This window comes from Acidovorax sp. FW305-C-20-28 (assembly GCF_058783375.1).
This window is the reverse complement of the sequence record NZ_JBYSYM010000001.1, coordinates 272776-328254: the sequence shown is the minus strand read 5'-3', so window position 1 is coordinate 328254 and position 55479 is coordinate 272776. Positions and strand designations below refer to the sequence as shown.

Annotated in this window: 53 protein-coding genes (2 of these 53 cut by a window edge); 28 read left to right on the top strand and 25 right to left on the bottom strand. The window is 65.6% G+C overall.

Translation table 11 applies throughout. The features are described from left to right. The 3 genes from AC3WOH_RS01590 to AC3WOH_RS01580 form a co-directional block, all read left to right on the top strand. Window positions 1-1524: the 3' portion of a DUF4384 domain-containing protein gene (locus AC3WOH_RS01590; RefSeq protein WP_492227659.1), read on the top strand. The gene continues 147 nt to the left of window position 1, outside the view; only the last 1524 of its 1671 coding nucleotides appear in the window; the start codon falls outside the window, past its left edge; it ends in the stop codon at window positions 1522-1524. Beyond that, a complete protein-coding gene (locus AC3WOH_RS01585) occupies window positions 1521-2657 on the top strand; it encodes a tetratricopeptide repeat protein (protein ID WP_492227658.1) in 1137 nt (378 codons plus the stop codon). Before AC3WOH_RS01590 ends, AC3WOH_RS01585 begins: the two co-directional genes overlap by 4 nt. A gap of 62 nt (window positions 2658-2719) precedes the next feature. After that, window positions 2720-3292 (top strand): pentapeptide repeat-containing protein, encoded by a 573-nt coding sequence (locus AC3WOH_RS01580; protein ID WP_492227657.1) that lies wholly within the window; start codon window positions 2720-2722, stop codon window positions 3290-3292. Between the two features lie 69 nt (window positions 3293-3361). Here AC3WOH_RS01580 and AC3WOH_RS01575 read toward each other — a convergent pair whose 3' ends face one another. Together AC3WOH_RS01575 and aptA are read right to left on the bottom strand one after the other, a co-directional pair. Next, a complete protein-coding gene (locus AC3WOH_RS01575) occupies window positions 3362-4879 on the bottom strand; it encodes a CoA-acylating methylmalonate-semialdehyde dehydrogenase (protein ID WP_492227656.1) in 1518 nt (505 codons plus the stop codon). A 36-nt stretch (window positions 4880-4915) separates the two neighbouring features. Then, entirely contained in the window at window positions 4916-6277 is a 1362-nt protein-coding gene (gene aptA, locus AC3WOH_RS01570; protein WP_492227655.1) for an omega-aminotransferase AptA, read from the bottom strand. A 152-nt stretch (window positions 6278-6429) separates the two neighbouring features. Between aptA and AC3WOH_RS01565 the strand changes: the two genes are divergently transcribed. Then, complete coding sequence (locus tag AC3WOH_RS01565; RefSeq protein WP_492227654.1) at window positions 6430-7359, top strand: LysR family transcriptional regulator; 930 nt, start codon at window positions 6430-6432, stop codon at window positions 7357-7359. A gap of 12 nt (window positions 7360-7371) precedes the next feature. Here AC3WOH_RS01565 and AC3WOH_RS01560 read toward each other — a convergent pair whose 3' ends face one another. From AC3WOH_RS01560 to araD, 3 genes are read right to left on the bottom strand one after another with little or no spacing between them, the layout of a single operon-like run. Continuing rightward, the gene (locus AC3WOH_RS01560) at window positions 7372-8346 is read right to left on the bottom strand and encodes a Bug family tripartite tricarboxylate transporter substrate binding protein (protein ID WP_492227653.1); all 975 of its coding nucleotides are present in this window, start codon (window positions 8344-8346) and stop codon (window positions 7372-7374) included. A gap of 50 nt (window positions 8347-8396) precedes the next feature. Next, window positions 8397-9107, bottom strand: a complete 711-nt coding sequence (locus tag AC3WOH_RS01555) for a ribonuclease activity regulator RraA (RefSeq protein WP_492227974.1) — start codon at window positions 9105-9107, stop codon at window positions 8397-8399. 27 nt (window positions 9108-9134) lie between these two features. Next, complete coding sequence (araD, locus tag AC3WOH_RS01550; protein WP_492227652.1) at window positions 9135-10874, bottom strand: L-arabinonate dehydratase; 1740 nt, start codon at window positions 10872-10874, stop codon at window positions 9135-9137. A 65-nt stretch (window positions 10875-10939) separates the two neighbouring features. Between araD and AC3WOH_RS01545 the strand changes: the two genes are divergently transcribed. Continuing rightward, window positions 10940-11629 carry a GntR family transcriptional regulator gene (locus AC3WOH_RS01545; protein WP_492227651.1) on the top strand — a complete coding sequence of 230 codons (690 nt, stop codon included), beginning with the start codon at window positions 10940-10942 and terminating at the stop codon, window positions 11627-11629. Here the strand turns inward: AC3WOH_RS01545 and AC3WOH_RS01540 are convergent, their stop codons facing one another. Then, window positions 11630-12553: a helix-turn-helix domain-containing protein gene (locus AC3WOH_RS01540; RefSeq protein WP_492227650.1), complete on the bottom strand. Its 924-nt coding sequence runs from the start codon at window positions 12551-12553 to the stop codon at window positions 11630-11632. A gap of 124 nt (window positions 12554-12677) precedes the next feature. Here AC3WOH_RS01540 and AC3WOH_RS01535 point away from each other — a divergent pair, with 124 nt between their 5' ends. Together AC3WOH_RS01535 and AC3WOH_RS01530 are read left to right on the top strand one after the other, a co-directional pair. Next, entirely contained in the window at window positions 12678-13079 is a 402-nt protein-coding gene (locus tag AC3WOH_RS01535; protein WP_492227649.1) for a nuclear transport factor 2 family protein, read from the top strand. Between the two features lie 105 nt (window positions 13080-13184). Continuing rightward, window positions 13185-13487: a flagellar basal body protein gene (locus tag AC3WOH_RS01530; RefSeq protein ID WP_492227648.1), complete on the top strand. Its 303-nt coding sequence runs from the start codon at window positions 13185-13187 to the stop codon at window positions 13485-13487. A gap of 69 nt (window positions 13488-13556) precedes the next feature. On the opposite strand, the gene AC3WOH_RS01525 is transcribed toward AC3WOH_RS01530, so the two are convergent. From AC3WOH_RS01525 to rpmH, 7 genes are all read right to left on the bottom strand, one after another. Beyond that, window positions 13557-14501 carry a hypothetical protein gene (locus AC3WOH_RS01525; RefSeq protein WP_492227647.1) on the bottom strand — a complete coding sequence of 315 codons (945 nt, stop codon included), beginning with the start codon at window positions 14499-14501 and terminating at the stop codon, window positions 13557-13559. 114 nt (window positions 14502-14615) lie between these two features. Further along, window positions 14616-15107 carry a Crp/Fnr family transcriptional regulator gene (locus AC3WOH_RS01520; RefSeq protein WP_492227646.1) on the bottom strand — a complete coding sequence of 164 codons (492 nt, stop codon included), beginning with the start codon at window positions 15105-15107 and terminating at the stop codon, window positions 14616-14618. 93 nt (window positions 15108-15200) lie between these two features. Then, window positions 15201-16625 (bottom strand): tRNA uridine-5-carboxymethylaminomethyl(34) synthesis GTPase MnmE, encoded by a 1425-nt coding sequence (mnmE, locus tag AC3WOH_RS01515; RefSeq protein WP_492227645.1) that lies wholly within the window; start codon window positions 16623-16625, stop codon window positions 15201-15203. A 71-nt stretch (window positions 16626-16696) separates the two neighbouring features. Further along, window positions 16697-18403, bottom strand: coding sequence for a membrane protein insertase YidC (yidC, locus tag AC3WOH_RS01510; protein WP_492227644.1), 1707 nt, complete (start codon window positions 18401-18403; stop codon window positions 16697-16699). Beyond that, window positions 18400-18678, bottom strand: a complete 279-nt coding sequence (gene yidD, locus AC3WOH_RS01505; protein ID WP_184855287.1) for a membrane protein insertion efficiency factor YidD — start codon at window positions 18676-18678, stop codon at window positions 18400-18402. Before yidD ends, yidC begins: the two co-directional genes overlap by 4 nt. Beyond that, a complete protein-coding gene (locus AC3WOH_RS01500) occupies window positions 18675-19232 on the bottom strand; it encodes a ribonuclease P protein component (RefSeq protein ID WP_492227643.1) in 558 nt (185 codons plus the stop codon). Before AC3WOH_RS01500 ends, yidD begins: the two co-directional genes overlap by 4 nt. A 69-nt stretch (window positions 19233-19301) precedes the next feature. Continuing rightward, window positions 19302-19436 carry a 50S ribosomal protein L34 gene (rpmH, locus tag AC3WOH_RS01495; RefSeq protein WP_005798102.1) on the bottom strand — a complete coding sequence of 45 codons (135 nt, stop codon included), beginning with the start codon at window positions 19434-19436 and terminating at the stop codon, window positions 19302-19304. Window positions 19437-19746: 310 nt separating this feature from the next. On the opposite strand from rpmH, the gene dnaA reads away from it, so the two are divergent. From dnaA to AC3WOH_RS01455, 8 genes are all read left to right on the top strand, one after another. After that, window positions 19747-21213: a chromosomal replication initiator protein DnaA gene (dnaA, locus tag AC3WOH_RS01490; protein ID WP_492227642.1), complete on the top strand. Its 1467-nt coding sequence runs from the start codon at window positions 19747-19749 to the stop codon at window positions 21211-21213. 172 nt (window positions 21214-21385) lie between these two features. Continuing rightward, complete coding sequence (dnaN, locus tag AC3WOH_RS01485; RefSeq protein WP_184855284.1) at window positions 21386-22504, top strand: DNA polymerase III subunit beta; 1119 nt, start codon at window positions 21386-21388, stop codon at window positions 22502-22504. Window positions 22505-22659: 155 nt separating this feature from the next. Continuing rightward, window positions 22660-25266, top strand: coding sequence for a DNA topoisomerase (ATP-hydrolyzing) subunit B (gyrB, locus tag AC3WOH_RS01480; protein WP_492227641.1), 2607 nt, complete (start codon window positions 22660-22662; stop codon window positions 25264-25266). A gap of 104 nt (window positions 25267-25370) precedes the next feature. Next, the gene (locus tag AC3WOH_RS01475; RefSeq protein ID WP_492227640.1) at window positions 25371-25625 is read left to right on the top strand and encodes a type II toxin-antitoxin system Phd/YefM family antitoxin; all 255 of its coding nucleotides are present in this window, start codon (window positions 25371-25373) and stop codon (window positions 25623-25625) included. Next, window positions 25622-26056 carry a type II toxin-antitoxin system VapC family toxin gene (locus AC3WOH_RS01470; RefSeq protein WP_492227973.1) on the top strand — a complete coding sequence of 145 codons (435 nt, stop codon included), beginning with the start codon at window positions 25622-25624 and terminating at the stop codon, window positions 26054-26056. Before AC3WOH_RS01475 ends, AC3WOH_RS01470 begins: the two co-directional genes overlap by 4 nt. A gap of 63 nt (window positions 26057-26119) precedes the next feature. Beyond that, entirely contained in the window at window positions 26120-26626 is a 507-nt protein-coding gene (locus tag AC3WOH_RS01465; protein WP_492227639.1) for a DUF4124 domain-containing protein, read from the top strand. A gap of 24 nt (window positions 26627-26650) precedes the next feature. Further along, entirely contained in the window at window positions 26651-27028 is a 378-nt protein-coding gene (locus AC3WOH_RS01460; protein WP_492227638.1) for a nucleotide pyrophosphohydrolase, read from the top strand. 264 nt (window positions 27029-27292) lie between these two features. After that, window positions 27293-28066 (top strand): hypothetical protein, encoded by a 774-nt coding sequence (locus AC3WOH_RS01455; protein ID WP_492227637.1) that lies wholly within the window; start codon window positions 27293-27295, stop codon window positions 28064-28066. A 168-nt stretch (window positions 28067-28234) separates the two neighbouring features. Here the strand turns inward: AC3WOH_RS01455 and AC3WOH_RS01450 are convergent, their stop codons facing one another. From AC3WOH_RS01450 to hsdR, 6 genes are read right to left on the bottom strand one after another with little or no spacing between them, the layout of a single operon-like run. Then, window positions 28235-29209 carry a DUF5655 domain-containing protein gene (locus tag AC3WOH_RS01450; RefSeq protein WP_492227636.1) on the bottom strand — a complete coding sequence of 325 codons (975 nt, stop codon included), beginning with the start codon at window positions 29207-29209 and terminating at the stop codon, window positions 28235-28237. Next, on the bottom strand, window positions 29206-31194 hold the full coding sequence (locus AC3WOH_RS01445) for a chromosome segregation protein SMC (RefSeq protein ID WP_492227635.1): 1989 nt from the start codon (window positions 31192-31194) through the stop codon (window positions 29206-29208). The genes AC3WOH_RS01450 and AC3WOH_RS01445 overlap by 4 nt, the downstream gene beginning before the upstream one ends. After that, on the bottom strand, window positions 31178-33040 hold the full coding sequence (locus AC3WOH_RS01440) for a restriction endonuclease subunit S (RefSeq protein ID WP_492227634.1): 1863 nt from the start codon (window positions 33038-33040) through the stop codon (window positions 31178-31180). The genes AC3WOH_RS01445 and AC3WOH_RS01440 overlap by 17 nt, the downstream gene beginning before the upstream one ends. Continuing rightward, complete coding sequence (locus tag AC3WOH_RS01435; RefSeq protein WP_492227633.1) at window positions 33033-34073, bottom strand: PDDEXK nuclease domain-containing protein; 1041 nt, start codon at window positions 34071-34073, stop codon at window positions 33033-33035. Before AC3WOH_RS01435 ends, AC3WOH_RS01440 begins: the two co-directional genes overlap by 8 nt. Continuing rightward, the gene (locus AC3WOH_RS01430; protein WP_492227632.1) at window positions 34070-35668 is read right to left on the bottom strand and encodes a class I SAM-dependent DNA methyltransferase; all 1599 of its coding nucleotides are present in this window, start codon (window positions 35666-35668) and stop codon (window positions 34070-34072) included. The genes AC3WOH_RS01435 and AC3WOH_RS01430 overlap by 4 nt, the downstream gene beginning before the upstream one ends. A gap of 24 nt (window positions 35669-35692) precedes the next feature. Further along, a complete protein-coding gene (gene hsdR / locus AC3WOH_RS01425; RefSeq protein WP_492227631.1) occupies window positions 35693-39097 on the bottom strand; it encodes a type I restriction-modification system endonuclease in 3405 nt (1134 codons plus the stop codon). A gap of 291 nt (window positions 39098-39388) precedes the next feature. Between hsdR and AC3WOH_RS01420 the strand changes: the two genes are divergently transcribed. Further along, window positions 39389-40510: a suppressor of fused domain protein gene (locus AC3WOH_RS01420; RefSeq protein ID WP_492227630.1), complete on the top strand. Its 1122-nt coding sequence runs from the start codon at window positions 39389-39391 to the stop codon at window positions 40508-40510. 191 nt (window positions 40511-40701) lie between these two features. On the opposite strand, the gene AC3WOH_RS01415 is transcribed toward AC3WOH_RS01420, so the two are convergent. Together AC3WOH_RS01415 and AC3WOH_RS01410 are read right to left on the bottom strand one after the other, a co-directional pair. Beyond that, window positions 40702-41196, bottom strand: a complete 495-nt coding sequence (locus AC3WOH_RS01415; protein WP_492227629.1) for a hypothetical protein — start codon at window positions 41194-41196, stop codon at window positions 40702-40704. Between the two features lie 105 nt (window positions 41197-41301). Then, window positions 41302-41694 (bottom strand): cupin domain-containing protein, encoded by a 393-nt coding sequence (locus AC3WOH_RS01410; protein WP_492227628.1) that lies wholly within the window; start codon window positions 41692-41694, stop codon window positions 41302-41304. A 69-nt stretch (window positions 41695-41763) separates the two neighbouring features. On the opposite strand from AC3WOH_RS01410, the gene AC3WOH_RS01405 reads away from it, so the two are divergent. From AC3WOH_RS01405 to AC3WOH_RS01385, 5 genes are all read left to right on the top strand, one after another. Beyond that, entirely contained in the window at window positions 41764-42666 is a 903-nt protein-coding gene (locus tag AC3WOH_RS01405) for an AraC family transcriptional regulator (RefSeq protein ID WP_492227627.1), read from the top strand. Between the two features lie 182 nt (window positions 42667-42848). After that, the gene (locus AC3WOH_RS01400) at window positions 42849-43634 is read left to right on the top strand and encodes a DUF2846 domain-containing protein (protein WP_492227626.1); all 786 of its coding nucleotides are present in this window, start codon (window positions 42849-42851) and stop codon (window positions 43632-43634) included. A gap of 160 nt (window positions 43635-43794) precedes the next feature. Next, window positions 43795-44676, top strand: a complete 882-nt coding sequence (locus AC3WOH_RS01395; protein WP_492227625.1) for a DUF2846 domain-containing protein — start codon at window positions 43795-43797, stop codon at window positions 44674-44676. Between the two features lie 174 nt (window positions 44677-44850). After that, window positions 44851-45288 carry an OsmC family protein gene (locus AC3WOH_RS01390; RefSeq protein WP_322590846.1) on the top strand — a complete coding sequence of 146 codons (438 nt, stop codon included), beginning with the start codon at window positions 44851-44853 and terminating at the stop codon, window positions 45286-45288. Window positions 45289-45386: 98 nt separating this feature from the next. After that, window positions 45387-45971, top strand: a complete 585-nt coding sequence (locus AC3WOH_RS01385; RefSeq protein WP_492227624.1) for a hypothetical protein — start codon at window positions 45387-45389, stop codon at window positions 45969-45971. Between the two features lie 107 nt (window positions 45972-46078). Here the strand turns inward: AC3WOH_RS01385 and AC3WOH_RS01380 are convergent, their stop codons facing one another. The 3 genes from AC3WOH_RS01380 to AC3WOH_RS01370 all read right to left on the bottom strand — a co-directional run bounded on the left by AC3WOH_RS01380 (window position 46079) and on the right by AC3WOH_RS01370 (window position 49723). Continuing rightward, window positions 46079-47776, bottom strand: a complete 1698-nt coding sequence (locus AC3WOH_RS01380; RefSeq protein ID WP_492227623.1) for an AMP-binding protein — start codon at window positions 47774-47776, stop codon at window positions 46079-46081. A gap of 79 nt (window positions 47777-47855) precedes the next feature. Beyond that, window positions 47856-49160 (bottom strand): serine hydrolase domain-containing protein, encoded by a 1305-nt coding sequence (locus AC3WOH_RS01375; protein WP_492227622.1) that lies wholly within the window; start codon window positions 49158-49160, stop codon window positions 47856-47858. Window positions 49161-49234: 74 nt separating this feature from the next. Then, window positions 49235-49723 carry a DUF2147 domain-containing protein gene (locus AC3WOH_RS01370; protein ID WP_492227621.1) on the bottom strand — a complete coding sequence of 163 codons (489 nt, stop codon included), beginning with the start codon at window positions 49721-49723 and terminating at the stop codon, window positions 49235-49237. A 184-nt stretch (window positions 49724-49907) separates the two neighbouring features. On the opposite strand from AC3WOH_RS01370, the gene AC3WOH_RS01365 reads away from it, so the two are divergent. Genes AC3WOH_RS01365 through AC3WOH_RS01355 form a run of 3 tightly spaced genes read left to right on the top strand, consistent with a single transcriptional unit; the run spans window position 49908 to window position 52814 of the window. Beyond that, window positions 49908-50684 carry a response regulator gene (locus tag AC3WOH_RS01365; RefSeq protein ID WP_492227620.1) on the top strand — a complete coding sequence of 259 codons (777 nt, stop codon included), beginning with the start codon at window positions 49908-49910 and terminating at the stop codon, window positions 50682-50684. Next, window positions 50681-51994 carry an ATP-binding protein gene (locus tag AC3WOH_RS01360; RefSeq protein ID WP_492227619.1) on the top strand — a complete coding sequence of 438 codons (1314 nt, stop codon included), beginning with the start codon at window positions 50681-50683 and terminating at the stop codon, window positions 51992-51994. The genes AC3WOH_RS01365 and AC3WOH_RS01360 overlap by 4 nt, the downstream gene beginning before the upstream one ends. A 22-nt stretch (window positions 51995-52016) precedes the next feature. Continuing rightward, window positions 52017-52814 carry a DUF72 domain-containing protein gene (locus AC3WOH_RS01355; protein ID WP_492227618.1) on the top strand — a complete coding sequence of 266 codons (798 nt, stop codon included), beginning with the start codon at window positions 52017-52019 and terminating at the stop codon, window positions 52812-52814. Window positions 52815-52817: 3 nt separating this feature from the next. On the opposite strand, the gene AC3WOH_RS01350 is transcribed toward AC3WOH_RS01355, so the two are convergent. Then, a complete protein-coding gene (locus AC3WOH_RS01350; RefSeq protein ID WP_492227617.1) occupies window positions 52818-53111 on the bottom strand; it encodes an acylphosphatase in 294 nt (97 codons plus the stop codon). A 57-nt stretch (window positions 53112-53168) separates the two neighbouring features. Between AC3WOH_RS01350 and AC3WOH_RS01345 the strand changes: the two genes are divergently transcribed. From AC3WOH_RS01345 to AC3WOH_RS01330, 4 genes are all read left to right on the top strand, one after another. Beyond that, window positions 53169-53435, top strand: coding sequence for an ATP-binding protein (locus AC3WOH_RS01345; RefSeq protein ID WP_492227616.1), 267 nt, complete (start codon window positions 53169-53171; stop codon window positions 53433-53435). A 106-nt stretch (window positions 53436-53541) separates the two neighbouring features. Further along, window positions 53542-54645, top strand: a complete 1104-nt coding sequence (locus tag AC3WOH_RS01340; protein WP_492227615.1) for a Fic family protein — start codon at window positions 53542-53544, stop codon at window positions 54643-54645. A gap of 48 nt (window positions 54646-54693) precedes the next feature. Continuing rightward, on the top strand, window positions 54694-54822 hold the full coding sequence (locus AC3WOH_RS01335; protein ID WP_260420056.1) for a hypothetical protein: 129 nt from the start codon (window positions 54694-54696) through the stop codon (window positions 54820-54822). A gap of 130 nt (window positions 54823-54952) precedes the next feature. Beyond that, window positions 54953-55479 carry the beginning of a homoserine dehydrogenase gene (locus tag AC3WOH_RS01330; protein WP_492227614.1) on the top strand. Its footprint extends 868 nt past the window's final position, so only the first 527 of its 1395 coding nucleotides appear in the window; the start codon lies at window positions 54953-54955; its stop codon lies beyond the right edge, outside the window.

Genomic DNA, 55479 nt, shown 5'->3' with positions numbered 1-55479 from the left:
ACGCCGAGCAAATCCGGCTCGGTGCTGCGCGAAGGCCTGGCCTGCATGGACCGCATGCTGGCCGCCGAGCACACGCCCACCACCCTGATCGCCGTGAAGAACATCCCCGACCCCTCGGGCCTGTTCAGCACCGGCACCAAGGAGATGCTGATCACGGCCCTGTCGCGCATGTCGCGCACCAGCCAGGCCTTCCGCGTGGTGGACTACGAGGTGGATGCCTTGCGCCAGGACACGGTGCAGACCCTCACCAGCCTGCTGCTCAACAACAACCAGATGGAGCTGCGCAAACCGCAGATCTACATCTCGGGCGCCATCAGCTTCGGCGACAAGACCGTGGTCTCCAAGCGCCAGAGCCTGGGCATCTCCACCGCCGCCACCGACACCGGCTACAGCTGGGACGTGCTGGGCAGCGCCGTGGGGCTGGACCTGCACCTCGGGGACATGAACACGCGCACCCTGTACTCGGGCATCGAGTCGGCCAACGAGCTCATCGTGGCCACGGGCGGCAAGGCGGTGGAGATCGGCGCCAAGGCCACCGGCCTGCCCCGGCACATCTACCGCGTGGGCGTGCAGTACGAGGTGGCGGCCGACAACAACCAGGGCGCAGGGGCCGCCGTGCGCCTGCTGGTGGACCTGGCCGCCATCGAACTCGTGGGCAAGTGGGCCAAGGTACCGTACTGGGACTGCATCGACTACGAACAGAACCACCCCGAGTTCATGCGCCAGATGCGCGCCTGGTACGACGAGGCCAGCGTGGCCGAGCGCTGGAGTCTGGCGCAGCGCGTGCTGCAGACCCATGGCATGTGGAGCGGCACGACGGACGGCACGGATTCGCCCGCCTTCCGCAAGGCCGTGACCCAGTACCAGGCCTCGCAGGACCTCACCCCCGTGGGCGTGGTCAACTTCGAGACCTACACCCGGCTGATGCGCAGCTTCGTGGGCATGTCGGCCGAAGGCAAGCTGCGCAAGCCCGAGTACGCCGACGACAAGCTGGTGGCCCGCCCCAGCGGCCTGCCGGCCAACGAGCCCGATCCGCGCAGCATCGCCCTGAGCATGGTGGGCCGCAAGGACCGCGACCTCAAGGTCGGTGAATCCATCGTCGTGCGCGTCGTGCCGCCCCGCACCGGCTACCTCTACTGCTACTACCAGGACGCGGGCGGCTCCATCAGCCAGGTCTACCCCAACCCCATGCAGCCCTCGGCCACGGTGCAGGGCCGCACCAGCGTGCTCATCCCCGACATCAGCAAGCCCAACTCCTTCCTGATCGAGACGGCACGCGGCGGCACCGAGAACATGTTCTGCGCCATGACGGCCCAGCCGCTCAAGGGCCAGGTTCCTGCCACACTGACCAGCGCCAACCTGGAGCCGATCAAGAGCGTGACCAGCCTGGCCCAGGTGCAGAGCGCCTTCGAGCAGGCCGGCGTCGGCATGATGAGCACCTCGCTCGACTGGAATGTGCAGGCCCCCGAGCCCGCACCGGCCGCCGGCCGCGCCCGCAGCAACCCCAACCGGCCTGCCAAATGAGCACCCCCCGCCTGCCACCCCAGGGCGCGCCCGCCGACCGGGCACGCAGGACGGCCCTGCGCTGGACCCTGGCCGCCTGCTGCGCGGCCGCCACCGGCGCCGCCCGGGCCGTGATCCAGCTGCCCTCGGCGCAGCCCGCCTCGGCCCCCCAGGGCAGTGCGGTGCGCACGCCCCAGACGCCCGGCGGCTCGCTGCGCCTGCCCTCGGCCAACACCGAACAGGTGCTCAACAGCCTGATCGAGGCCGCCAACGACGGCGATGCCGACGCCATGGTGCAGGTCGGCATGTACTACCACAGCAACCCGGGCCTGCCCCAGGCCGCCGCCACCGCGCGCCGCTGGTGGGGCCGCGCAGCCCAGGCCGGTGACGTGCGCGGCATGGCCGGCTATGGCTACCTGCTGGGCGTGGACAACGCCGGCGGCCAGCGCGACCTGACCGCCGCCCGCGAATGGCTGCAGAAGGCCCGCGCCGCCGGCCTGGTGCGCGCCACCTACATCGAGTCGCTGCTCGAAGGCCAGATCACCGGCCCGCGCAAGCTGCGCGATGCACGCCGCCTGCTGGAGCAGGCCGCGCAGGATGGCGACGCCCTGGCCCTGAACGACCTGGCCGTGGCCTGGGAACTCGACGGCAGCCTGGAGCGGGCGCGCGAGATGTATGTGCTCGCGGCCGCCCAGGGCTACGGCGTGGCGCGCGCCAACTACCTGCGCCTGGAGCGCCAGAACCGTTCCAGCGAATCGGCCACGCTGGCCCGCCTGCGCACCCTGTCGGACGACGGCAATGCCGACGCCACGCTGCAACTGGCCCAGCTGTACCACCAGGGCAAGGGCGGCGTGCAACGCGACTTCGCCCAGGCCATCGGGCTGTACCGGCGCGCCGCCGACGCCGGATCGCGCAGCGCGCGCGAATTCCTCGCGCTGATCTTCAGCCGCTCCTCGCGCGACAACTCGGCGCGCGGTGTCGACGCGGCCTGGATGGAGGAGCTGGCCACGCGCATCAACGCCCGCACCGATGCCGGCAAGGAAGGGCGCGACATGCTGTCCGACCGCCCGCGGCGCAGCGAAGACGCCCTGTGGAATCTCACCAGCTTACGTTGGACACCGCCTGTTACCGACCAGCCCGCAAGCCCCCCTTAAAGTCCTGCCCGCAGCCCGCCTGCGGGTCCACCGATTGACGCAATGACGAAGGAAACCGAGAGATGATGAAACACCACACGCTGGTCCGCACCCTGCTCGCCTGCACGACCATGGCGGCCTGCATGCCCTTGGCCCATGCCCAGCGCAACCTGGCCTCCAACGGCTCCGGCACGGTGATCGCGGGCGACAACAGCGCCTCGGTGGTCGTCAACGGCCAGCAGATCATCACGGCCACGGACGGCAATGCCCGCGTGGAAACCACCATCGGCGGTGGCAGCGGCCGCGTGGTGGTGCAGGGCGCGACGACCACGGTGACCAACTCCGGCAATGCCAAGCCCGCCGCAGGCGCCAAGGGCAGCGGCAAGGGCGGGGACTATGTGAACAGCGACCTCTCGGGCCGCAATTTCGCAAACGCCCAACTGGCCGGCCGCAAGTTCACCAACGTGGACCTGTCGCGCGCCAACCTCTCGGGTGCCGACCTGCGCGGCGCCGAGCTAGTCAACGTGAGCCTGGAGCAGGCCGACCTGCGCGGTGCCAACCTCACGGGCGCCAAGATGGTCAACGTGGACCTGGATGCCGCCTTGCTGGAAGGCGCGACCTGGACCGACGGCCGCCGCTGCCGCTCCGCCTGCTGAGCCCCCCGCAACCGCACAAGAAAAAACGGCCCCGAGGGGCCGTTTTTCAATGGGGTGCAGTGCGCTGGATCAGCGGCTGCTCGGGAAGCTGAACACCGCGCCTTCGCGCACGCCGGCCGAGGGCCAGCGCTGCGTGATGGTCTTGCGCTTGGTGTAGAAGCGCACGGCGTCGGGGCCGTAGGCGTGCAGGTCGCCGAACAGGCTGCGCTTCCAGCCACCGAAGGAGTGGTAGGCCACGGGCACGGGCAGGGGCACGTTCACACCCACCATGCCAACCTGGATGTGGTCGGTGAAATAGCGCGCGGCCTCGCCGTCGCGCGTGAAGATGCAGGTGCCGTTGCCGTACTCGTGGTCGTCGATGAGCTTCATCGCGTCCTGCAGCGTCTTGACGCGCACCACGCCGAGCACGGGGCCGAAGATCTCTTCCTGGTAGATCTTCATGCCGGGCTTGACGTTGTCGAACAGGCAGGCGCCCAGGAAGTAGCCGTCCTCATGGCCGGCCACCTTCACGCCGCGGCCGTCCACCACCAGCGTGGCACCTTCGGCCACGCCGCTGTCCACATAGGACTTGACCTTCTCGAAATGGGGCTTGGTCACCAGCGGGCCCATGTCGTTGCTGTTGTCCGTACCCGGGCCGACCTTCATTTTGGCGATCTCGGTCTTGAGGCCCGCCACCACGGCATCACCGGCCTCGTCGCCCACGGCCACCACCAGCGGGATGGCCATGCAGCGCTCGCCGCAGCTGCCATAGGCGGCGCCCATGAGGGCACTCACGGCATTGCCGATGTCGGCGTCGGGCATCACGATGGCGTGGTTCTTGGCGCCGCCCAGGGCCTGCACGCGCTTGCCGTGCTTGCAGCCTTCGGAATAGATGTACTCGGCGATGGGGGTGGAGCCCACGAAGCTCACGGCCTTGACGCGCGCGTCCTGCAGCAGCGTGTCCACGGCCAGCTTGTCACCGTTGACCACGTTGAGCACACCGGGCGGCAGGCCGGCTTCCTGCGCCAGCTGGGCGATGAACAGCGCGCTCGTGGGATCGCGCTCGGAAGGCTTGAGCACGAAGGTGTTGCCGCAGGCCACGGCCATGGGCCACATCCACAGCGGCACCATGGCCGGGAAGTTGAAGGGCGTGATGCCCGCCGTGACGCCCAGCGCCTGGAACTCGCTCCACGAGTCGATGCCCGGGCCGACGTTGCGGCTGTGCTCGCCCTTGAGCAGCTCGGGCGCATAGCTCGCGTACTCCACGTTCTCGATGCCGCGCTGCAGCTCTCCGTGCGCGTCGCTGAGCACCTTGCCGTGCTCGGCCGTGATCATGGCGGCGATCTTGTCGGCGTTCTCTTCGAGCAGCACCTTGAGCTTGCTCATCACGCGGGCGCGCTTGAGCGGCGGCGTGTTGCGCCAGGCCGGGAAGGCGGCCTCGGCCGAGGCGATGGCGCGCTCCACCGTGGCCTTGCTGGCCAGGGCGACGTTGGTGGTGGACTGGCCCGTGGCGGGGTTGAAGACCGGCTGCGTGCGCTCGGTGTCGGCAACGATCTGGCCGTCGATCAGGTGGCCGACGGTGGTGGTGACGCTCTTGTCGTGGTTCATGGCAGAAGAAAAGGAAATGAAAGGAGTGCAGCGGGCTTACGCGGTTTCCGCGAGTGCGTCGCCCAGGGCGTTGACGAGGCGGTCGATCTCGGCCTTCTCGCTGATGAAGGGCGGGGCCAGCTGGATGGTGTCGCCGCCGTAGCGCACGTAAAAGCCCTTCTTCCAGCAGTTCATCGCGATCTCGTAGGGGCGGCGGGCGGGCTCGCCGGGCAGCGGTGCAATGGTGATGCCCGCGGCCAGGCCGTAGTTGCGGATGTCCAGCACATGCTTGCTGCCTTTCAGGCTGTGCACGGCCTGCTCGAAGTGCGGGCTCAGGGCCTTCACGCGGCCGATGGCGTCTTCGCTCTGCAGCAGGTCCAGCGCGGCGATGCCGGCAGCGCAGGCCACGGGGTGGGCCGAGTAGGTGTAGCCGTGCGGGAATTCGAGCATGTACTCGGGGCCGCCGGCGTTCATGAAGGTGTCGTAGATCTCCTTGGTCGCGACCACGCCGCCCAGGGGCTGGGCGCCATTGGTGACCTGCTTGGCGAAGTTCAGGATGTCCGGCGTCACGCCGAAGGCCTCGGCACCGGTCCAGGCGCCGCAGCGGCCGAAGGCGGTGATCACTTCGTCGAAGATCAGGAGGATGTTGTTCTGCGTGCAGATCTCGCGCAGGCGCTGCAGGTAGCCCACGGGCGGGATCACCACGCCGGCCGAGCCCGAGAAGGGCTCGACGATCACGGCCGCGATGTTCGAGGCGTCGTGCAGGGCGATCACGTCCAGCAGGCGGTCGGCCAGTTCCTTGCCGGTGGCGGGCATGCCCTTGTGGAAGGAGCCGGCGGCGGGCTGGGTGTGGGGCAGGTGGTCGGCTTCGACGCCCTGGCCGAAGAGCTTGCGGTTGGCCGCGATGCCGCCCACCGAGATGCCGCCGAAGTTCACGCCGTGGTAGCCCTTTTCGCGGCCGATCAGGCGGGTCTTGCTGGCCTGGCCCTTGGCGCGCCAGTAGGCGCGCGCCATCTTGAGCGAGGTGTCGGCCGCTTCCGAGCCCGAGCCCGTGAAGAACACATAGTCCAGGCCGTCCGGCGTGATGGCCTTGATGCGGTTGGCCAGCTCGAACGACAGCGGGTGGCCGAACTGGAAGGCCGGCGCGTAGTCGAGCTTCATCGCCTGCTGGCCCACGGCCTCGGCGATCTCGCGGCGGCCATGGCCCAGGCCCGTGCACCACAGGCCCGACAGGCCGTCGAAGATCTTGCGGCCTTCGGAGTCGGTGTAGTAGGCGCCGCTGCCTTCCACGATCATGCGCGGCGCCGCCTTGAACTGGCGGTTGGCCGTGTAGGGCATCCAGTGCGCGTCGAGCCAAGCGGCGTCCAGGCGGTCACCGCCGGCACCGGCTGCGGGTTTTTCGATGTTGACGAAGCTCATGGGAAATCTCCAGTGCAAAACAGCGGCCGCAAGGCGGGCCGGGCCCAGGCAAAAGCGGGTCTCGGGCACATTGTTGTGCGGGGTGTTAATCTCTCAAATAGTGCAATATCAATGTTTACTTGCGGATCTATGCAAGTAACAACCACCGCTCCATGAACACCAAGAACCGCGCCGTGCTCGGCCAGCTCAGCGACATGGACCTGCGCCTCTTGCAGGTGTTCAAGGCCGTGGCCGAGTGCGGCGGCATGTCGGCGGCCGAGCTCGAACTCAACATCGGCACCAGCACCGTGAGCCGCCACGTCAAGGACCTGGAGACCCGCCTGGGCCTGACCCTGTGCCGGCGCGGGCGCGCGGGCTTCGCGCTCACGCCCGAGGGCCAGCGCGTCTACGACGAGACCCTGCGCCTGCTGGCCTCGGTGGAGGGCTTTCGCAACGCGGTGGACGACATCCACGCGCGCATGGGCGGCCAGCTCGCGGTGGCGGTGTTCGACAAGACCGCCACCAACCCGGCGGCGCGCATCGGCGACGCCATCGCGGCGTTTGCGCAGCAGGCGCCCGACGTGCACCTGCAGATGCATGTGGGCACCATCAATGCCATCGAGCGCGGGGTGATCGACGGCACCTTCCAGGTCGGCATCATCCCCGCGCACCGCGCCTCGCAAAGCCTGGTCTACACCGACCTGTTCACCGAGACCATGCTGCTGTACTGCGGCGCGGGCCACCCGCTGTTCGGCATCGACGACACCGCCCTGGACTGGGAGGCGCTGCGCCACCAGCCCTTTGCCGGCCTGGGCTACCACTCGCCCAACATGGAGCTGAGCCACCAGGCACGCCTGTCGCGCACGGCCACGGGCTTCGATCAGGAGTCGATTGCCACGCTGATCCTCTCGGGCCGCTACCTGGGTTTTCTGCCCGACCACTACGCCGAAGTCTTCGAGCGCCGCGGCCTGATGCAGGCCGTGCAGCCCGCGCTGCTGCGCTACAGCTGCCGCTTCGTGGGCCTGCTGCGGCGCTCGCCCGAGCCCTCGCGTGCGGCCCAGGCGTTCCAGCAATGCCTGGTACAGGCCCACGCGGGGCCGTGACCGGCCCCGCCTTCAATCGGGCTGCGCTCCCGACTTCTTGACCAGCTCTGCCCAGCGCGGGATCTCGCGCGCCATGTGGGCAGCCAGCTCCTCGGGCGTGCTGGCCACGATGTCCATGCCCAGCTGGTCGTGCAGCTTGGCCTGCACGTCGGGCTGCCTGAGGGCCTTGGTGATCTCGGCGTTCAGGCGCTGCACCACGGCCCGCGGCGTGCCCTTGGGCGCATAGACGGCCTGCCAGGACGACATCTCGAAGCCCGGCACGCCGGCCTCGGCCATGGTGGGCAGCTCGGGCGCCAGCGTGATGCGCTTGCCCGTGGTCACGGCCAGCAGCTTCACGCGGCCGGCCTTGGCCAGGGGCAGGGCCGCTGTCATCTGGTCGAACATGAAGGCCACCTGGCCGGCCGCCACGTCGGTCAGCGCCGGCGGCGTGCCCTTGTAGGGGATGTGCGTGAGCTTCACGCCGATCAGGTCGCCGAAGAGCTCGCCGGCCAGGTGGGTGGAGGTGCCCGAGCCCGAGGAGGCGAACATGCGCTTGGCCGGGTCTTTCTTGAGCAGCTCGACCAACTCGGCCACCGAGTTCACGCCCAGGGCGGGGTTGATGATGAGCACATTGGGCAGGGTGGCCACCAGCGCCACGGGCTCGAAGTCGCGCACCGGCTGGTAGGCCAGGTTCTTGTACAGGCTGGCGTTGATGGCGTGGGTGCTGATGGTGCCGCCGAACAGGGTGTAGCCATCGGGCGCGGCCTTGGCCACATAGCTGGCACCGATGCCGCCGGCCTGGCCCGGTTTGTTCTCCACCACCACGGACTGCTTGAGCGCCTCCTGCAGCTTGTTGGCCAGCACGCGGCCGATGGTGTCGGTGGAGCCCCCGGGCGTGAAGGGCACGACGTAGGTGATGGGCTTGGCGGCCGGCCACTCCTGGGCGGCGGCCATCGGGGGCAGGGCAGCCAACGCCAGCACGGCCGCGCAAGGGAGGATGAATCGCATGGTGGTGTGTCTCCGGTTGTCGTTATGGGGAAAGCGATGGAACGGGGGGCTCAGCGGCCCTGGGCCTGCCGCCAGGCGGCGAACTCGCCGGGCGTGGCCGGGTCGGTGGGCGGGTACAGGCCCAGGATGGAGCGGCCCTGCAGCACCTGCGCAGTCACGAAGTCCTCGAAGGCCGTCATCTCCGTGGCCTCGGCCGCGATCTCGTCGGCCAGGTGGGCGGGGATGACCACCACGCCTTCGCCATCGCCCACCACCACGTCGCCCGGGAACACGGCCACGTCGGCACAGCCGATGGGCACGTTGATGTCCAGCGCCTGGTGCAGCGTGAGGTTGGTGGGCGCCGAGGGCCGCTGGTGGTAGGCCGGCATGGACAGCGCCGCGATCTCGGGCGTGTCGCGAAAGCCGCCGTCCGTCACCAGGCCGGCCACGCCGCGCTGCATCAGGCGCGTGGCCAGGATGGAGCCGGCCGAGGCGGCGCGCGCGTCCTTGCGGCTGTCGATCACCAGCACCGCGCCGGGCGGGCATTCCTCCACGGCCTTGCGCTGGGGGTGGCCACGGTCCTGGAACACGCTGATCGGGTTCAGGTCCTCGCGCGCCGGGATGTAGCGCAGCGTGAAGGCCTCGCCCACCATGTTGGCGCGGCCGGCGCGCAGGGGGTGCACGTCCTGCAGGAACTGGTTGCGCAGGCCGCGCTTGAACAGCGCGGTGCACAGGGTGGCGGTGCTGACATGGGCGAGCAGTTCGCGGGTGCGGGGGTTCAATGGCATGGCAAAGGAGGGGAGGGTGGGTCAGAAGATGTCGGGCTCGGGCACGGGCGCACCGAAGCCGGTTTCGAGGAAGTCGAAGTCGCAGCCCTGGTCGGCCTGCAGGATGTGGCGGCTGAACATCCAGCCGTAGCCGCGTTCGAAGCGCGGGGGCGGCGGCGTCCATTCGGCGCGGCGGCGCGCCAGCTCGGCCTCGTCCACTTCCAGGTGGATGCGGCGCGCGGGCACGTCCACGGTGATCCGGTCGCCCGTGCGCACCAGGGCCAGGGGGCCGCCGATGTAGGCCTCGGGCGCGGCATGCAGGATGCAGGCGCCATAGCTCGTGCCGCTCATGCGCGCGTCCGACAGGCGCAGCATGTCGCGCACGCCCTGCTTCACGAGCTTGGCCGGGATCGGCAGCATGCCCCACTCGGGCATGCCCGGCCCGCCCTGGGGGCCGGCGTTGCGCAGCACCAGGATGTGGCCGGGCGTCACGTCCAGGTCCGGGTCGTCCACGGCGGCCTTCATGCTCGGGTAGTCGTCGAACACCAGGGCCGGGCCGGTGTGCTGCTGCAGGTGGGGCGCGCAGGCGCTGGGCTTGATCACCGCACCATCGGGCGCGAGGTTGCCGCGCAGCACGGCGAGCGCACCCTCGGCATAGATGGGCCTGGAGAGCGGCCGGATCACGTCGTCGTTGAACACCGCCGCGCCCTCGATGTTCTCGCCCAGCGTGCGCCCGGTGACGGTCTGCGCCCCCAGGTGCAGCAGCTCCGGCATGCGCGACATCAGCCCCGGCAGGCCGCCCGCGTAGTAGAAGTCTTCCATGAGGTAGGTGTCGCCGCTGGGCCGCACATTGGCCAGCACCGGCACCACGCGGCTGGCGGCGTCGAAGTCGTCCAGCGTCACGGCACAGTGCGCACCCGCACGGCGCGACATGGCCACCAGGTGCACGATGGCGTTGGTCGAGCAGCCCACGGCCATGGCAATGCGGATGCCGTTGAGAAAGGACTCGCGGCTGAGCAGGCGTGCGGGCGTGAGCTCGTTCCACACCATGTCCACGATGCGGCGGCCGCTCTCGGCGCTCATGCGCACATGGTTGGCGTCGGGCGCGGGGATGGACGAGGCGCCCGGCAGGCTCATGCCGATGGCCTCGGCAATCGCCGTCATGGTGCTGGCCGTGCCCATGGTCATGCAGGTGCCGTGGCTGCGCGCGATGCCGGCCTCCACGCCCTGCCATTGCTCCTGGCTCAGGTTGCCGGCGCGCCGCTCGTCCCAGAGCTTCCAGGCGTCGGAGCCCGAGCCCAGCACCTGGCCGTTGTAGTTGCCGCGCAGCATTGGGCCGGCGGGCACGAAGATGGCGGGCAGGCCCGCGCTCATGGCGCCCATCAGCAGGCCCGGGCCGGTCTTGTCGCAGCCGCCCATGAGCACGGCGCCATCGACCGGGTGGCTGCGCAGCAGCTCCTCGGTCTCCATGGCCAGCATGTTGCGGTAGAGCATGGTGGTGGGCTTGACGAAGGCCTCGGCCAGTGAGATGGCCGGCAGCTCGATGGGAAAGCCGCCCGCCTGCAGCACGCCGCGCTTGACGTCCTCGACCCGCTGGCGGAAGTGACCGTGGCAGGGGTTGATGTCCGACCAGGTGTTGACGATGGCGATGATGGGCTTGCCCACCCAGTCCGCGGGCGCGTAGCCCATCTGCAGGATGCGCGAACGGTGGCCGAAGGAGCGCAGGTCGTCGGGCGCGAACCAGCGCGCGCTGCGCAGGGAGTCGGGGGTGCGTCGTGTCATGTGGCGCATTAAAGCACTAGTATATTAGTGCGTCAACACCAGCCGGTGCGACAATCGGCAGGCCTATGAACGTGAGAGAAAAAGTCCGCCTCGACCGATCGCGCCACGCCGCGCCCCAGGTCTTCGACCGCCTGCGCGAGGCCATCGTCTCGCTCGACCTGGCGCCCGGCACCGTGCTGGCGCGCGCCGAGCTGGCCGAGCAGTTCGGCATCAGCCAGACGCCCGTGCGCGATGCCCTGCTGCGCCTGGGCGAAGAGGGGCTGGTGGACATCTTTCCGCAGCACGCCACCGTGGTCAGCCGCATCGACATCGAGGCCGCGCGCCAGGCGCACTACCTGCGCCGCTCCATCGAGCTCGAAGTGGTGCGCACCCTGGCCCTGGCACCCGATGCAGTGGTGCTGGCCCGCCTGCGCGCCCAGGTCGCCGCCATGACCGCCGTCATGGGGCCCGCCAGCTACCGCGCCTTCGTCGAGGCCGACCAGGGCTTTCACCAGTGCATGTACGAGGCCGCGGGCGTGGCCGGCCTGTGGGAGTTGGTGCGCCGCCGCTCGGGCCATGTGGACCGCCTGCGCCGCCTGCACCTGCCCACCGAAGGCAAGACCGCGGCCGTGCTGGCCGACCACCAGCGCATCGTGGACGCCATCGCCGCCGGCGACGCCCCGGCCGCGCAGGACGCGCTGCGCGCCCACCTGTCGGGCACGTTGAGCCAGGTCGACGAGATCTGCGCGCGCCACCCCGACTACGTGCAGGCCTGATCAGCCTGCGCTGCGCACCGGCAGCACCGCCGCCTGCTGGCGGCGGAACTCGGCCGGGGTGCAGCCCGCCTCCCGCCGGAAGAACTTGCTGAAATTGGTCGCCTCGTCAAAGCCCAGGCGTTCGGCAATGCGCGCCACAGGCACACCCGTGTGCAGCAGCAGGCGCTTGGCTTCGAGGGCAATCCGCGCGGCGATAAAGGCCTTGGCGCTCGTGCCGACCGCGGCGTGGGTGGCACGCGCCAGGCTTCTTTCCGTGCAGCCCAGCGGGCCGGTGTAGTCCGCCACCTGGTGCCAGTCGGCAAAGCGCTGCTCCAGCAGCTGCCGAAAGCGCTCGAAGCGCTGCAGGGCGCGCAGCTTGGCCGGCTCGGGTGGCGTGCGCTGGCCATGGACCATGGCCAGCCGGGTGAGCAGGGCATAGAGCTGGTAGCGCAGCAGGGCATGCAGGTCCTGCGCCGGGGCACTGGCGGCGGCATCCGCACGCATCTGCAGCAGGGCATCGGCCACCGTGCGGGCCTCGCCCTCGCCCAGCGCCAGGTGCACGGGAAAGCGCTCCAGCCCGGCCACCAGCCGCAGGTCGCTGGCGGGCGCCCCAGCGCCCGCGAGCAGGAATTCGGGGCGCAGCAGCAGGACCCAGCCTTCCCAGTCCTCGGCCGGCCCGAAGTAGTGGGCCTGGCCGGGCCGGATCGCGAGCAGCGCGCCAGGTGCGCAGGGCACGGGCGCGAAGTCGATCACCTGGGTGCAGCTGCCGCGCGTGACCAGCACCAGCATGTGGAAGGCATAGCGGTGGGTGCGTTGCACCTCGCCCGCGGGGCCGCGCTGGCGCAACTCGGACATGGCGAAGACCTCCAGGTCCAGCCCGTAGCTGCCGGGCGGCCGGTAGTCGAAGCGTTCGATGTCGGTGCTGCCGGGGTTCTTCGGGGCCATCGCCTTCCTTGCGGGGTGTGGGCGCATTGTGTCCGAAAAGTATCTCTTCAATGCCTGGAGCTACCGTGCCATTCGGGCTCAGAAGTCCAACAATTACCCCATCGTCAACACCTTGAGAGAACCCATGTCCGCCATCGATATCGCCAGGAACTACATCCGTGCCGCCCAGACCGGTGACCAGGCCCTGCTGGCCCGCACCGTGTCACCCACCGTGGTCTGGCACCAGCCGGGGGCCAACCGCTTTTCCGGCACCCACCGGGGCCTGGCCGCCGTGGGGGCCATGATCGGCGGGATGATGGAGGTCTCGCAGGGCACGTTCGCCATCACCGAGGCGCAGCACTACATGGAGAACGGGGACTGGGTGGCCGTGAGCATCCGCTTTGCGGGCGAGCGCGAGGGCGCCCGCCTGGACCAGGCGGGCGTGGACCTGCTGCGCATCCAGGACGGCCAGGTCGCCGAGGTCTTTCTGTTCTCCAGCGACCCGGCGCAGGAAGACCGCTTCTGGGGCCAGCGCGGGGAGAAATGACGGATGGCACGCCCCAGTGACCCTGCCGGCAGGATGGGCGGTCTCGCCCAAAATCCGGCAGCGCCGGATAATTCGGGCATCCACCTCCACCGCGAGCACGTCCCCATGGCCTCCATTTCCTCGATCGGCACCTCCGGCATGCAGACGGCCCAGTTGCGTCTGGACGCCTCGGCCCACAACGTGGCCAACATGAACACCCCGCGCTTCCAGCGCCAGGTGGTGGAGCAGGAAGCCACGCCCGGCGGTGCCGGCGTCACCGGCTCCGTGCGCCGCAGCCAGGAAGAAGGCGTGGCGCTGGAGCAGGAGGCCGTGGAACAGATGTCGGCCACCTACGCCTTCAAGGCCAGCCTGCAGGTGGTCAAGACCCAGGACCAGATGATGGGTTCCCTGCTCGATGTGAAGGCCTGACCAATCATCTGCGCGCAATGAAAAAGGCGGCCCTCGGGCCGCCTTTGTTTTTGGCGCCGTGCGCGCTCTTCAGCGCAGCTCGCCGTATTGGGTGCTGCTCAGGTCCGGGCCGCGCTCTTCCGAGCCGGGCATCTCCGTGTCCTCGAAGCCGGTCGCATTGGGTGGGCGGGGGCGCAGGGGGCCCGAGCGCACGGGTGCACCGCCGGGGCGGGCCGGGGCGACGGGGTTGGGGTTGCTGCCTGCGGCGTCGGCCAGGGCGCGCTTGAAGGCGGCCACTTCGTCGGCCTCGATGGGCTCGAAGCGCTGCACCGGGCGGGTGGCCTCGTAGTCCACCGGCGCGGGGGAGCGCGGTGCGACCGTGCCCGTGAGCGGCGCCGGGGCGGTGGCCACGGGTGCGGCGGCGCGCAGCGGGGCCGGGCGCGAGATCGGGGCCGAGGGCGTGGCCGTCAGCGGGGCAGGGGCCGATACCGGGGGCAGCGGGCGGCGCACGGCGGCGGCCGCGGCAGGTGCCTGGGTGCCCACGGGCAGGGCGGCGCCCAGCGGGGCAATGCCCTTTTGCGGAATGCCCACCGCCACATGGTCGTTGATGCGCCAGTACACGGCGGTCACCAGGATGTCGTAGCGCGTCTTGGCGGTCTGGGCGATCAGCGCCTCGATCTCGGACAGGCGCACGGTCTCGCCGCCGTACTCGCGCGCCAGGTCCATCATTACCAGGAACTGGCGGCCGCGCTGGTCCAGCGACAGCACCTTGAATTTGTAGCTGGCCGACAGCACGCCGGCACGCACCATGGCATCGCGCACCACGGTGTAGAGCAGCTCGCGGCGCTCCATGCGCTCGTTCTTGCGGTTGGCGGCGTGCTCGGGGGGCACGGGGTCGACCAGGGGCTTGCCCTGGCGGCCCGCAGACAGCGGCACCGTGGCGTCGGCGTTGAGCAGGCCCGAAGGTTCCGACGCCGCACTGGGCCGGGGCTTGGGGGGTACCGGTTTGCGGCTGAACCAGCTGAACAGTGACATGGCGTGCTTTCCTCGGAGTTCACCTGCAGTGGGTTGTCCGATTCGAGTGTACCGCGAGCCCTGCACCCCCAACGACGCCGCCGGTACCGAAAGCGGTGCCGGCCGACAGCGGTGTCAGGTCGCCGCAACGCGGCGTCGGCGATTGCCCAGGCGCTTGGCCAGCACCGACCCGGCCGCCATGGCCAGGCCCAGCGCAATGGCAGGTTGCCGGTTGGTCAACTCGGTGAAGCGGATGGCCGTCAGGCTCCACAGCTTGCAGGGCCCCGTGGCCTGCACCGTGGCGCTGCGCGAGCGGTGCGAAAAGAAGGCGCCCTCGCCGAGCACGGAGCCCGGGCCCACGATGGCCAGGCGCAGGCGCTCCTTCTCGTCCTGGAAGTGCACGCTCAGGCTGCCGCTTTCCACGAAGTACAGGGTGCGGTCGCTGGTGCCCTGCTGGAACAGCACATGCCCCGTGGGCAGGATGCAGGGCAGCAGGTAAGGCGCGACCACATCCCACTGCGCGGCGCTCAGGGGATTGGTGATGCTGTCGTCGGCACTGGCCTGGGCGATGGCATCGATCAGGCCCTGCAGATCGGCTTTGGTGGCAGCGGGGGATAGGACGTTCATGGTTGTTCTTAAAGTAACCCTGTTACAGGTTGGGCACAAGCGCTGTTTACGTCCGTTTACAACAAAAGCGCACGCGCCGTCAGCGGCCAAACGCTATTTTCCGATGCAAAAGCTCGAAAAAATCACGCCCAGCAGGTCATCGGAGGTGAACTCGCCCGTAATCGCACCCAATGCATTCTGCGCCAGGCGCAATTCTTCGGCCAGGATGTCAAGGGCCGGGGCGCGCGCCTGTAACTGCATGTGCGCCTCGTCCAGATGCGCCGCCACCGCCTGCAGCGCCTGCACATGGCGCGCGCGGGCGATGTACACGCCCTCGGGCGCCGACTGCCAGCCCGCCACCTCGAGCAGCATGCGGCGCAGGTCTTCGAGGCCCGCCCCGGTGCGCGCCGACAGCCGTACCGCGCGGCCCGCACCCTGCAGCCGGGCGGCCGTGGCCTCGTCCACACAGTCGATCTTGTTCCACACATCGATCACCGGCACGGCGGCGGGCAGGCGCCCGGCCATGTCGGCCGCAATCGCGGCATCGCTGGCCGCGTAGTCCGCCGTGTCGGCGCGCGACAGGTCGTGCAGGAACAGCACGGCGTCGGCCCCGGCGATCTCGTCCCAGGCGCGCGCGATGCCGATGCGCTCCACCTCGTCCTCGCTCTCGCGCAGGCCGGCGGTGTCGATCACATGCAGCGGCACGCCCTCGATCTGGATGGTCTGCTGCACCTTGTCGCGCGTGGTGCCGGCAATCGGGGTCACGATGGCCAGCTCCGCCCCCGCCAGCGCATTGAGCAGCGAGCTCTTGCCCGCATTGGGCTGCCCCGCGATCACCACCTTGATGCCCTCGCGCAGCAGCGCCCCCTGCTGGGCGCGCTGGCGCACGCGCGCCAGGGTCTGCTGCAGGCGGTCGAGCTGGCCCTGGGCATCGGCCTGCTGCAGGAAGTCGATGTCCTCCTCGGGGAAGTCCAGCGTCGCCTCCACCAGCATGCGCAGGTGGATCAGCGCGTCGCGCAGGGCATGGATCTCGTGGGAAAAGGCGCCCGTGAGCGAACGGCTCGCACTGCGCGCCGCCGCCGCGGTGGAGGCATCGATCAAGTCGGCAATCGCCTCGGCCTGGGCCAGGTCGATCTTGTCGTTGAGAAAGGCGCGCTCGGTGAACTCCCCGGGCTCGGCCACGCGCAGCCCGGCCAGCACGGCAGCGCCACCCTCGGCCTGGGCCGTGGCCGCCGCCTCCAGGCAGCGCGCCAGCAGCAGTTGCAGCACCACCGGGCCACCGTGGGCCTGCAGCTCCAGAACGTCCTCGCCGGTGTAGGAATGCGGCGCCGGAAAGTACAGCGCCAGCCCCTGGTCGATGGCCTGGCCGTCGGCATCGCGAAACGGCAGGTAGTGCGCCTCGCGCGGGCGCAGGTCGCGCCCGCACAGCGCCTGCACCAGCGGTGCAATGCCCTTGCCCGACACGCGCACGATGCCCACGGCCCCGCGCCCCGGGGCAGTGGCAATGGCAACGATGGGGTCGGCGTGGCGGGCGAGCATAGGGAGACTTTAGCGGTATGGATTGAAAAAGGCCGCTTGCGCGGCCTTTCGGGGGTAGCTCAGCGACCAGGTCAGCTGAACTTGGGCAGGTTGAACTGCGGTGGCACGCCCATGCGGGTGTTGATGATCCACTGCTGCGCGATCGACAGGATGTTGTTCGTCAGCCAGTACAGCACCAGGCCGGCCGGGAAGAAGAAGAACATCACGCTGAAGATCAGCGGCATGAACCACATCATCTTGGCCTGCAGTGGGTCCGGTGGCGCGGGGTTCAGGGCCGTCTGCAGCAGCGACGACAGCGTCATCAGCAGAGGCAGGATGAAGAACGGGTCCGGTGCCGAGAGGTCGTGGATCCAGCCGATCCAGGGCGCGTTGCGCATTTCCACGCTGGACAGCAGCACCCAGTACAGGGCGATGAACACCGGGATCTGGATCATGATGGGGAAGCAGCCGCCCATGGGGTTGACCTTCTCCTCGCGGTAGATGCGCATCATCTCCTGCTGCATCTGCTGCGGCTTGTCCTTCAGGCGCTCGCGCATCTCCATGATCTTGGGGTTGATGGCCTTCATCTTGGCCATGCTCGCGTAGGCCTTGGCGTTGAGCCAGTAGAAGGCGATCTTGAGCAGCAGCACCAGCGCCACGATGGCCCAGCCCCAGTTGCCCAGGATCTTGTGCAGCTGGTCCAGCAGCCAGTACAACGGCTTGGACAGGATGGTCAGCCAGCCATAGTCCTTCACCAGCTCCAGGCCGGGCGTCAGCGCTTCCAGCGTCTTCTCGACCTGGGGGCCGGCGAACAGGCGCGCGTCCACGGTCTTGCTGGCGCCGGGGGCAATGGCACCCAGCTGGGTGATCATGCCCACCGAGTACAGGTTGGTGTCCACCTTGCGCATGAACAGATTGCGCGGGATGTCGTTGCCCAGCAGCCAGGCCGTAGCGAAATAGTGCTGCACCATGGCCACGTAGCCGTTGGTGGCATCCTTCTGGATGTCGACCTTGCCGGCCTCGATGTCCTTGAACTCGACCTTCTGGTACTTCTTGGCCTCGGTGTAGACCGCGGGGCCGGTGAAGGTGGAGTAGAAAGACGACTCGCCTGGCGGCTTGTTGCCGTCGCGCACCAGCTGCAGGTACAGCTCGGGCGACACGGGGGCCGTGCCGGTGTTCACCACCTCGTGCTTGACGGCGATGTCGTACTGGCCGCGCTTCACGGTCCAGGTCTTGACCAGCTTCACGCCACCCTGATCGGGCGACTCGAAGCGGATCGACAGCTCGTCCTGCCCGTCCTTGAGCTCACGCGGGCCGGGCACGGCGGTCATCAGCGTCTTGTGCGTGGGGAAGGCGCCGCCGATCAGGCCGGTCTGCGCCACGTAGACGCGGTTGGCGCTTTCGTCGAGCAGCAGAAAGTTCTTGCCGCTCTTGTCACCGATGTCGGCGTGCTTGAGCAGTTCGGCGTGCGTCAGCGAGCCGCCTTCGCTGTCGAAGGTCAGGCGGTAGACGTCGGTGGCCACCTGCACGCGCTCGCGCGTGGCCGGGGCTGCCGTGGTGGCGGGCTGGCCGGGCACGGCCGCTGCGCCCTGGCTCGCGGCAGGGGTGCCGGTGGCCGATGGCACGCTCGCAGCGCCCGCCGAAGCCGAGGCAGTGCCCGCAGGTGCCGGCGCCGCCGTGGTAGCTGGCGTGGGGAAGAAGGTGGCCTTGTTGCCGTTGTGCAACTGCCACTTGTCCCACAGCAGAACCATGGAGAAGCCAAAAATCACCCACAGTATGGTGCGGCGAATGTCGTTCATGGAGACTTTTTTGGTGAAGGTTGTTGAAACCGCGAGAACAGCCGCATGCTGCGCGGCAATTGTTGCGGGACGGGGTCATGGCCCCCGTCACACCAGGGGTGGCAGCGGACCAGCCGGCGCAGCGTGAGATAACTGCCGGCCGCCGCGCCATGCTGCTCCAGCGCCTGCAGCGAATAGACGGAGCAGGTCGGCTCGAAGCGGCAGGCCGAACCCAGCCAGGGGCTCAGGAACAGGCGGTAGCCCTTGACCACCCCGATGAGCAGCGCCCGCATCATGGCGCAACCGCCGACGCCCGTGGCGCACTGGGGCTTTTGTCGCTTCTGCTAGCACTGCCCTTGCCATCGCCCTGCCGTTTGGCCGCATGGCCAAACAGCTGCAGCAGCTCGGCCCGCACCGCCTGCTTGAGCTGGTCGGACGTGGCGCTGACGAACTGCTTGCGGTCGAAGGTGCTGCGCAGGCGCACCACGTGGGCGGCCTGGGGCAGGCGCGCCTCGAAGGTCGCGCCCACGGTGTAGATCTGCCGCTTGATGGTGTTGCGCGTGACGGCACGGCGTGCCCAGCGCTTGGGCACCATGGCGCCCAGCCAGACGTCGGAAACGGCAAACAGGGCCTGCGGCGAGGTGCCGGGCCCTGTGGAAGATGCCGGTGCGGCGGCTGGCTGCGCGGGGTCTGCCATGGCGGGTTCGCCAGACGTGACAACGGCACCGCCAGTCGTGGCAGTGCCGTCGGCGCCCAGCACCAGGCGGTGCAGCGCAAAATGGGCGGTACGGGAAACGGTGCCCCCCGCCATGGCGGCCTGGAACTGCGGACGGGTTTTCAGCCGTTGCATGCTGCGCAAGCGCCCCCGTTTGTGACCTGGCGGTGCAAACCGGGGTGCAGGCCCAGGACCTTGCCGGCCTTAGACGGCCAGGCGCTTGCGGCCCTTGGCGCGGCGTGCGTTGATGACGGCACGGCCGCCACGGGTCTTCATGCGCACGAGGAAACCGTGGGTGCGGGCGCGGCGGGTCTTGGAGGGCTGGTAAGTACGTTTCATGGTGCTCTATTCCTTGAGGTTCAGTTCCGGACTGCTGCACACAAAACGGCACCGCCCGGTCAAATCGCCCTGAACACATTCAGGGAAACCCAAAATTATCGCAGGCTTGTGCCCCGCTGGCAATGCCCCGCTGCGGGAAGACCCTGTGGCGCGCTTGAATCAGGGGTTCAGAATGTGCTGGCCACGCCCCAGGTGCAGGGGTTCACGGCATGCCGGCGGGGCGGGCTTTCAAATTGTGGATAACTCCTTGACAAGCTACAATGCGCGGCCCAGCACCGTTCCTCCTATCCACAAAAAGAACCACCGATAAATGACCGAGGAACCCTCCAGCAGCTCCGCATCCAACCCCGGGGCCGACGCAGGCCAGAGCCTGTGGCAGGCCTGCCTAGAACAACTGGCGCAAGACCTGCCAGAGCAACAGTTCAACACCTGGATCAAGCCCCTCGTGGCCCAGGTGACCGAAGACTTCTCCAAGGTGACGCTGTTCGTCGCCAACCGCTTCAAGCTCGACTGGATCCGCGCGCAGTACGCCAAGCGCATCTCGCTGCTGCTCGAAGACCTGTACGGCCAGCCCGTCACGCTGGAGTTAGCGCTCGCTCAGCGCGAAGCTGTGACGCGCACTTACGTGCGCCCCAGCACAAGCAGCACACCCGCCCAGCAGCAGGCCCCCGAGCAACCCAGCCAGGGGCAGGGCGGCAATGGCTCCGGCCAGGGTGGCAGCAGCAGCAGCGGCCCCGACGAATCGGCCAGCGCCTTCCGCAACCGCCTGAATGCCGGCCTGACCTTCGAAACCCTGGTCGAGGGCACGGCCAACCGCATGGCACGCTCGGCCGCCATGCACGTGGCGGGCATGCCCGGCCACCTGTACAACCCGCTGTTCATCTACGGCGGCGTGGGCCTGGGCAAGACCCACCTGGTGCACGCTGTGGGCAACCGCCTGCTGGCCGACAAGACCGACGCCAAAGTTCTCTACATCCACGCCGAGCAGTTCGTGTCGGATGTGGTTAAGGCCTACCAGCGCCGCACCTTCGACGAGTTCAAGGAGCGCTACCACTCGCTGGACCTGCTGCTCATCGACGACGTGCAGTTCTTCGCCAACAAGGACCGCACGCAGGAAGAATTCTTCAACGCCTTCGAGGCGCTGCTGGCCAAGAAGAGCCACATCGTGATGACCAGCGACACCTACCCCAAGGGCCTGGCCAACATCCACGAGCGCCTGGTCTCGCGCTTCGACTCGGGCCTCACCGTGGCCATCGAGCCGCCCGAGCTCGAGATGCGCGTGGCGATTCTGATCAACAAGGCGCGCGTGGAAGGCACCGAGATGCCCGAGGAAGTCGCCTTCTTCGTGGCCAAGAACGTGCGCTCCAACGTGCGCGAACTCGAAGGCGCGCTGCGCAAGATCCTCGCGTACTCGCGCTTCAACCAGAAGGAAATCTCCATCCAGCTGGCCCGCGAGGCGCTGCGCGACCTGCTGTCCATCCAGAACCGGCAGATCTCGGTGGAAAACATCCAGAAGACGGTGGCCGACTACTACAAGATCAAGGTCGCCGACATGTACAGCAAGAAGCGCCCGGCCAGCATTGCCCGCCCACGCCAGATCGCCATGTACCTGGCCAAGGAGCTGACGCAAAAGAGCCTGCCCGAGATCGGCGAGCTGTTCGGCGGGCGCGACCACACCACCGTGCTGCACGCCGTGCGCAAGATTTCGGGCGAACGCCAGCAGCTGACCGAGCTGAACCAGCAGCTGCACGTGCTGGAACAGACATTGAAGGGCTAGCGAAAGTGCATTCCGCCAAGGCCTTATATGTAAGAGCGTGTTCCGCGCCACATTGCCAAGGTGAACACGTACTTACAAGGCAAAATGGGGGGTTATCGGGCAGCCGGGGGGCACAACCCGTGCCGCTGCCCGCACCGTTCCAAATAAGATCCACAATCAAGGGGTTGATGACATGATCGTCCTGAAGGCAACACAAGACAAGGTACTCGCGGTTCTGCAATCGGTGGCTGGCATCGTGGAGCGCCGCCACACCTTGCCCATTCTGGCCAACGTACTGATCCGCAAGACCGGCAATGCGCTGCAGCTGACGACCAGCGACCTCGAGATCCAGATCCGCACCACGGCCGAGCTGGGTGGCGACACGGGCGACTTCACCACCACCGTGGGCGCGCGCAAGCTCATCGACATCCTGCGCACCATGCCCAGCGACCAGACGGTGAGCCTCGAATCCGCCCAGTCCAAGCTCATCCTCAAGGGCGGCAAGAGCCGCTTCACCCTGCAAAGCCTGCCGGCCGAGGACTTCCCGCTGGTGCAGGAGTCGGCCGCCTTCGGCCCCGTGTTCGCCGTGCCGCAAAAGACCCTCAAGGACCTGCTGGGCCAGGTGTCGTTTGCCATGGCGGTGCAGGACATCCGCTACTACCTCAACGGCATCCTGTTCGTGGCCGAGGGCAAGACCCTGAGCCTGGTGGCCACCGACGGCCACCGCCTGGCCTTTGCCAGCGCCACGCTCGACGTCGAGGTGCCCAAGCAGGAAGTCATCCTGCCGCGCAAGACCGTGATCGAACTGCAGCGCCTGCTGTCGGACGCCGGTGGCGAGAACCAGCCCCACATCGAGATGCAGTTCGCCAACAACCAGGCCAAGTTCACCTTTGGCGGCATGGAGTTCGTGACCAAGCTGGTGGAAGGCAAGTTCCCCGACTACAACCGCGTCATCCCCAAGAACCACAAGAACAACCTCACGCTGGGCCGCGCCCCGCTGCTGGCCAGCCTGCAGCGCACCGCCATCATGACCAGCGACAAGTTCAAGGGCGTGCGCCTGAACCTGGAGCCCGGCACCCTGCGCGTGGCGTCCAACAACGCCGAGCAGGAAGAGGCCGTGGACGAGCTCGACATCGACTACGGTGGCGACACCATCGAAATCGGCTTCAACGTGACCTACCTGATCGACGCCCTGGCCAACATGGGCCAGGACATGGTGAAGGTGGAGCTCTCCGACGGCAACAGCTCCGCACTGCTCACCATCCCCGACAACGACAGCTTCAAGTACGTCGTGATGCCCATGCGCATCTAGCCCTGCGCCGTGCCCGCCGCACCCCGGCGGGCACCCCTGCGAGCTATTGAAATGATAGCTAACTGACCCCATCTGATGGGAATCAGAGCACTATTTGAACCCTATTGACAGATACCGGAAGCCACCAGTGGCTTCCCCCGGACCCCAAGGCCACCATGACCGCTGACAACAACCTGCCCGAGCAAGAACCTACCGGCACTGGTGAGCCCGTTCCGCAAAAGATCGACACCAACCAGGCCGGCGCCAGCGAAAGCTACGGCGAAGGCTCCATCACCATCCTCGAAGGCCTGGAGGCCGTGCGCAAGCGCCCCGGCATGTACATCGGCGACACGAGCGATGGCACCGGCCTGCACCACCTGGTGTTCGAGGTGGTGGACAACTCCATCGACGAAGCCCTGGCTGGCCACTGCGACGACATCGTCGTCACCATCCACACCGACAACTCCATCAGCGTGACCGACAACGGCCGCGGCATCCCCACCGGGGTGAAGATGGACGACAAGCACGAGCCCAAGCGCAGCGCCGCCGAAATCGCGCTGACCGAACTGCACGCCGGCGGCAAGTTCAACCAGAACAGCTACAAGGTCTCGGGCGGCCTGCACGGCGTGGGCGTGAGCTGCGTGAACGCGCTCTCCAAATGGCTGCGCCTGACCGTGCGCCGCGAAGGCAAGGTGCACCAGATCGAGTTTGCGCGCGGCTTTGTGCAAGACCGTTTGCTGGATACCGTGGACGGCTTCGAAGTGAGCCCCATGAAGGTGACCGGCGAGACCGAAAAGCGCGGCACCGAGGTCCACTTCCTTCCAGATACCGAGATCTTCAAGGAAAACAACGACTTCCACTACGAGATCCTGGCCAAGCGCCTCCGCGAACTTTCCTTCCTGAACAACGGCGTGCGCATTCGCCTGAAGGACGAGCGCAGCGGCAAGGAAGACGACTTCTCGGGCGCCGGCGGCGTGCGCGGCTTCGTCGAGTTCATCAACAAGGGCAAGACGGTGCTGCACCCCACGTCGTTCTACGCCGCGGGCGAGCGCCCGGCAGAGACGTACGGCGGCATCCCCGGCACGCACATCGGCGTGGAAGTGGCCATGCAGTGGAACAGCGCCTACACCGAGCAGGTGCTGTGCTTCACCAACAACATCCCCCAGCGTGACGGCGGCACCCACCTGACCGGCCTGCGCGCCGCGATGACCCGCGTCATCAACAAGTACATCGAAGAGAACGAGCTGGCCAAGAAGGCCAAGGTCGAAGTCACCGGCGACGACATGCGCGAAGGCCTGTGCTGCGTGCTGAGCGTGAAGGTGCCCGAGCCCAAGTTCAGCAGCCAGACCAAGGACAAGCTGGTATCGAGCGAAGTGCGCGCCCCCGTGGAAGACATCGTGAGCAAGCTGCTGACGGACTACCTGCAGGAGCGCCCGGCCGACGCCAAGATCATCTGCGGCAAGATCGTGGAAGCCGCCCGCGCCCGCGAAGCCGCCCGCAAGGCCCGCGAAATGACGCGCCGCAAGGGCGTGCTCGACGGCATGGGCCTGCCCGGCAAGCTGGCCGACTGCCAGGAAAAAGATCCCGCCCTGTGCGAAATCTACATCGTGGAGGGCGACTCCGCCGGTGGCTCTGCCAAGCAGGGCCGCGACCGCAAGTTCCAGGCCATTTTGCCGCTGCGCGGCAAGATCCTGAACGTGGAGAAGGCCCGCTACGAAAAGCTGCTGACCAGCAACGAAATCCTGACGCTGATCACCGCCCTGGGCACCGGCATCGGCAAGGCCGGCGGCACCACCGGCGGCGATGATTTTGACGTGGCCAAGCTGCGCTACCACCGCATCATCATCATGACCGACGCCGACGTCGACGGCGCCCACATCCGCACCCTGCTGCTCACCTTCTTCTACCGCCAGATGCCCGAGCTGGTGGAGCGCGGCCACATCTACATTGCCCAGCCACCGCTGTACAAGGTGAAGGCCGGCAAGGAAGAGCTGTACCTGAAGGACGCGCCCGCGCTCGACGGCTTCTTGCTGCGCATTGCGCTCAACCACGCCAGCGTGAGCACCGGCGGCGCCAACCCGCAAGTGCTGACCGGCGAGACCCTGGGCGAACTGGCGCGCAAGCACCAGGTGGCCGAGAGCGTGATTGCACGCCTCTCCAACTTCATGGACGCCGAAGCCCTGCGCGCCGTGGCCGATGGTGTGACGCTGAAGCTCGACACGGTTGCCGAGGCCGAAGCCAGCGCCGTGGCCCTGCAGGCCAAGCTGCGCGAGCTGAACACCACCGGCGCGCCTGCCGAAGTGGCCGGCGAATTCGACGCCCGCACCGACAAGCCCCTGCTGCGCATCAGCCGCCGCCACCACGGCAACATCAAGAGCAGCGTGATCACGCAAGACTTTGTGCACGGCGCCGACTACCAGGCCCTGGCCGAAGCCGCAGAAACCTTCCGCGGCCTGCTGGGCGAGGGCGCCAAGGCCCTGCGCGGCGAAGGCGAAAAGCAGAAGGAAGAAAAGGTCGGCGACTTCCGCCAGGCCATGAAGTGGCTCATCAGCGAAGCCGAGCGCAGCACCAGCCGCCAGCGCTACAAGGGCCTGGGCGAGATGAACCCCGAGCAGCTGTGGGAAACCACCATGGACCCCAACGTGCGCCGCCTGCTGCGCGTGCAGATCGACGACGCCATCGAGGCCGACCGCGTGTTCACCATGCTCATGGGGGATGAGGTGGAGCCGCGGCGGGACTTCATCGAGACCAACGCGCTGCGCGCGGGCAATATCGACGTTTGAGCGAACTGGCAGGTCTCTGGCGAGGCCAGCCGCAAGTCCCTTCGCTTGATCCGTCGGCAGTTTTGTAGCAACATTGCTACAAAACTGCTGACAGAGGTACCGCCATGACGATCACCACCTTATCAAGCCGGGAATTCAACCAGGCAGCGGGCGACGCCAAACGGGCCGCCAGCAATGGACCCGTGTTCATCACGGACCGGGGCCGGCCAGCCCATGTGCTCATGACCTATGAGTTGTACCAGCGCTTGACGGGCAGCCCGCAAAAAATTGCCGACCTTCTGGCCATGCCGGGCGCAGCCGATGCAGAGCTGGAGCTTGCGCGCTCGCGGGACCTGGCACGCGCTGCGGATCTGTCCTGATGTTTGTGCTGGACACCAACGTCGTCTCTGAACTGCGAAAGATCCGCCTGGGCCGGGCAGACCCCAACGTGGCCCGGTGGGCAGACAGTGTGGATGCCACGACCTTGTTCGTATCCGCCATCACGGTCCAGGAACTGGAAGTGGGCGTGCTGCAGGCAGAGCGCCGGGACCCGCCCCAGGGTGCCACACTCCGAACCTGGCTCAACCAACATGTCTTGCCGGCTTTCGCCGGCCGGATCCTGCCGGTTGACGCCGCCGTGGCGCAGCGCTGTGCATTGCTGCACGTACCGGACCCACGCCCTGCCATGGACAGCCTGATTGCCGCCACGGCCCTGGTCCACGGCATGACGGTGGTGACGCGAAACACCGCCGACTTTGATTCCTTCGGTGTGCCCATCCTGAACCCCTGGCTCAACGGCAATCCATCTTGAAACAGCTGCGCCTGTAGCATCCACTGACCGCAGCCATCGCCAACCCTTGGAACCAAGCTTCCCATGCCACAGCCGCTGACCCCTTGGAAATCCGCCGCCATCGGTGTGGCCCTCTCCATCACCGCCCTGGCCACACCCGCCCAGGCGCAGCAGATGTACAAATGCGCCCAGCCCGACGGCAAGACCGCCTTCCAAGACCAGCCCTGCCACATGAGCGGCAGCACGGGCGGCACGGTCAGCGTGAAGGTGACCCCGCCCTCCAGCGACGCGCCACCGCCTGGCGCACCGCAACAACAGCAACAACGCCAGCGCTCCACATCGCCCTACGCCGGCACCCAGACCGCCGATGCGCAGAACGCCCAGGCTGCACAAAAGCAGCGCCAGCAACAGCAGGACGAATTCCAGCGCAACGCCCGCTGCAACAACGCCCGCAGCAACCTGGGCGCCCTCAAGGCCGCGCGCCCCGTGTACCAGTACGACAACAAGGGCGAAAAGCAGTACCTGGACGACAACAAGCGCCAGTCCGAAATGGCCGCAGCCCAGCGCGGCGTGGCGGAGAACTGCCGCTGAGGCGGCGAAAGAAGATCACTAGGCATGCCCCAATCCCAAGACCCCGCATCCCTGCAGCAACTGGCCCTGCGCCTGCAGGACTTCGCGCAGCAGCGCGACTGGGGCCAGTTCCATTCGCCCAAGAATTTAGCGTCCGCGTTGATCGTGGAGGCCGGCGAGCTGCTGGAGCACTTTCAGTGGCTGACCGAGGAGCAGAGCCGGAATCTGCAGGCGGACAAGAAGCAGGCCGTTGCCTATGAGATGGCGGATGTGCTGCTGTATCTGGTGCAGATGGCAACGGCGCTGGATGTGGATTTGATTGAGGCGGCGAACGCCAAGGTCGTGATCAATGGGGAGAAGTATCCGGTGGGGGAGGCGCGAGGGAGCAGTCGGAAGTCAGTCAACTGTAGAAAATTTCCTTAGACCAAAAGCAGCTAACACCCAGGCCTACGATCCATCGATTTTCTGAAAAAAGGCCATTTCCCCCTGCACAAATCGCACAATCACTATGCACAAATTTGTCCACCTCTGGCGGAGGCTAGGCGGAAAATAAAACAAACGCAAGCGATAGTCAGGGATAAAGAATTTTTATTTCATGAAAACTCATCGGCACAATCCAGAATAATATCGACACCCTTTTCAAAATTAATGTAAACTCACCGGCTTCACAGACTCCAGAGATCGCGCATGAACGAGTACTACAACATATCTAAAGAGTATTTTCGACAGCTAGAGGGATGGCATTTATACAAGCAAAGCGGGAAATATTGGCTGAGCGCGTGGATTTGCCTATCCTTACTCTTCACAACGCTCATCATTCCAGTGGCGTCAAAAATACAACAGGGTCAGTCATTTTTCTTCTGGCTGCTAATGTTGATAATTGTAGAAATATTAGTGCTAATAGTTAATGGCAAAATTCAATCCAACAAACAATTATTTATAGTTCAGGCATTCAAAAGCAATTTCAATCAAGAAATAAAAACAGAAGCGGAGTGCCGGGAAGTATTAATAAAAAAACTCGTAGACAAGACACCGGAAAAATTTCTCGCAACAGCCAAAGAAATAAATGAGCTCCTAGCTTTAAACCGAACATTTCAGCGGGTGGACACCATAGACACTCTAAGTGTTTTGAAAAAATTCTACGATCCCGACTCTAAAGCCAGACTATATGCCGGCATTCTGGCCATGATCACTGTTTGCACAGCTCTAACTGTTCGATCGCTTGCAGATGATTTCTCATTTTTTGAATCAATAACCGATCCTAGTTGGCAAAGATTCATGGCTACAGTCTTGTTCCTTTGCAGTGCCGTATTTTTCTTGATGGTAGGAAGTCAAGTTCTGCTTAAAATTATTTGGCACGCTGCCACAGCATGGGCTACGAAATTTCTACCAATAAAAGAAAGCAATGTGACCCTTCACTATTTTGCACGAGATCTTATTAAGCTCTATCGACCGAGCTGAAACGAGTCATCCGCAAGCAAAGGACCACCAAGTAACCCATCTAATACAGAAGAATATATCGAAGCCATTTCAACTCAGGGGCCATCGAAACCCTTGCAAGACAAGTCAATAGAACCAACCGCAGCATAAAAAACCACCCTAACCTTTGAAAAAAACCACATTATCTATTTAAATCCCAGAAATGCTTTTGCTAACCTGAGACCGCCCCTCATAAGCTTCGACAATAAAAGGCTTAGCAGCCTCCAAATCCGGTAGCGTGGTCAACGCAATCTCCACATCGCCAGTGCCCCAGTGGCCTTTCTGCGAAACATCTCTCGCCGTTGGCAAAGCCGCGATCACCTTGGCTGGATCAAGATGCAAATACAGCAGCAAGCGTCCGCGCTGCGCGACAAGCGTTGCAAAATTCTTGAGCCGCTTGAAAGCGATGTACAACCGCAGCTCCTTGCGTTGCACATCATCGCCCAGGGACAGGGTGTAGTCTTCCAATGAGGCAAGCAGGTCTACCAACCCCTGGGGCAGGGCGGCCACGACTTCTGAATACGTCTTGTCGGGACCAACCACTCTCTCTTCTACGCCTGCTTCCTTCAGATCCTTCTGTGTCTTTGCGACCTTCACCGCCATGGCTTTTGATGCAGAAGCTGACGATGCATTCGCCAATTCAAACAGCAAGAGCTCGTCGCCAAATCGGCGATAGCGAATCAACTCGATGTTGCGATTGATCTGTTGCACCGCGTGGCCGTCGTATTTCGTGAAATCCGCAGCGATGCATACCAAGCGCGGCGCACTCCAATCAATGCCATCTGCGGCCGCCTTGCCGAAATTCTCCAGCACCAGCAGCTTGAATTCGGCTTGGTGGTCCATCAACCAATCCAGGTAGAACAGGCCTTGATTGATAACGTTCTCGCCCACCGAGCGCTTGTATTCGAGGATGACTGGGCAGTTGTTCTCGTCGAGGCCCAGCGTATCGATGCGCCCTCCGTGCGTCTTACCGGTGGAGTATTCGGTAGCCAGAAAGCGGATGCCCAACAGCACTTCCAAATTGGCCTCGATCAGGTTCTGCAGCGGCTTCTCAAGGTCGGAGGCATCGCCTTGTAGCTCTGACGCATTTCCAGTTGTGATGCGAAACAGCTTGATATCACTCATGGCAGGTCGCACCTCAACAGTCTGTCCGTGGCAGGAGCACCATGCAAAGTCTCTCTTAACCAAGGCAGCTTCTGAAATGCTTGGGGTGGCTGCGTCGTAGTGGTAACGATGTACTGGAAGGCAGAGCGCCCGTCCACCTCCAAAGCGGCCACCATGTTGAACAGACGGTGGTACACACTGAGCCCCAAGTCAGCTTCTCGGGGACTGTCATGCATCAAAAACGCAGGAAGGTGCGTGCCGCCCTCGATGCTCATGCACATGACTGCCAGATCAAAGGCAATGATCTTCAGCGATTCAATGGCGGGCGTAGTGCGCTCCCCGCCGAACTGAACCACCAGCTTCAGTCCCTGGCCATCAAGCTGAATCCGCCCATTCGCGGTTGGACCAACGGTGGCGCGAATGATCGCGTCGAAATAAGCGGACAGTCGACCAAACACCTCTGCCTGGTTCTCCCGAAACGCGGACAAGCGTTCGCGATCCGCTTCGATTTGCTTGGTGATCTCGCTCACTTGCCGCTGCGTTAACTCCCATTCGTCCCACTCGCGTCCCAAACGACTTATATCGTCCTGCACTCTTCGCGCATTGAACCAGGCTGATGATCGCTGGTCATTGAGCTTTTCTGCCTTGCCCAGTATCCGCCTGAGTTCATCGCGCGAGGTTTGCGCAATAGGCAACTGAAGGTTGAGTTCATCAATGGAAGCCTGCACCTTTGATACCAACGACTGCTGTTGATCAATCTTGGCGTTCAATTCCTCATGGCGCTTTCGCAGGCCGTCCAGATCTGGCAACTTGTGGGACAGCTTGCAACCTTCCACCTTGATCCGATCAATCGGTACTTCACAGATTTGGCAGTACGGCACTTCTGCATCGCGAACGCGTGCGGAACTGAATGGAAGCTCAGACTTGAACTGGCGCAGTAATTCCTTCTGCGGCTGCAAACTCCCGTTCAGCCCCGCCAGCTCTTTGCCCAATGCAACCACCTTTGAGTCCGCGTCTTGATAGCGCCGCCTGATCTCTTTCAGGTCTGATACATCCACGCTCGGGCTGATCTTGCTGACACCTGCCAGTTGCTGCCGAGCCATCTGTTTCAGCGACTCAATGCCCAGCTTGCCGTCCGGTACATCGTTGGCATCCACGCCCAATGCAGCGACGATGCTGGACTTGGCCCGTTGGCATGACCACGCCTTTCGGACTTCGTCCTGAAGCTGTGTTCTGTGAATCTCTGCCTTACTGGCCACACTCTCTTGCAGGGCAATTTCGTCCGTGGATATGGCATCTATCAGCATACGGACAGCATCTTGCAGACGCCCCTTGGACATATCCCGTGCACGAGCAGGTGAGTCTGAATCCGATTCAGCCGCACGCCAATCCAGCACATGATCGAAGCGGCATTCCTGATCGCGGGTCAACCACGCCAGTGCCATGCGCCAGGCATCGTGCTCCCGCAAAACTGGCATGTGCCTAGCCACTTCGCGGGTGAGCACAGTGGCCTCGATGGCCTGAAGCAAGGGGTCAATGCCTGTGGGCTCATTCAACCTGTCAAAAAGCTGCTCGGGCAAAACGCCCTCTACCGCAAAATGCCCACGGCCGCCCCCCAGCGGGCGAAGCACACCCCAGAGCTGACCGTGTAGCATTACCTCTGCAGACACCCAGCCGTTCAAAAAGACGCGACCGATGCTCAATCGCTGCGGCTCAGGCGCAAACCTTTCTTCGCCCAGACAATAACGCAGCAAGCGGCAAAAAAGGGTTTTGCCAGCGCCATGACCCAGATCACCCTCTCTACCCTCCGTGTCCTGGCTCTGTGCATCCGACGGGTCAGGTGACCAGACGAAGTTCAACCCGGGTCTCAGCTCAATGGTGCGCACCCTTTCACCAGGCTCGCGCCAGATGGTCAGGCGGCGCACCCATAGCGCTGGTTGGGTAACTCCTGGAGGTGGACTCACCGACAGACCAGGGGGCGCAAATAGATCATGCTGCTCGGGCATTGACGAGATCCTGCTCTGCTGAATTCATGGAAGGCAAGATCGATTCGATACCATGGGCGCGCAAGTGCGCGACGATGACGCTGGCACGCCCATCCGGCCAACCAGCGGTGTCGATGCCCACCGCACCAGGACCAAGCGCCCAGGTGACATCCCCGCTGCCCGCTTCAATAAGATCCCCGCGCGCCCTCATGCGTTGAATGGCCTGCCCCCAATGGCTATTGGTAGCTGGCTGGATACGGGGCACGTTGGCTGGCAATGGCTTTGCGTCATCGCCCACCAAGCGATACCACTGCCGGGCTTGTGCTACAGGCAGCACAACGGAGAAAAGGCGAGGCTGCTGACACAACAAGGCGGCCAAGCGGGCCTCGCTTTCCGGCATGGGCTGGCCCCAGGCTCTGAGCACGGCCGTGAGGCACACTGTGGTTAACTGGCCTTGAGGGTCTGCGGGTGCGGCCCATTCACCCTCGGGCAAGGTGGCCCAGTCGGTTGGCTTGAGAACGGGGTGCACCTGCACCTGCGGCTGAGTGCGGGGCCTGCCGCGTGGGCCGGCGGCCTTGATGGGCTGGCGGGCTGCCAGACGGTGGAGCAAAACGCTGGCGGGCTCGTCTTTGGAGTCTTGCGCTACCAGTTCACCACGGAACGCCTTGGTGAGCACTTGAGGAGCAAGCCGCATTGCATGAGCGCGCATGGCCGAGCAGCGGGACTCAATGCGATCAGAAAAAGTCAGCAACGCTTCAACCCGTGACACGACTTCGGCTTGCTGTTCCAACGAGAGCAAAGGTATTTCAAAGTCTTTGATCTTTGAAAGATTTAAGTTCGGTTGATTGCCACCCTCTGCTAGTTCTCGCATTGCGAGGTAGTTGGCAGCTAGTGCAAGCTTGACATACTTGCGGGAAGCTCTCTCCTCATTGACTGATATCGCAGCACACGCCTGATTGATAGTTGCGTCAATGGCGAGCTCTGACACTTGCCCCCGCGTCTTGCCTTCGCCATACATAGCCACTAGCAACGTGCCCTTGGGATAAATCTTGAGTCGGTGCGCCGCAATGGCTGCCTGCGTCACGAACTGGTCAGCGCTTGCAATCAAGGGCTGGCCAGTTGCCGCGCTGGTTACCCAAGGTGTGCCTGACTCAGCGTAGAAATTCTCGTTTGAACGAAGCGGCGTAGACCCCGTACCGACCGATGCTACTTCGGATATTTTTGTCGTTTTCCTCTCTACTGAGGCAGTATCGAACCGATCATCGTCCAGCAGAGTACCGGTCAGGGCAGCATCCAAGACCGACTGCCGAAACCGCTTGACGATGCCCCGAATGGCATCGAGGTGATCGTTGCAGGTGTTGATGCGGGCCAGCAAGATGCCGAGTTGGTCTGCGATCCGAGTTTGTTCGCTCGATGGGGCTACGGGCACCGGAAGACCGCGGATGTCCTCCAGCCGGATACCTTTAACAGTTGTGCCAGTGCCCATTTCACGAATTCGGGTTTCTGACGCTTTCCAGAGATATTCGACATAAGTTTTGTTGATATCCTGATGGAGAAAAAGCGCCTTCAAGTCCTGATTAATCGCCACAGGAACTTTCGGACGGGCAATCTTGCCCAGCGACATTCGGCTCGCAACTATCAAGGTGTCTGCCGGTATCAAGGTACTTGCACTCTCTTCAAGCGCCTGTTCAGTGATGTGATCCTGGGTGTCTTCAATAAACCGAGCGTGCATGTCCTTCACGGTCATGAAAGGGATCAATCCACGGAAGTTCTCAGCATTGGCTTTGCTAGGCGTCCCGCCTCCCGTGATTCCCGATAGAAGCGCCCCCAATGGAGCGATCTCCCAAGAGTCTGGCAACTCACTCATCCTCGTTCCCTTCCAACAACACCCCACGCCTAGCCAGCCGCTCACGCGCCTCCAGCAAGGCTTGGTGCAGCTGCTGCTCCAATTCCGCCTTGGGCGGCAGTTCTGTCCAATACTCCGCCACGGTTATACCGTCTCTATGCATTTGCAGTAGCTCCACCTGCTCCCGGCTGGATTCAGCACACAGGATCAGGCCGATGGGCATCTCTTCGCCCGGCTGGCGCTCGTGTTTGTCCAGCCACTTCAGGTACAGCTCCATCTGGCCCTTGTGCGCGGCCTTGAAGCGGCCCAGCTTGAGTTCGATGGCCACGAGGCGACGCAAGCGCCGGTGGTAGAACAGCAGGTCCAGGTAAAAATCATCACCGTCGATGACTATGCGCTTTTGGCGCTCCACAAAGGCAAAGCCCCGGCCCAGCTCCAGGATGAAGGCTTCGAGCTGGCGCAAGATGGCGGCCTCCAGGTCGGCCTCATCGTGGCCCTGGCGCAGACCCAAAAAATCCAGAAAGTACGGGTCTTTGAACACCTGATCAGACGCCGTGGGCGCTGCTGGCACCACAGGGGCCTGGGCGCTGGCGATCTCAGTGCGCTCAAAGGCTTTGCGGTCGATCTGGTGGGCCAGTTCGCGCACGCTCCAGCCCTCATTGGCGGCCTTGGCGGCATAGAAGTGCCGGGCCTCGGGTGTTTTCAGGGGCACGATGGCCACCAGGTGGCTCCAGCTCAATTTGGTCGACAGTGTCGACACAATTTCAGCATCAGGAAAAGCTTGGACAAACCTCACCATGCGGCGCAAGTTGCGGACCTCGAAGCCACGGCCAAACTCCTGCGACAGTTGCTGGCCCAGTTGGTCCAGCAGCTGCGCGCCGTAGCTGGCGCGCTCACCGCCCAGCACCTCGGTGCCCAGGCGTTGGCCCACTGTCCAGTACAGGCGGGTCAGTTCTGCATTGACGGCGCCGGCCAGGCGCTGGCGGCTGCTGGCAATCAGAGTGCGCAGTTCGGCGTACAGGTCCCCGGCCTGCGCGGCTGGCAACGGACTCATGCGGATGCCTTTAAGTCTGCATCGCTAGGCCCAGTGTCGTCCACCAGCAGATCGTCCAGCTCGGCATCTGGGTCTTCGCCCAGGGCCTCTACCAGGGCGCGCAGCTCCATGAGGGCGGCGTTCATCTCGCGCATGGCCAGGCGCGCCAGCATGGCTGGTTCTTCGCGTTGCTGCTGCGCGGTGTCAGCGCTGTCGTCTTTCAGCCAGGCCAGGTCGAGATTGTCGCCACGGTCGGTAATTTGCTGGCGCGTGAATTTGCGCCAGCGGCCTGCTTCGCCCGCGTCAACGCGTTGGGCCAGAGCCTTCAGGCCGCCCTGGGGGTCGGCACCAAACACGTCTTCAAACTTGTCGCGCGGCACATCGGCTGGGGCGTCAGACAGGGTGCGGAAGTAATCGCGTGTGAAGGGTGTGCGCTTGCCGAACTGGGGCATGTTGGCCCGCATGTCGTACACCCACACCTCTTTTGTGTTGCCCTTGTCGGTCTTCTCGCCTTTGGTGAAGAACAGCACATTGGTCTTTACGCCCTGAGCGTAGAAGATGCCAGTGGGCAGGCGCAGGATGGTGTGCAGGTTGCACTTGTCCATCAGGTCGCGGCGGATGCTGGTGCCCACATTGCTTTCAAACAGCACGTTGTCGGGCAGCACCACGGCGGCGCGGCCACCAGGTGCCAGGTTGCGGTAGATGTGCTGCAAGAAGGCGAACTGCTTGTTGCTCGTCTCGTAGGTGAGATCTTTACGGGAAGGCAGGCCGCCGCCCTTCTTGGTGCCAAAGGGCGGGTTGGACAGGATCAGCGTGGCACGGGGCAGTTGTGTGCCTTCGTCGCCCAAGGTGTCACCATACTGCACGCCGCCTTCAATGCCATGCAGCAGCATGTTCATCAGCGCCAGGCGATGGGTGTCTTGCACCAGCTCCATGCAATAGAAGGTGGAGTGCCGGTAACGGCGTTGGGCCGCTTCATCCAGGCTGTCAAAGTCGTTGTGCTGACGCAGGTAATTGTTGGCCGCAATCGGGAAGCCGCAGGTGCCCGCTGCTGGGTCTTGGATCACATCGCTCAGTTGGGGCTTCATCACCGCAACGATGCTGTCGATCAAATGGCGAGGAGTGAAGTATTGGCCTGCGCCGCTTTTCTTTTCGGTGGCATTGCGCTCCAACAAGTCTTCGTACAGATCGCCCAGGTCATCGCGCTGCACGCTGTACCAGTCGAGCGCATCGATGTCGGTCACCAGCTTGCTTAGCGTGGCCGGTTTGGTAATGAAGGTATTGGCGTTCGCATAAATCTGCTGCACAGCGTCATGGCCGTGCAAGCCGTATCCCAACAGCATTTCTTTGTAGAGGTCGAGCCGCTCGGGTGCGGAAGCGCTCAACAGATCATCCCAGCGGGTGCCAGGCTGCTCGACGGCTTGCTCACCCTTCTTGGGGCGAATCCAGACCGTGAGCCGCTCTTCTTGGCCAGTCTCTTTCATCATCTTGAGAAAGAGCAGGTAGGTCAGTTCGCTCAGGTACTGGTGGTAGGTGACTCCGTCGTCACGCAGCACGTGGCACAGCGACCAGAGTTTGGCGCCAATGTCGTGAGCGACTTGCGGGGATTTGGCCATAGAGAAGTGCTAACTACAAATGCATCAAGCACTTTGGGCTGGGGCCGCCCAGAGTGCGTCGTTAAAGGCGTCCAGCACCGGTTGGAGCTGTCCGTTGAAAAGTTTGTCGAGGCGGCTGAACCCGCCGCCCTCCCGTTTAAAAAGCAGATCGGGGTCGTCCAGCGCCTCGCGGTCAACCAGAAGGTTGGCCTTGGTCTGCGCCGCAATGCGCTTGAGCCAACTGCGCTGCGGTTCGGTCCACGACTTGCCGCCCGGAGGATGGGCCAGCAGCGCTTGCAGAGCGTGGTCCACCCGCTCGTCATAGGGCAACAACGCGTCCCCCAGCGCAGCCTGGCGAATGTAGCCAACGATACGGGCCGCGATGTCCTGATTGCTCATTTCTCGCCAAGCCGTGGCCAGACGGGCTTCGCTGAAACCGGCATTATCCAGCACCAGCATCAGTTCCTTGAGCTGCTTTCGGGTCAGGTCTCGGGGCTTGGTGAGCACGGCCAACAAGGCGGGTAGCTCGTTGCTGTGGCTGCTGACGAACTGCTTGAACTCGTCGAGATAGTCCTCGGGCTTGCTGGCTTTGCCGTAGCCACGGTCTATGCCCAAGAACGCGTCAGGGTGGTCAGACACGTAGACCGGCTGGGCCTGACCAGCGGCCTTGCGGTCCAGAATTTCTCCCAGGTCTGGGTTTTGGGTGAACCAGGCAGCCACTTCAGGCAGGCTGAGTGCTTTGAGCTTTTTGATGAAGACATCTGGCGCCATGCCGGCCTTGGTCTCGAAGTCTTGCGCGTCTTTGCCCTTGAGGTGGCGCTTTTTGACTTGCAGCTTGGCCAGGAATTGATCGCGCAGCAGTTCGCGAGCCTGGTCTGAGTGCACCTCGGTGAATTCACGCGCCAATTGCTTGAATGTGATTCTGGGGTTGACCACAACAGGCTTCATGTCGGTCATGTCGCTGATGGCTTCGAAGATCTTCACAGCGTCAAAAACGCGGAAGAAGTCTTTGGCCTCGCCATCAAAATCACACAACCGGGTGGCGCGCCCCAGCATCTGGTCGAACAGAATGCGGCTGTTGACCTGCCGCAAGAAGACCAGGTTGCATATTTCTGGCACGTCAATGCCGGTGGTCAGCAGGTCTACTGTGACGGCCACGTTGGGCAGGCGTTCATTCTTGTATCGGCGAATCAACTCCAGCGGCTTGTCTGCATTGCCCGTGATCTTGATGACGGCGTCATCCTCGACCTCGCCATACTGGTCCTCCAGGGCTTTCTTGAGCACGTCGACCACCAGATCGGCATGGTCGCTGCTGACACAGAAGATCAGCGTCTTGCGTCGGCCAGTGGGATCGATCTCTTGCGCCAGGTAGCCGCACACGGCTTCGTTGAAAGGCCGCGTGATGACCTTGCGGTTGAAGTCGTCGATCTTCAGCTTGATCTCATCGGGCGTTTGGAACAGATCAATCTGGTTGCGCTGAGCGTCATACCTCTTGACCTCTTCGCCCACCTTCCAGGTCATGCCGTTTTCAGACAACTGGGTACGGATCTGGATGGGGGGCTCGTAGTCAACCAGAAAGCCATCCACGACAGCTTCGCGATAGCTGTAGCTGCACACCGGAAGACCGAAGATCTGCGTGGTGTGCAAGGCGGGTGTAGCGGTCAATCCGATCTTGACGGCATCAAAATAGTCCAGCACTCGACGGTACTTGGAGATGTAATCATCAAAGCCACGGAAGCTGAGCTCGGTGTCGGACATCTCGCGGTCCAGCGTATACCCGCGATGGCATTCGTCAATGATGATGCAGTCGTATTGGTCCACCGTGGGCGGCGCTACTCCTTCTGCCGGGAACAGCACCCTGCGCATCATGCCCTGCACCGTGGCGATGTGCACCGACGTATCGGCATCGGGTGACGGATGCTCCAGTTCCTTGATGCCAAAGGCATCCGCAAAGGTCTGCAACCGCTCCATGCGGGTGTCTTTGAAAGAGTTGGCGGCCTGCTCACCCAGCGCGGACCTGTCCACAAGAAACAAGACGCGACGGAACCGCTGGGCTTTCAACAATCGATAGATGAGCGCAATACAGGTCTTGGTTTTGCCTGTGCCTGTAGCCATCGCCAGCAGGATTTCGCGCTGCCCTTCGGCAATGCTCTTTTCGGTCGCGCGAATGGCTGCCTGCTGGTAGTAGCGCAGCGGAAAGCCATAGTTGAATGGCGTGCTGTCCAGGTCCGCATGGGCCTTGCCTTCGTCCTGTTTGAGCAAGGCCTGCAGACCGTCTGGTGTGTACCAGCCATCCAGCGCAGTGCTTCGGTTCTTGGTGTCTCGAAGATCGCAGAACCAGATACCGCTCTTGGTGGCCAGTTGGCGCAGGTAGGGCCGGCCATTGGTGGCAAACACGAACGGAATCCGAAACTCAGACTTTGCGCCCCAATTTTGCGCGTGCAGGAGTGTTTCGGCGGATGGAGTGAACGTACGGCTGTAGCGTTTGCTTTGCTGCAGATCGGCCGACACATCTTTGCTGCCGCGCTTGGCCTCCACCACGGCCAACGGCATCAGGCCCTGGAACAACACGTAGTCCGCTGAATAGCCATCGCAAGGCCACTCGGCAATTGCCAGGTTGCGCCCTTTGGTCGGGCGTGCTCCCTTGCTGTACAGCAAGACTTCCGAGTCCGCCTCCCAGCCTGCCTGCTGCAATTGCTCGTCGATGATGCGGCGCGTTGCGCTCTCGTCGAGTTCCACCAAGCTTGCGGCCTTGTTGGCAGAAAGAACGACTTCGGCCAGTGTTTCCGTAGGAGCCTTCTGGGCATGCGCCTGTAGCTCGGCCAACTGTGCTTCAAGTTTGGCCTTGGCTTGGTCTGTCTCCGATGCAATCTGTTCCCAGAAAGCGCTTTCTTCCCCCAGCGTGGTGAGTTGGGTTTGAGCGACCAACAGCGCGGAGGCAGTCTCCTCATGCTTGGCTTGGTATTCAGAGACAGCTTGTCGCAAGGCTGCCAGTTCGTGCTTCAGTTCCTGCGACTCATCAACCGGAGGAGCCGGCGGCACGAAGGGGCCTGACTTGTAGTCGGGCTGCTTGAGCGTGCGGTGAAACCACAAGCCTAGTTGCCAAGCAAGCTTGAGAGCAGCGAGGGCTTTGGAGTGATCGCCGTCAAGCGCATGGTTTGCAGCGTTTCCCGCGATGCGAATCTGGTCGAATACTTGCTTGATTTCGCGCGGCAACAGCGATTCGCCTTGCAGGCGGCGAAGCAAGTCATATTGGCTTTCGTCCTGGGATACATAAAGGCCACCCCGGGCCGCCAATGATTGGGCCATCAGTTCAGCGAACTGGCGCAGCTTGAGCAAGCTGGTGTTGGGGTCTTCAGCGAAATACCGCTCTGCCAAGGCACCAAGACGCCACAACTGCGGTTCATACGCCCTCAGTGCATCGAAATTCGAACGAATTGTCTGTTGCATCTCCACCCTCGTTTTCTTGCAATCGGCAGCTGCTACCCCTCCATTTACTGCCGATCGAGACTGTGACTGGTCGCGCTCCCCAAAGCACAGGGGAAGCTTGTCACTAATTTTCTCGTACTACGATTAAAACACCCAGTTACGTTTTACATGCCCTACAGCTTCAGATGGAAAGCCAGCGGGGACAACAGGTTGTACAAGCACAGATCAGCTGTATCGTGAATTTGTCACAACGAAACGACCCGCCATGTAGCCAAAATGCAGCTTCCTCATGCTCCTCGCATTGCTGCAAACATGACCTCCGCTCCCACTGACGACGATACCGACGCCCCTTCCCCCGGCTGGGACGCCATCTCCGCCCGCCTGGCCCAGCTCTACCCCGGCCAGGAGCCCAGGCACTTTGGCACGCTGATCTCGCACATGCTGGGCGGGCCGGACCCGTTGGACGGCATTAGCGCGTGGCGGCGCACGGACCCGGTGCCGCACTGGCACTTCGTCACCTATGGGCTGAGCGAGCTGTATGCCAAGGAGTCCGATGACCCGGAGGTGAGCGGCTATGGGTTCGAGCTGACCTTTCGGCTGGCCATGGAGCCGAGTGAAGTGGCGGATGCCAACGCCGAGCCGCCGGCCTGGGCGCTGAACTTTTTGCAGAACCTGGCGCGCTATGTGTTCCAGAGCGGAAACGTGTTTCGCGATGGCCATTGGATGACGGCCAACGGCCCGATTGCGCTGGAGCGGGCCACGCAGATCTGCTCCATGGGCTTTGTGACCGACCCGGAGCTGGCCGGGCCGCTGGCCACGCCCAATGGGTCGGTGGAGTTCTTGCAGGTGGTGGGCCTGACGGTGGAGGAGGAGCGCGCGGCCAAGCAGTGGCGCACGCGCAACCTGCTGGAGGTGCTGCTGCCGCACATGCCGCTGTGGGTAACAGACCTGGGCCGCGCGTCGCTGCTGGCCCACCCGGCGGTGAAGCAGCAGGTAGACGAGGGCTTGCGGCGCGATGGGTCGGCCAGCGGCTTCCTGTTCACCGATGTGCTGGGCCTCAAGCAGGTAAAACGGCTGCTGCGCAAGCCCATCACCCAAGTCACGGTGGGTGCCCGGCAGGTGGACGAGCTGGTGACCCTGCTGCCGCTGCGCCTGCCGTTTGGCCGCACGCTGCGGGTGGCGGGGCACAAGTGGCAGTTGCTGCTGGAGCCTGCAGGCAGCGAGGGCAGCAATGCGGTGGAGTGGCAGGGCGAGGGCGAAGGCGAAAACGCCGTGGTGCTGCGCCTGACCGATGCCACGGTGCAGCAGCTAGCGCAGACGCTACAGCCGCGCCAGGGCAGCTATGTGCTGCCGCTGTTGCCGCAGGTGGAGTGGGTGGTGGAGAAGACGACGATCAAGGATTCGACCGGCAAGGTCGTTGAGGTGATCGGCTGATCGACCAGCCCGGCCCCACCGCAAATTAGCGAAGGCAAGCGTGCGGGCCGGTCTTCTTCGAGGCCGGCTATGGGTTCAGAGCGGGTAACAAAGCTCAGCGAAGCGGTTCTGGCTAGGCGCTGCGTCGCAGGCAGTACGGTTAGTACGACAAGACGCAGCAACAACGCCAGAAGAGTTTTGTTACCCGCTCTTTACTCTTGCTTGGTCTGCTTCCAGATGCGGTCCGCCCTCTCCCACGCCGCCTTGGCTGCGGGCTCGGCTTCCAGCCAGCTCAAGCGGCTGGTCTGGCGATCAGACTCCCAGCGGGTTTGCAGGTGGCCGCGGGCCTCGTCCCAGTCGCGGTGGCGGCCGTCGATCACGCCCTGGTAGCCGTGGCGGTAGGCGGGCGCATAGTCGTCGTCGTAGGTGTACGCGTCGGAGTAGTACGGCTGCCGGCCATGGGCGTCGCGCCAGTAGGCGTCTTCGGCCGTGGGGTTGACGGCTTCTGCCGCGCCCTTGCCAGCCAGGCCGCCCACGACGGCGCCGACCACGGCCCCTACGGCAGTGCCCACAGGGCCGCCGATGGAACCGGCCGCCGCGCCGGTGACTGCACCGCCTGCAGCGCCAACGCCGGTGCCGATGGGGTGGGCACCGGGGGCGCCGGTGATGGGATCGGGATTGAGGTCGGGGGTATTGTCTCGGGCCATGGTGTGCTCCTTATCGTATGGGTGGTGAAGACCCATGGTCCATGGCCCCACGCTGGCGTGGCGTAGGCCAACGGCTCAATGCGGCGACAGCGGAAACAGGCCTGCTTACAGCACCCTGCGCGGCGCGGCCGTGGCCACGTCGCCGCTGTTGGGCGTGCCGGTGGATTCGATCAGCAGGATGTGCGCCTCTGCGCCCAGAGCGCGCGGGCGGTGCTCTACCCCTTTGGGCACCACGTAGAGCTGGCCGGGGTGCAGGGTGACCATGGCGCCGTGGGGCAGGTCGATCTCGACCACGCCTTGCAGCACGAAAAAGAAGTCGTCGGTGTCGGGGTGGCTGTGCCACTGGTATTGGCCCGCGATCTTGGCGACCATGATGTCGTGGCCGTTGAATTCGGCCACGGTGCGCGGGGCCCAGTGCTCGGTGAACTGGGCGAGCTTGTGGGCCAGGTCGATGGCGGGGACGGCGGTGGGGGTGGGGGCGTTGGTGGTGTCGGGCATGGGTGGTCGAAAAATGGGGTTGCCTGCAGTGTCGCCACCGGTCGCCGGGCGGTCTTGTACATTTGTTGCATGCACGCCGGGGACCCAAGCTCCTCTTCCACATCCTCTTCTTCACCGCCCAGCCAGCGCGACTGGGCCGAGATGCGGCCGCTGGCCTCGGGCGGGGTGACGCTGCTCAACGCGCATTTCACGCAGCACCGGTTCGAGCGGCACAGCCACGAGACGTATTCCATCGGGGTCACGCGCTCGGGCGTGCAGACCTTTGCCTGCCGGGGTGCGCGCCACGCCAGCCTGGCGGGCGATGTGATTTTGTTCAACCCCGACGAGCCGCACGACGGCAGCCGGGGCACGGAGGCGGGGTTTGGCTATTCCATGCTGTATGTGGATGCCGCGCTGGTACATGCGTGGATGGGCGACCGCGATGCGGCGGGTGGGGGCGGTGATTGCAACCGCATGGCCACCCGCTACTTCAAGGCGCCGCTGGTGCACGACCCCGAGGGCGCGCGGCTGCTGCAGCAGGCCGTGGCTGCGGTGGCCGAGCGGCAGGAGTCGCTGCACGGCGAGGAGCGCACGGCCGCGGCCATGGTGGCGCTGCTGGGCCGGCATGGCGAGCTGCGGCGGCCCTGGGCGGCCACCGGCCTGGATGCAGGCCGCGCCCGCATGGTGCTGGTGCGCGAGTACCTCGATGCGCACTTTGCCGACGATGTGACGGTGCAGGCCCTGGCCACGCAGGCGGGCCTGTCGCGCGCGCACCTGACGCGCGCCTTTACCGCCACCTATGGCATGGCGCCGCATGCCTACCTGAACATGGTGCGCATTCGCCAGGCGCAGGCCGCCCTGCGGCAGGGCGGTGCGCTGGCCGATGTGGCGGCCGCCTGCGGCTTTGCCGACCAGAGCCATTTGACCCGCCGCTTCAAGGGCCAGGTGGGGGTGGCGCCGGGGCGCTGGATTGCTCACATGCGCGCGGCCTGACAAGCAATCGCCAAAACGGGGGTGTTGCGGCCAGCGCACAACCCGTGGGTGGGCGCACCTAACTTGCTGTTTTGTGCTGTAAGCAGTTGCAACCCGATGCTAGAGTGCGCGGGCGGGTATGCCCGCCTGCGTGGGGAGCGCAGTACCACCCAACAAAGAATCCAACAACCATCATGCGTTTCTTGACGACGACGAACACCCTTCGCGCGCTGGTGCTGAGCAGCGCCGCGCTGGCCCTGGTGGGCTGCACCGCGCCCCGGGCCACGCCGGACGCCGACCAGAAGGCCAAGCAGTTCACGGCGCAGGCCCAGACGGCTTCGCTCTACATCTACCGCAGCGAGATGACCGGCGCATCGGCCCCGATGACGGTCAGCGTCAACAACCAGTCGCTGGGCAAGACCAACGCCCGCACCTACTACCACCTGGAGGTGGCACCGGGCAGCTATACCGTGGTTTCGTCTGCCGACAACACCTCCACGGTGAGCTTCGAAGCCGAGGCAGGCAAGAGCTACTACGTGTGGCAGAAGGTCACGATGAGCATGGGCTCGGGCACGGCACGCGCCCAGGTGTCGCTGGTGAACGAGGCCCAGGGCCAAAAGGGCGTGCTCGCCAGCAAGCTGCTGACCACCAAGGTGCGCCCCAGCGCGTTTGGCGTCGCCCCGGCAGCTGGCAGCGCGCCGGAGGCGCCGGCACCGGTGGCACGCCCTGCAGCAGCAGGGCCAAGGCCTGCATCCGCCACGGCAACCGCCGCGATGTCGATGCAGCCTTACGTGCCCGACGCCAAGCCAGCGGACCGCGCCGCCCGGCCAGCGGCAGCCCCCGTGGCAACAACGGCTGCCGCCGCAGCGCCCACGCCCACCAGCACCAAGGAGTCGCGCCTGCAGTGGCTCAAGCAGATGCGCGATGCCAACCTGATCTCGTCGGGTGAGTACGAGACCAAGCGCCAGCAGGTGCTGAGCGCGCCTTGACGGGGCGGCCGAGCGATCGGCCTTCTGTCCCATCACCCTTTTTCTTTCAAGCCAGCGATGGCACCAGGCAGGGCCCGCACGGGCTTGCCTGGCTGTGCTGAGCGCTGTGCCAGCCAGCCGTTCACCCACTTTCCGTTCATCCATCCACACAACCCAAGCCATGCGTTATCTGATAAACCACTTGCGTACGATTGCCCTGTTCATTGCCGCGCTGGCCCTGGTGGGCTGCGCACAGGTGCCCCGGGCCTCTGTGGACCAAGAGTCCAAAGCCAAGCAGTTCAAACCCCAGGCCGAAACGGCTGCGCTGTACATCTACCGCGACGAGCTGTTTGGCGGTGCGATCTCCATGCCCGTGAACCTCAACAACCAGAATCTGGGCTACACGGGGCCCAAGAGCTTCTTCTACCTGAACGTGGCACCGGGCCGGTACACCATCGAGTCGATGGCCGAGAACCAGGCCTCCATCAGCATCGACGTGGAGGCGGCCAAGAACTATTTTGTGTGGCAAGAGGTGAAGATGGGCCTGTTCCAGGCGCGCAGCAACCTCACCCAGACGGACGAGGCCAGGGGTCGCCAGGGGGTGCTGGCCTCCAAGATGATCGCGGTGAAGCCAGGCGTTTCCTTCGCACCGGTGGGCGGCGTGGCGACGGCCGTTGCACCTGCACCCACACCGGTGCCAACGCCTGTGCCGGCACTTGCAACCGCCCCCGCCCCCGCACCCGCTGCAGCGCCTGCCCCCAGGTCAGCGCCCGCGCCGGCCACCGGCACGGTGGCGATGCCGTTCGTGCCCGACGCCAAGCCGGTGGCCCGCACTGCGGCGCCTGCAGCAGTGCCCGCAGCGCAAAGCGTGCCGACAACTGCCACCGTGTCCGTGGTGAGCCCTGCCCAGCCCGCGCCTGCAGCAACGGCTGCCGCCGCAGCGCCCGCCTCTACCAGCAAGAAGGAAGCGCGCCTGCAATGGCTCAAGCAGATGCGCGATGCCAACCTGATCACCTCGGGCGAGTACGAGACCAAGCGCCAGCAGGTGCTGAGCGCGCCTTGACTCTTTTCTTGGGAGCAGCATTCGTCAAAGGGCCCGCAAGGGCCCTTTGTCTTTTGGGCAGCCCCCACCTGTAGGACATTGCGCACCCGCTTTGCCCGCGGCATCCGACGCCTGCACCGGCCTGGGCATGGTCCCATGGACCCTTTGACTTATCCACAGCGAAGGAGCCTCAGCATGTCTGAAAAGAAAGCCAGTGTTCATTGGGAAGGTGCGGGCAAGACCGGCCAGGGCCAGGTGAGCACCGAGACCGGCGCGCTCGACAAGCACCCCTATGGCTTTGGCAGCCGCTTTGGCGATGACCGCAAGGGCACCAACCCCGAGGAGATCGTGGGCGCGGCGCATGCCTCGTGCTTCACCATGGCGTTTGCCTTTGCGGCCGAGAAGGCGGGCATTGCCACCGAGGTGATCGACACCACGGCCGCGGTGCGGCTGACCAAGGAGGGCGATGGCTTTGTCATCGACCGCATTGCACTCACGCTCAAGGCCAAGGCGCCGGGCCTGGACGAGGCCGCCTTCCAGAAGCTGGCGGCCGATGCCAAGGCCAACTGCCCGCTGTCGAAGGCGCTGGCCGCGGTGCCGGAGATCACGCTGACGGCGACGCTGGTGCAGTAGCAAATGTGCCCACCCCTGGGCGGGTGTGTGCATTTGGTAGCAACCCGCTCGCGCGAGTCCCCCTATGATGCGGCGCCATCAACCACAGGGGGTATGGAGTGAGCGAATCTGAAGCAGCAGCGGCCAGCGCACCGGTATCGGCGCAGCTGATCGCCATGATCGGGCAGCCTTTCGACAGCAAGACGGTGCGCGACGTGGTCGCCCCACTGGGCGTGAAGCGCGTGGGCGCAGCCGACAACGGCATCGGCGCCATGAGCTCGAGCATTGTCTGGATTGCCAAGGCGGCGGTGCGCATCGACGTGTACCGCCCCAAGGAGCTGAGCAAGCTGACGGCGATGCCTTTTGCGGACGAAGACGTCTGGCTCGTGGGCTCGGTGGAGTTTCTGGCGCCAGGCGCGGACGACCGGATCAAGACGCCGTTTGCCGGGCCGCTGCCTGCGGGCTTGACCATGGACTCCACCCCGCAAGACTGCATTGCCGCCTATGGCCCTGCGGACCTGGACGATGAGCACGAGCGCCCCGGCTTCTCAGGCCGCGTGCTGGGCTGGCGCAAGGGCGGGCTCAACACCGCCATCACCTTCGACTACAAGGGCGGCGGCTGCGCCATGGTCAACCACACGGTGTGCCTGGTGGGCTGCATGGGCGCCTGGCGCTACACCTACGCCGAGGTGTTTGCGCCTTGAGCGCACCGATGCAGGAGCCGCTATCCCACGGGCTGCTGCTGGAGGTGGCGCCCCGGACCATCCGGCTGCAGCGGGCGGCTTGAAGCCGCCGCCGGCGGTGCCGCAGGTCACGCGGACGGCGCTGTGGCCGGCGCCATGATGCGGTGGGGCCGTGCGCGGGCGGGCTGCACCACGCCATCGCGCAGTTCGCGCCGCAGGATCTTGCCCACGCTGGACTTGGGCAAGGCATCGACAAACACGATCTGCCGCGGCACCTTGTAGGGGGTGAGCTCGCGGCGGCAGTGATCGGCGATGTCCTGTGCGCTGACGCGCACCTCGGCCATGCGCACCACGTACAGGCGCAGGGCCTCGCCGGTCTTGTCGTCGGGCACGCCGATGCAGGCGCATTCGAGCACGCCGGGGTAGGCGGTGGCGACGGCCTCGACCTCGTTGGGGTAGACGTTGAAGCCCGAGACGATGACCATGTCCTTCTTGCGGTCCACGATCTTGAGAAAACCGCGCTCGTCGAGTTGGCCGATGTCGCCGGTGCGGAAGTAGCCGCCGGGCGTGAGGGCCGCGGCATTGGCCTCGGGCTGCTGCCAGTAGCCGGCCATGACCTGCGGGCCGCGCACGCACACCTCGCCGGCCTCGCCCAGGGCCACGGGCTGGCCCTGCTCGTCGAGCAGCTGCACGTCGGTGGAGGGCAGGGGCAGGCCGGTGGTGCCGCTGAAGGCGCCGACCGAGGCGGGGTTGAAGGCGACCACGGGGCTGGTCTCGCTCAGGCCATAGCCCTCGCGGATGAACTGGCCGGTGATGGCCTGCCAGCGCGCCGATACGGCAGGCACGATGGCCGCGCCGCCACCGCCCGCGAGCCTCAGCCGCGACCAGTCCACCTGCTGCGTGCCCGGGTGCGCGGCCAGGCCGGCGTACAGGGTGTTGACGCCCATGAACACGCTGGGGCGCGCGGCCTGGAGCACGCCGACCAGCGAATCCAGGTCGCGCGCATTGGGCACCAGCCAGTTGTGCGCCCCCACCGCGAAGTAGCTCACCAGGTTCACCATGAGCGCGAAGATGTGGTACAGCGGGATGGCGGTGATGATGGTCTCCTGCCCGGGGCGCAGCGCATCGGGCACGAAGGCCTTGAACTGCTGCACGTTGGCCACCAGGTTGCGGTGCGTGAGCATGGCGCCCTTGGACAGGCCCGTGGTGCCGCCCGTGTACTGCAGAAACAGCAGGTCACCGCCGGCCAGCAGCGGCGGCACGAAGGGCAGGGCCGCGCCTTCGGCCAGCGCCTGGGCAAAAGGGGTGCTGCGCTGCAGGCCGGCATCGACGGGCGGGCTGGGCAGCGCGGCCTGCGTGCAGCCATCGCCCGGCGCCACGGTGAGGATGCTTTGCAGCGCCACCCGGCCCTGGATGGCGGCCAGCGTGGGGGTGGCGCTGGCGTAGATGACGAGGATGCGCACGCCCGCATCGTTGAGCTGGTGCTCCAGCTCGCGCGGGGTGTACAGCGGGTTGACGTTGACCTGCACGCAGCCGGCGCGCGCAATGCCCAGCAGGGCGATGGGAAAGGCCGGCAGGTTGGGGCACATCACGGCCACGCGGTCGCCCTTGCGCGCGCCCAGCACGCACTGCAGGTAGGCGGCAAAGGCGCGGGCCTGCCGGTCGACCTCGGCATAGGTGAGCGTCTGGCCCAGGCAGGTGAAGGCCGGACGGTGCGCATGCACCCGGATGGCCGCGTCGAGCAGGTGCACGATGGAGGGATGGGCGTCGGGGTCGATATGGGCCGGTATGGCGCCATAGCTGGCCAGCCAGGGTTGGGGGTGCATGGGTGCGGTCTCCTTGTGCGGTGTCTTTTGGGAGGGGCAAGCGCAGCCCGGCCATGCAGGGCTGCGCATGGTTCTGCGCTCAGCGCAACGCGCCCGCAATTGCGGCAAAGGCCAAGCGGTCGTAGTTGTGCGTGAACGCCGTGTTGGGGATGGGGTGCGACGAGAGCTTGACCACCACCAGCTGCGCGGTGGGGTTGACGTGGATGTGCTGCCCCATGAGGCCCTTGGCCTCGAAGCTGCCGTCCACATCGTGCGGCAGCCACCAGTGGTTGTGGTACGAGTAGCCGGCGCGCATGGTCTGGCCCGAGGCCTTGAACTTCTCAGGGTCGGCGCCCTTGCGCAGCTCGGTCACGGTGGCGGGGGAGATGACCTGCTTGTGGTTGTAGTAGCCGTTCTGGCGCAGCATCTCGCCCAGGCGGCCCAGGTCGCGCATGGTGGCGTTGATGCCCACGCTGGTGGACTGGGCGCCCGTGGGGTCGGCCCACACATAGCCGTCCTGCTCGGCGCCCAGCGGGGCCCAGAGGCGCTCGGACAGCAGGGTGGCAAAGCTCTTGCCGGTCACGCGCTGCAGGATCCAGCCGATGACCTCGGTGTCTACCGACTTGTAGTAGAAGCCCTTGCCGTGCTCGCCCTCCTTCTGCACGGTGGGCAGGTAGTCGAGCATGGCCCGGGCGCCCGGGTAGTTGGCCGGCGCGGGCACCAGCCCGGCGGAAATGAGGTACTGGAACACGCCCGATTGCGGGTCGGCAAAGTCCTCGGCGTACTTGACGCCGGTGGTCATGTCCAGCGTCTGCTGCACGGTGGCGTCGGCCCAGGCGCTGCCCGCCAGCTCGGGCAGGTAGCGGGTGACGGGGGCGGCGGGGTCGATCAGGCCTTCGTGGATCAGCTCGGTGGCCAGCAGGCCGGTGAGCGACTTGCTCATGGACCACAGCACATGGGGCACGTGCGGCTGGTTGCCGACGTAGTGGCGTTCGTAGACCACGCGGCCCTGGTGGATGACGAGCAGGCCGTCGGTGTAGGTGGCCTTCTGCCACTGGGCCAGCGTGGTGCGGGCGCCCTTGTCGTCGAGGAAGGCCAGGCCGTCGAGTTCGCGCGGCGCGGCCTGCAGCTCACTCGCAGGCCCTGGGCCGCGTGCGATGTTGGCCGTGGGCCCCAGCTCGCGCAGGTGGTGCAGGGCCCAGCGTGCGTTGGGGTACTTGAGGATGGTGCCCAGCCGCACCTGCTTGTCGGGCGGCGGTGGAAAGCCCTGCATGAGCTTGAGCGCCACGGGGTCGGTGGCGTCGGGCGGGGGCAGCTGCGTGGGCTGCGCATGGCTGCTGGCCTGGGCCAGGGCAACGAGGGCCGTGGCAACGGCGAGCGAGAGGGCGCGGCGGGGAAGGCGCATGGTGACAGGTCTCCTTGAAAAGAAAGAAAGGGGAAAGGCGGGGTGGGACAGGGGAGGGGAAAAGGGAGCAGTGCTCATTGCGCAGCAGCGGGCGCGGGCCGGCGCCAGACCTGTGTCTTGCCGAACAGCGCGATGCCCACGTAGGCATGCACGCGCAGCTGGTCGGTACCGGCGGGGGTGAGGGTGGCGCTGTAGGTCTTGGCGTTCTCGCGGTTGTAGATTTCGCCCTGGTGCTCGTTGGGGCCGCTTTCCTTGAAGCCGGAGAGCAGCGTCATGCCCAGCGCGGGGCGCTTGTCGGCGAACTCGCCGCCCTGGCCGGGGCCGGCCATGGAGCGGTTGGCCATGACCCGCACGACCTTGCCGCACAGGGTGGCGCTGCCGGGGTTGCAAGGGGCGATCTCCACTTCGAGGTTGCCGCTTTCGGTGATCCAGCGGCCCAGCGGGGCCCGGGGTTCGGTGCCGGCCTGCGGTTGCGCCTGGGCGGGCGGCGGCAGCAGCAGTTGGGCGGCGTACAGGGTGGCTGCGGCCAGCAGGCAGCAGGCATTGGCAGACTGCGGTGTCATCGGGAAGCCCTCGTGGTGGTCAGGTTCTGGATGACTGCATTGGAGCCAGCCCAGGTATCGGGCATTTGTCCTGCCGGGGGCTTTTGGTGAGCACGGATGTCGGCGCCGCGCGCAGACAAGTTGGGATACAAATGCGCCGCAGGGGCACCGCACAGGCCCCGGCATTGCCCGGAGAATCGAGCCCATGCAGCAACAACCGCCGCCTGTAGACCATGTACTCATCGTCGATGACGACGCCGGCATCCGCGAGCTGGCGGCGCAGTACCTGCGCAAGCAGGGCCTGCAGGTGAGTGTGGCGGCCGACGGGCGGCAGATGCGCGCGGTGCTGGCGGGCACGCGCATCGACCTCCTGGTGCTGGACCTGATGCTGCCCGGCACCGATGGCATCACCCTGTGCCGCGAGCTGCGCGGCCCGGGGGCGCCGGTGCTGCCCATCATCATGCTGACCGCGCGCAGCGACGAGGCCGACCGCATCCTGGGCCTGGAACTGGGGGCCGACGACTACGTGACCAAGCCCTTTGCCGCACGCGAGCTGCTGGCGCGCATCCACGCCGTGCTGCGGCGCACGCGCATGCTGCCGCCCAACCTGGCGGCCACCGAGCCGGTGCGCGAGCTGGCCTTTGGCGACTGGCGACTGGACACCACGGCGCGCCATTTGCTCGATGCGAGCGGTGCGGTGGTGGCGCTGTCGGGGGCCGAATACCGGCTGCTGCGCGTGCTGCTGGACCACCCACAGCGCGTGCTCACGCGCGACCAGCTGCTGCAGCTGACGCAGGGGCGCGATGCCGATGTGTTCGACCGCTCCATCGACCTGCTGGTGAGCCGTGTGCGCCAGCGCCTGGGCGATGGGGCACGCGGCTCGCGCTACATCAAGACCGTGCGCAACGAGGGCTATGTGTTCTGCGCCGCGGTGCAGCCCGGGCCCGCGGGTGCTGGCGCAGCGGGGGCGGGGCCGGCATGAGGCGCTGGTGGCCGGGCTCGCTGTTCGGGCGCATTCTGCTGGTGCTGGCGCTGGGCCTGGCGCTGGCGCATGCGCTGACCTTCATGCTGGCGGTGACCGAGCGCAGCATGAGCATGCGCAGCGCCATGGTGGGCTACTTCGCGAGCGACGTGGCCAGCTCGGTGGCGGTGCTGGAGCGCCTGCCCGCCGAAGAGCGCGCCCAGTGGCTCACGCGCCTGGCGCGGCGCAACTACCGCTTCGTGCTGGCCGAGCCGCTGCAGGTGCCCGCCAGCCCATCGGCCCTGGCCGTGCTGGTGACCGGCGCCGTGGCCGCCGCGCTGCCGCCCGAACGCGCGGTGCAGGTGGTGGACCCCGGGGTGCCCGGCACCGAACTGCGGCTGCAGCTGCGCCTGGCCGATGGCACGCCGCTGGCGGTGGACATGGACGAGCCCCGGCTGCAGGTGTCGCACTGGGTGCTGACCGCCTTGGCGCTGCAGCTGGTGGTGCTGGTGGGCCTGTGCGCCTGGGCCGTGCGCGCCGCCACGCGCCCGCTGAACACCCTGGCCGACGCGGCCGATGCCCTGGGCCCCGCGCAGCCGGCCAACCCCATGGCCGAGGACGGCCCGCGCGAGGTGGTGCGCGCTGCCGCCGCCTTCAACCGCATGCAGCAGCGCATCCAGGCGCACCTGCAGGAGCGCATGCAGATCCTGGCGGCGGTGTCGCACGACCTGCAGACGCCCATCACGCGCCTGCGCCTGCGCGCCGACCTGCTGGACGACGCGGCCCTGCGCGAGCGCCTGCACGCCGACCTGGCCGAGATGCAGTCGCTGGTGGAGGAGGGCATTGCCTATGCGCGCTCGCCCCAGGCCGTGCGCGAGCCGCTGCAGCGCGTGGACCTGCGCGCGCTGGTGGAAAGCCTGGCCATGGACTATGCCGATGCGGGCATGCCGGTGCGCGTGCTGCACGCGGCCGACGGCATCTGCGACACGCGCCCGCAGGCGCTGCGCCGGCTGCTGTGCAACCTGGTGGACAACGCGCTCAAGTTCGCGGGCAGCGCCGAGCTGGCCGTGGAGGCCGACGCCCAGGGCAGCTGGAGCGTGCGCGTGCTCGACCATGGCCCGGGCATCCCCTCCACCGAGCTGGCCGCCGTGCTGCAGCCCTATGTGCGGCTGGAGGACTCGCGCAACCGCGGCACGGGCGGCACGGGCCTGGGCCTGGCCATTGCGAACGAGCTGGCCCAGGCCCTGGGCGGGCGCCTGGTGCTGGGGCCGCGCGGGGATGGCGGCGAGGGGCTGGAGGCTCGGGTGGAGTTGCCGGGGCAGCGCTGGTAAAGTGGGCTTTCCGTGGACTCGCATGACAGGGAACGCCGTGGAAGCAAGCATCGTCAACAGCAAGCAGCAACGCATTCGCATCGGTATCGGCGGCTGGACCTTCGAGCCCTGGCGCGACAACTTCTACCCGGCCGGCCTGTCGCACGCCAGGGAGCTGCACTACGCGAGCCGCCAGCTCACGGCCATCGAGGTCAACGGCACCTACTACAGCACCTTCAAGCCACCGACGTTTGCCAAGTGGCATGGCGAGACGCCCGACGGCTTCATGTTCTCGCTCAAGGCCAACCGCTTTGCGACGAATCGCCGTGTGCTGGCCGATGCGGGCGATTCGATCGCGCGCTTTGTGGAAAGCGGCATCAGCGAGCTCAAGGACAAGCTCGGCCCCATCGTCTGGCAGTTCATGCCGACCAAGGTGTTCGAGCCCGGGGATTTCGAGGCCTTTCTGGCGCTGCTGCCCCAGGCGGTGGACGGGCGTACGCTGCGCCATGCGCTGGACGTGCGGCACCCGAGCTTTGCGACGCCGGAGTTTCTGGCCCTGGCCCGCAAATACGGCTGCGTGCCGGTGCACACCGATTCCGAGAAATTCCCGGCCATTGCCGATGGCGCGGCCGATTTTGCCTACCTGCGCCTGATGCGCAGCCAGGCCGAGGTGCCCACGGGCTACACGCCCGAGGCGATTGCCCAATGGGCCCAGGGCGTGCGCAGCTGGACCGGCGGCGAGCACCCGCGCGATGTGTTCGTGTACTTCATCAATGGCGCGAAGGAGCGCGCGCCGGCCGGGGCGATGGAGCTGTTGAAGCAGCTCGGCCTGCGTACCTGAAACCTAGACGGTTTCGCGCTGCGTGAAGCCCTGCGGGGCTTCACCCCCATCGGGCACGTTGCCTACCACCACACGGTCCACCCGCGCCTGCGCAGGGCCCTGGTGCGCCCAGTCGATGAGGGCCTGCACGGCCTGCGGCGTGCCCCAGGCACAGGCCTCGACCTGGCCATCGCGGCGGTTGCGCACCCAACCGCGCACGCCCAGGCGCTCGGCGGCCTGCACCATGGACCAGCGGTAGCTGACACCCTGCACATGGCCGGTGATGAGCAGGTGGCGGGTGGTGATTTCTTCAGTCATGGGCGCACTGTACCGTGAGCCTTGCAGGGTGGGCACGCCGGGCGCACACTGCCCCACATGACCGCACGCAAGGCCCTGCCCGCCATCGACACCGAGCGCTGCACCGGCTGTGGCTGGTGCATTGGCGTGTGCCCGCCGCATGTGCTGTCGCTGCAGGTGCAGGGGCCACAACCCTGGGGGCCCAAGCGCTCCACGCTGCACGACGAGGCGGGCTGCACGGGCTGCGCGCTGTGTGCGGTGCGCTGCCCTTTCGATGCGATACGCATGGTGCGCATTGACCTACCACAGACCATGCACGGCATTGCGAAAAAAGAGGCGCAATAAAACGCGCAAAATGGGTCGCACTTTCTGAAAAAAGCCTTTTCAAGTCATAGACTTGGGAATGTTTTTTAAGTCGCAATCTTTTTCGCAGTACACCCACCCTTCACAGATGCAGCCATTGCTGCCTGCAACGCGCCGATTGGGGCCCTTGCTGGAGCAGGCGCATGGCCTGGTGCGCGGGGCCGACCGGCTGTCGGGGCTGTGCCAGCCCGGGGCCCTGGGGGGGCTGCGCACGCTGCTGCGGGCGATGAACGCGTACCACGCGCAAAAGTTCGAGGGTCTGGAAAAGATGCAGCCGCTGGAGATCGAGCAGGCCCAGCGCGGCGAGTGGGCTGCCGATCCGGAAAAAGCAGGGCGCCAAAAGTTGGCGCTGGCGCACATGGCCACCGAGGCCCAGCTGGAAATGCGCTGGGCCGGGTGGGATGCCAAAACGGTGTGGTCGCCCCAAATGGTGTGCGATATCCACCAGGATGTGTTCGCGCGCCTGCCCGAAACCGACCGGGCCGTGAAAGGGGGCGCCATGCTGCGGCCCGGTGCGCTGCAAAACGGGCCTGCAAAAGTACGAGCGTTGCTGGAAGAGTGGGGAAATGGCTACGGCGGCGTCCAAGGGGGCGGTGGCATGCCGGTGCTGGCGATGGCCGCGTCGCACCAGCGCCTGCGGGGCATCCAGCCGTTCCGCGAGGGCAGTGGCCGTGTGGCCTGCCTGCACACCCACCTGGTGCTGGGGCACCTGGGCCTGACCCATGGCCTGTGGTCGCCACTGCGCGGCTTCGCCCGCAGCCAGGAGGCCTACCGCGCCCACCTGACTGCGGCGCAGGATGTGCGGGGCCTGGAGGAGTGGATGCACTATGTGCTGGCCCAGTGCCTGGAGCAGGTGCAGTTGATGACCGGCCTGCTCGCGCCGCAGGACATGCAGGACCGCATTGCGGCCTGCCTGGGGTTCGAGGAGCATGTGGTGAGGCAAGGCGTGCGCACCGAATCGTTGCGCGCGCTGCACTACCTGTTTGCCACGCAGGGCATGCTGGACCGCCGCGACTTCAAGGCCATGCTGGGGCTTGGCGACCGCATGGCCACGGCGCAGATCACGGCGCTGCTGCAGCGCGGCCTGCTGGAGAGCGATTCACCGCACGGCAAGCTGCGCTTTGGTGTGCCGCAGCACGCGCTGCGCTTCTATTTTCCAAGGCTGTGGCCCGAGGCGGAACGCGAGGCATAAAGAGAGCCCCTTGACGGCCCCCACGGCGAATCCGCTACACTGGTGGCCATGTCGTTCACCCAGATCCACACCGCACGTGCTGCTGCCGCCCCCATGGGCGCCTGCATGATGCTGCCTGCATTCTCGCGGGCAATGGGTGCACGAATGATTACCACCATTACCACCGCGGCCACCTGAGCACGCGCAGGTGGCCGTTCCGGCAGCCACCTGGTGATCGCTCCCTTCCTCCCCTCGGAATGAACGAATGAAACCCAGCTCTGGCAGCTGGTTTTTTTTGTTTTGTTCGTCAGTCCGTCAAGGAAGCCCTATGTACCGCGATCCCGTCCAGTCCCTTCAGCCCGCACAGCACAGCATCGCCACGACCATGGCCATGCCTGCTGCCACCCGCCCGCTGCGCGTGGGCATGATCGGCATTGGCACCGTGGGTGCAGGCACCTTCCGCGTGCTGGCGCGCAACCAGGCCACCATTGCGGGCCGCGCAGGGCGCGGCATCGAGGTGGTGGTGGTGGCAGCCCGCAACCTGGCGCGCGCCGCCGGCGTGGTGGGCACGGGCGTGGCGCTGACCAACGACCCCATGCAGGTCGCCACCCACCCCGAGGTGGATGTGGTGGTGGAGGCCGCAGGCGGCACCGGCCCGGCGCGCGAGTGGCTGCTGGCGGCCATGGCGGCGGGCAAGCACGTGGTGACGGCCAACAAGGCGCTGCTGGCCGTGCATGGCAACGAGCTGTTCACTGCGGCACGGGCACACGGCGTGGCGCTGGCCTACGAAGGCGCGGTGGCCGTGAGCATCCCCATCATCAAGGCGCTGCGCGAGGGCCTCACGGCCAACCGCAT

Coding starts and splice junctions, on each gene's coding strand:
- AC3WOH_RS01585 (WP_492227658.1), top strand. CDS start 1,521: ATGAGCACCCCCCGCCTGCCACCCCAGGGCGCGCCCGCCGACCGGGCA.
- AC3WOH_RS01580 (WP_492227657.1), top strand. CDS start 2,720: ATGATGAAACACCACACGCTGGTCCGCACCCTGCTCGCCTGCACGACC.
- AC3WOH_RS01575 (WP_492227656.1), bottom strand. CDS start 4,879: ATGAACCACGACAAGAGCGTCACCACCACCGTCGGCCACCTGATCGAC.
- aptA (WP_492227655.1), bottom strand. CDS start 6,277: ATGAGCTTCGTCAACATCGAAAAACCCGCAGCCGGTGCCGGCGGTGAC.
- AC3WOH_RS01565 (WP_492227654.1), top strand. CDS start 6,430: ATGAACACCAAGAACCGCGCCGTGCTCGGCCAGCTCAGCGACATGGAC.
- AC3WOH_RS01560 (WP_492227653.1), bottom strand. CDS start 8,346: ATGCGATTCATCCTCCCTTGCGCGGCCGTGCTGGCGTTGGCTGCCCTG.
- araD (WP_492227652.1), bottom strand. CDS start 10,874: ATGACACGACGCACCCCCGACTCCCTGCGCAGCGCGCGCTGGTTCGCG.
- AC3WOH_RS01545 (WP_492227651.1), top strand. CDS start 10,940: ATGAACGTGAGAGAAAAAGTCCGCCTCGACCGATCGCGCCACGCCGCG.
- AC3WOH_RS01540 (WP_492227650.1), bottom strand. CDS start 12,553: ATGGCCCCGAAGAACCCCGGCAGCACCGACATCGAACGCTTCGACTAC.
- AC3WOH_RS01535 (WP_492227649.1), top strand. CDS start 12,678: ATGTCCGCCATCGATATCGCCAGGAACTACATCCGTGCCGCCCAGACC.
- AC3WOH_RS01530 (WP_492227648.1), top strand. CDS start 13,185: ATGGCCTCCATTTCCTCGATCGGCACCTCCGGCATGCAGACGGCCCAG.
- AC3WOH_RS01525 (WP_492227647.1), bottom strand. CDS start 14,501: ATGTCACTGTTCAGCTGGTTCAGCCGCAAACCGGTACCCCCCAAGCCC.
- AC3WOH_RS01520 (WP_492227646.1), bottom strand. CDS start 15,107: ATGAACGTCCTATCCCCCGCTGCCACCAAAGCCGATCTGCAGGGCCTG.
- mnmE (WP_492227645.1), bottom strand. CDS start 16,625: ATGCTCGCCCGCCACGCCGACCCCATCGTTGCCATTGCCACTGCCCCG.
- yidC (WP_492227644.1), bottom strand. CDS start 18,403: ATGAACGACATTCGCCGCACCATACTGTGGGTGATTTTTGGCTTCTCC.
- yidD (WP_184855287.1), bottom strand. CDS start 18,678: ATGATGCGGGCGCTGCTCATCGGGGTGGTCAAGGGCTACCGCCTGTTC.
- AC3WOH_RS01500 (WP_492227643.1), bottom strand. CDS start 19,232: ATGCAACGGCTGAAAACCCGTCCGCAGTTCCAGGCCGCCATGGCGGGG.
- rpmH (WP_005798102.1), bottom strand. CDS start 19,436: ATGAAACGTACTTACCAGCCCTCCAAGACCCGCCGCGCCCGCACCCAC.
- dnaA (WP_492227642.1), top strand. CDS start 19,747: ATGACCGAGGAACCCTCCAGCAGCTCCGCATCCAACCCCGGGGCCGAC.
- dnaN (WP_184855284.1), top strand. CDS start 21,386: ATGATCGTCCTGAAGGCAACACAAGACAAGGTACTCGCGGTTCTGCAA.
- gyrB (WP_492227641.1), top strand. CDS start 22,660: ATGACCGCTGACAACAACCTGCCCGAGCAAGAACCTACCGGCACTGGT.
- AC3WOH_RS01475 (WP_492227640.1), top strand. CDS start 25,371: ATGACGATCACCACCTTATCAAGCCGGGAATTCAACCAGGCAGCGGGC.
- AC3WOH_RS01465 (WP_492227639.1), top strand. CDS start 26,120: ATGCCACAGCCGCTGACCCCTTGGAAATCCGCCGCCATCGGTGTGGCC.
- AC3WOH_RS01460 (WP_492227638.1), top strand. CDS start 26,651: ATGCCCCAATCCCAAGACCCCGCATCCCTGCAGCAACTGGCCCTGCGC.
- AC3WOH_RS01455 (WP_492227637.1), top strand. CDS start 27,293: ATGAACGAGTACTACAACATATCTAAAGAGTATTTTCGACAGCTAGAG.
- AC3WOH_RS01450 (WP_492227636.1), bottom strand. CDS start 29,209: ATGAGTGATATCAAGCTGTTTCGCATCACAACTGGAAATGCGTCAGAG.
- AC3WOH_RS01445 (WP_492227635.1), bottom strand. CDS start 31,194: ATGCCCGAGCAGCATGATCTATTTGCGCCCCCTGGTCTGTCGGTGAGT.
- AC3WOH_RS01440 (WP_492227634.1), bottom strand. CDS start 33,040: ATGAGTGAGTTGCCAGACTCTTGGGAGATCGCTCCATTGGGGGCGCTT.
- AC3WOH_RS01435 (WP_492227633.1), bottom strand. CDS start 34,073: ATGAGTCCGTTGCCAGCCGCGCAGGCCGGGGACCTGTACGCCGAACTG.
- AC3WOH_RS01430 (WP_492227632.1), bottom strand. CDS start 35,668: ATGGCCAAATCCCCGCAAGTCGCTCACGACATTGGCGCCAAACTCTGG.
- hsdR (WP_492227631.1), bottom strand. CDS start 39,097: ATGCAACAGACAATTCGTTCGAATTTCGATGCACTGAGGGCGTATGAA.
- AC3WOH_RS01420 (WP_492227630.1), top strand. CDS start 39,389: ATGACCTCCGCTCCCACTGACGACGATACCGACGCCCCTTCCCCCGGC.
- AC3WOH_RS01415 (WP_492227629.1), bottom strand. CDS start 41,196: ATGGCCCGAGACAATACCCCCGACCTCAATCCCGATCCCATCACCGGC.
- AC3WOH_RS01410 (WP_492227628.1), bottom strand. CDS start 41,694: ATGCCCGACACCACCAACGCCCCCACCCCCACCGCCGTCCCCGCCATC.
- AC3WOH_RS01405 (WP_492227627.1), top strand. CDS start 41,764: ATGCACGCCGGGGACCCAAGCTCCTCTTCCACATCCTCTTCTTCACCG.
- AC3WOH_RS01395 (WP_492227625.1), top strand. CDS start 43,795: ATGCGTTATCTGATAAACCACTTGCGTACGATTGCCCTGTTCATTGCC.
- AC3WOH_RS01390 (WP_322590846.1), top strand. CDS start 44,851: ATGTCTGAAAAGAAAGCCAGTGTTCATTGGGAAGGTGCGGGCAAGACC.
- AC3WOH_RS01380 (WP_492227623.1), bottom strand. CDS start 47,776: ATGCACCCCCAACCCTGGCTGGCCAGCTATGGCGCCATACCGGCCCAT.
- AC3WOH_RS01375 (WP_492227622.1), bottom strand. CDS start 49,160: ATGCGCCTTCCCCGCCGCGCCCTCTCGCTCGCCGTTGCCACGGCCCTC.
- AC3WOH_RS01370 (WP_492227621.1), bottom strand. CDS start 49,723: ATGACACCGCAGTCTGCCAATGCCTGCTGCCTGCTGGCCGCAGCCACC.
- AC3WOH_RS01365 (WP_492227620.1), top strand. CDS start 49,908: ATGCAGCAACAACCGCCGCCTGTAGACCATGTACTCATCGTCGATGAC.
- AC3WOH_RS01360 (WP_492227619.1), top strand. CDS start 50,681: ATGAGGCGCTGGTGGCCGGGCTCGCTGTTCGGGCGCATTCTGCTGGTG.
- AC3WOH_RS01355 (WP_492227618.1), top strand. CDS start 52,017: ATGACAGGGAACGCCGTGGAAGCAAGCATCGTCAACAGCAAGCAGCAA.
- AC3WOH_RS01350 (WP_492227617.1), bottom strand. CDS start 53,111: ATGACTGAAGAAATCACCACCCGCCACCTGCTCATCACCGGCCATGTG.
- AC3WOH_RS01345 (WP_492227616.1), top strand. CDS start 53,169: ATGACCGCACGCAAGGCCCTGCCCGCCATCGACACCGAGCGCTGCACC.
- AC3WOH_RS01340 (WP_492227615.1), top strand. CDS start 53,542: ATGCAGCCATTGCTGCCTGCAACGCGCCGATTGGGGCCCTTGCTGGAG.
- AC3WOH_RS01335 (WP_260420056.1), top strand. CDS start 54,694: ATGTCGTTCACCCAGATCCACACCGCACGTGCTGCTGCCGCCCCCATG.